Raw genomic sequence first — 56,706 nt, 5'->3', positions numbered from 1 at the left:
ACACCGCTCCTCCCAGGGTGTGGCGCCCAGTCCGGAGAAGACCTGGCGGGCCTCCAGCAGGACGTCGCGGGCTCCGGCCCGGCGGTGTCTGCGCAGCCATGCACCGTGCGCGAGCCGCAGCCGGGCCGTCTCGAAGACCCAGCGTTCCGCGCCCGGCACGGCGCACGCCTCGCGGTAGCGTTCCTCGGCCTCGTCGTCGGGAGCGGCCAGGGCCTCGGCCGCGGCCAGCAGGAACGCGTGATGGGCGGAGATCCCGGCCATCCGGGCTGCCCTCCCCGCCTCCAGGTGCCGCTGCGCCTCCTCCCGCCGGCCGGTGTGCACGGCGGCGTCCACGAAGTCGAAGAACGGCAGGTGGAACCAGGGAAGGCCGACCGGCAGCACCCCTGGCGGGGTGAGTTCGGCGATGCGGGAGTACGCCTCCTCGTACCGTCCATGGGCGAGGGCGGCCAGGGCGCGCAGGTGGTCGAGGTGGTCGGTGACGAACCGCATGCGGGCCCTGCGGGCGGCCGGTCCGATCAGCGCTTCGATCCGCTTCAGCCCCTCCTCGTCCCCCCGTCCGGCGAGGAAGTGCGCGTAGTGGTGCCGGAACAGCAGGGCGTTGCAGTGGTAGCCGAGCCCCTCGGACGCCTCGGCCTCACGCAGGCAGTCGTCCGCGGCGTCCCAGCGGCCGAGGAGGAAGTCCTGGTAGTACCTCGCCTTGGCGACCGAACCCTGGGTGGCGTAGGCGTGCTGGCCGGTGAACCGCCGCCACAGGCCGCTGTCGGCGACGTCGACGGCGGTGGCGGTCCACAGCAGCAGCCAGGCGGCGCCGGCCTCCTGTTCCTCGTTCAGCCCCTGGCTGAGCAGCGTGAGTTCGTCGGCGGCGCCCTGTGCGGTACGGGCCGGGTCGGACCAGGCGCGGTGGCAGAGCCTCGCCAGCGGCGAGACGTCGTCCAGGTGCTTGTCCAGGGCCTGCCAGGCGCGTGCGTCGTCCGTGTACGTGGCGGCGAGCAGCAGCTTGAAGAACACCTGCTCGGCCAGGCCGCCGAAGGAGTCCGCGCCGGGCACGGCGAGGGCGTCGAGCGCGCCCGGGAGCAGCGTGAACGAGGACTCGAAGTCGATCCGGTGGCTCTGGTCGACGTAGACGACCGCGTAGGCCAGGAGCGGTGCGATGTCCTCGGGCACCGGGCCCCGGCGTACTTCTTCGACGAGGCGGCCGGTGTGGGCGAGGCGGCCGCCGCGGGCGGCGGTCACGGCGGCCCAGGTCATGCGGCGGGCGCGGTCCGCGGGATCGGAACTGAGCATCGCGGCCCGGTCGAGCAGCAGGGCGCCCTCGGCGTCGGCGCCCCGCGCGGCGATGCGCTGTCCGGCCCGCTCCAGGCGCCCCGCGAGTGCCTCGTCGGGGTGTGCGGCGGCGGAGGCCTCGTGGACCAGCCGTCTGGGTTCGTCGTGCGGCAGCCGCGCCGCCAGTGCGAGGTGGGCCTGCCGTCGTCGAGCCTCCGACGCCCGGGAGATCACGGCGCTGCGCACGAGCGGATGCCGGAAGACGAAGCGCCCCGAGGGGTCCGAGCGGGCCAGGCCCGTGGCCTCGACCCGTTCCCTCACGTCCTCCGCCACCTCCCCGGCCGGGTACGCGCCGTACGCCCCGCCGCCCAGGGCGGCCAGCAGGAGAACCTGCGCCGCGTCCGGCGACAGCGCCTCCAGCCGGTCGGCGAACATACGCTCCAGCCTCTGTCCGAGCGGCAGGCGGTCGGGCAGGGGCTCGAGCCCGCGGAGCACGTCGCCGTCAAGTTGCGCGGGGAGTTCGACCAGCGCCAGCGGGTTGCCGGCCGCCTCCGACAGAACCCTGTCGCAGGTGCTCGCCGCCAGGCCGGGGTGCCTGCTGCGCAGCAGCGCGCCGGCGTCCTCGGGCGCGAGAGCGTGGATCTCGGCGAGTGGCGCGGGCCAGCCCTCGGCCGCCGCCGCCCCCGGCCGGGTGGCGGTGACGAAGGCCAGCGGCAGTTCACCGATGCGGCGGTGGAGGAAGGCGAGGACCCCGGCGCTGGAGGAATCGATCCAGTGCAGATCGTCGACGACGATCAGCATGGGCCGGACGCGGGCCGCCTCGGCCAGCAGGGCCATCGAGGCGGCGCCCACCAGGAACCCGCCGGCCGGCGGCCCGGAGCGCAGCCCCAGAACGCTCTCCAGCGCCTCGCGCTGCGGGTTCGACAAGGCCGTGGAGCGTTCCAGCAGGGGGTGCAGCAGCTGGTGCAGCGCGCCGAACGCGGTTTCGGCCTCGGCCTCCGCCCCGACCGTCCGCAGGACGGCGAACCCGCTGTCGCGGGCGAGTGTCCCGGCCAGTTCCAGCAGCGCCGTCTTGCCCATCCCGGCTTCACCGCGCAGCAGGACGGACGACCCTCCGGATCCCTTCCGGGCATGGTGCAGGACGCGGCCGAGCAGGGCCGTCTCCGCGTGCCGGCCGACGAGTTCACTGCCGGCCATCGCGGCGGTCCTCCTCACGTGCCCCGGACACGCGACGCGCCCGGTCGAAAGACAGCATATCGACCGTTTGTCCGAGTGGGCGCCCCGTTGCCGTGATCGGGCCGGCACCGGCCCGTGCGACAGCTCCGGGCTTCCGGAACCCGGCAGCGTGTCCGGGAGGAGAGCTCACGGGCCGACCGGGACCGGGCATCTTCTACAGCGGAGTAGAAGCATAAAGTTGCCCAGCGCGCCCATGGCGCCGGCCGGTGCGCTCGGTGGCCTGGAACGTGATTTCGGTCAGAATCGTTGTGTGTGAGCACGCCTAGATGAGGAGCCCTCGCTTGTCCGCCAGATCGACGGACCCTTCGGGATACAGTCCCCGACCACCCCGCCCAGAGCTTCCTGAGCACGGCACGCGGCGGGGTGGTGTCGGATGAGTGCCGTGCAGGCCTGGCTGGGCGTGCTGTCCGTCTTCGTGCTGACCGCGGGCACCGGCTACTTCGTCGCCCAGGAGTTCGCGTACGTCTCCGCCGACCGGCTCGCCCTCGCCCGGGAGGCCGAGGCCGGGGACAGGAAGGCCGCCCGGGCGCTGACCGTGCTGGGGCGGTTGTCGTTCATGCTGTCGGGCGCCCAGCTCGGTATCACCGTGACCGGTCTGGTCGTCGGCTTCATCGCCGAACCGTCCGTCTCCGCGCTCCTTCGGCCCGCCCTGTCGGGCCTGGGCATCACCGACGGCGCCGTGAGCGGCATCTCCGTGGTGCTTGCGTTCGTCCTGGCCACCGTGGTGCAGATGGTGCTGGGCGAGCTGGCCCCGAAGAATCTGGCCATCGCCGTGCCGGAGCGGCTGGCCAAGGCCCTCGCCGGTTCCACGCTGGCGTATCTCAAGGTCGTCGGCCCGGTGGTGCGGATCTTCGACGGGGCGGCGAACAGGCTGCTGCGGAAGGTCGGCATCGAGCCGGTCGAGGAGCTGCACCACGGTGCCACCCTGGAGGAGCTCGGCCATCTGATCGGCGAGTCCCACGAGCAGGGCCAGCTTCCGCGCGGCACGGCCGAACTGGTCGACCACGCACTGGAGTTCTCGGAGCGGACCCTGCACGCGGTGATGGTGCCCCGGGCCGACGCGGTGTTCGTCCGCAAGGACGCCACGGCCGCCGAGGCGATCGGGCTCATCGGCAGGCACGGCCACTCCAACTACCCGGTGCTGGGCGACCACCCCGACGACGTCGCGGGTGTGCTGGGCGTCCGGGAGCTCATGGGGCTGCACGCGGACCGGCTCACCACCGCGACCGCCGGTGCGGTGGCGCGCGGGGCGCTCCTCCTGCCGGACACCCTGCCGCTTCCGGGTGCCGTGGAGCGGATGCGGGAGCGCGACGACGAGTTCGCCGTCGTCCTCGACGAGCACGGCGGCGTCGCCGGGGTCGTCACGTACGAGGACATCGCCGAGGAGCTCGTGGGTGACATCGCCGACGAGTCCGACACCGTCACCGAGGTGGCCGTCGCGGACGGCGACGGGTGGATCGTGGACGCCGGGCGCCGCCTGGACGAGGTGGCGGAGACCACCGGGATCGAACTGCCCGCCGAGGAGGACTACGACACCGTGGCCGGCCTGATCATCGACCGGCTCGGGCGCTTCCCGGCCATCGGCGACCGGCTCACGGTGCCACTGCCCCACGGGGCGGTCGCGGCCATCGACGTACGCGCCCTCGACCGGCACGTACCGGAGCGCATCCGTATCGAGCGTCTGGCGGACCGGCCGGAGGAGCAGGCATGAGTTTCCCGATGGCGATCTTCGTCACCGTGCTGCTGCTGATCGGCAGCGGGTTCTTCGTGGCGGCGGAGTTCGCGCTGGTCGCCGCCAAGCGGCACCGCATGGAGAAGGCCGTGGCCGAGGGCCGGCGCGGCGCCAAGGCCGCGCTGGCCGGCATGCGCGAGCTGTCACTGATGCTGGCCGGCGCCCAGCTCGGCATCACGGTGTGCACGCTGGGCCTCGGTTCGGTGTCCAAGCCTGCGATCTCCCACGAGCTGGATCCCCTGCTGCACGACCTGGGGCTCCCCACCGCGCTCAGTTACGGCGTGGCGTTCGCCGTGGCGATGATCGTCGTGGTCTTCCTGCACATGGTGCTCGGCGAGATGGCGCCCAAGTCCTGGGCCATCGCCCACCCCGAGCGCTCCGCCATGCTGCTCTCCCCGCCCTTCCGGAGCGTCGTGAAGACGGTGCGCCCGCTGATCTGGGTCCTCAACAGGATCAGCAACGCACTGGTACGGCTGTGCAGGGTCACCCCGCGGGACGAGCTGACCTCCGTCCACAACCGCGAGCAGCTCACCCACCTGGTGGAGGAGTCCGAGCGGCTGGGCCTGATCAGCGAGACCGACTCCGACCTGCTGACCCGCTCGCTGACCGAGCCGGACACCCCGGTGCGCGACCTGCGGGTCCCCGCCTCCGGGATCTCCGCCGTCGACGGCGACGCCGACGCCGAACAGATCCTCCGGCTGGCGGCCGACACCGACCGCACCCGGCTGCTGGTCCTGCGGGACGGGGCGGTCCTGGGGTCGGTGCACGCCCGTGACGTCCTCGTCGCGCGCGCCCAGGGACGTGCCGCCTCGGCCCGTGAGCTGGCCCGCCCCGTGCCCGAACTGACCGAGGACGCCACGGTCGCCGAGGCGATCGAGCTGCTGCGCCGGCGCCGGGCCTCGCTGGCCGTCGTCCGGGACGAGGCGGGACGGCTCACCGGCATGGTGAGTCTGGACGACCTGCTGGCCCGCTTCCTCCAGCCCCAGTCCGCGTAGGACCGCACGACGACGAGCGCCCCGGCCCCGTGCCGGGGCGCTCGCCTGTACCGGTTCACCGGACCGGCCGGGACCTGCCGCCCCTGCGCAGCGGCAGATCGCCGAAGGCCGCGTCGTTGGGGGTGAGTTCCACGGTCCGCGCACTCTTGTACTCGTGGATCAGGATGGACCGGTGGCGGTCCGTCGTGTTGCTGCTGGCACGGTGCACGGTGAGGCAGTGCAGGAAGAGCACCGATCCCGGCCGGGCCCTGACCGGCACCACCTCGTCGGCCGCGGGCTCGGACTCGTGGCGGAGGTGGCTGCCCGGCCACACCAGGGTGGCGCCGGACTCCGCGTCCATGTCGTCGAGGTAGACGAGTGCGGTGACCAGCTCGGGACGGGTGTGCCGGTCGGTGTCCAGGTCACGGTGCCAGCCCTCCTCGGCACTCAGACGGGACGGGCGCAGCCGGGCGAATCCCATGTGGAAGTTGATGTCGGGTCCCAGCAGCTCGCCCACGACGTCCAGGACCCGCTCGTCGTGGATGAGCGCGTACCAGTCGTCCCCGGCCAGCGGCGTGTTGACGATCTTCCACACGGCGTACGGGTTGAAGGGGTCGAGGTGGGGCAGGGGCGTCCCGGACGCGGCATGGACGTGCAGCCGGGGGTGGGAGCGGAGCGGAGGGTCGATGAGGCGGGACAGCATCGTCTTCAGCCGCGCCACCTCCGCCTCCGAGTAGAGGTCGGCCACCAGGTATCCGTCACGTTCGAACAGGTCGCGGTCCTTCACGGCGGGCTCCTCATGAACCGGTGCTGGAGTAGCGGTCGATCCCGCTCCGCCAGAGCAGGACGGCGGGCAGGAAGAGCAGGGGTCCCGCGAGAGGCAGGAGCCAGACGAACGGTGAGTCGGTCCTGCCGAGGATGTAGAGGCAGGGGAAGTAGCCGACGAACGCGAACGGCACGACCGTGGAGAACACCGTCATGAGCCACGTCGGGTAGAAGCTCATCGGCAGTTGCGCGAAGGTGTCCAGACGCCAGATCAGCATGCTCAGCATCGCGTCCTGCCGCAGCCAGAAGGACAGGGCGGTGACGGCGAGGTGCATGGCCGCGAAGACCAGCGCGGAACCGGCGAGCGCGAGCGGGATGAAGACCAGCACCGGGCCGGAGAGCTCCGCCCCGCTGACGTGGAGGGCGACGGCGAGCATTCCCGTCCCGACGGCGATCTCGATCCAGACGTCCGTGTCGACCTTCGAGAACAGGATGAGCATCAGCGGGTTCGCCGGTCGGACGAGGAGGTGGTCGAGTTCCCCGCTGCGCACCATGTCCGGAATGTCGAGGGTGCCGAAGAAGACCGTGTTCCACAGGGCGCGGGCCACGGTCGTGAATCCCGTGAGCGCCGCCCACTCGGCCAGTGTCCAGCCGTGGATGCCGTCCGACGCGGAGAGGGCCAGCATGAGGACGGCTGCTCCGGACAGGGCCTGGACCAGCGCCCCGATGTTGGCCAGCAGGACCTCGCCCGGGTGCACCAGGTGGCTCCGGAAGTTCATCCGGGTGGCGAGCAGCGCGATTCCGGCGGACTTCCGCAGCGCGGCCAGGGTGTCAGCCACCGGCGATCACCAGCCTCCGCAGGGCGGCACGGGTGCACAGGGCGGCGGCCGCGGACAGCAGGACGGCCCAGCAGGCGCCGAGGACGACGACCCGGTCGTCGACGAAGGGGTCCCGGACCAGGGTGCCGAGCGGGGTGTAGAAGCCGTGCACGAACGGGGTCCAGACCGCCGCGTCACGCAGTGCGGCCGGGTACAGCGAGACCGGCATCATCGAGCCGCCGAGCAGGAGCAGCAGCGCCTCACGGACCTCGTTCAGCCCTTCGACCCGGCGGACGAAGAACGCCGACAGACCGATCAGATAGCTGAAGTCGAACAGGACGACGAAAGCGATGGCGGCGGTCAGCGCCAGGCGGCCGACGTGGGCGGGGTCGAGGGTGAACGGGTACAGCACCGCCGCTCCGGCGATCGCCGCGGGCACACCGACGAGCACGGTGACCCCGGCGGTGCGTCCGAGCGCGGCGGAGAACCACTGCGTCAGGAACCCGGTGGGCAGCAGGAGTTCGCTCACGATCCTGCCGTCCCTGATCTTCGACTCCAGTTGGCGGGCCAGCGCGAGCCCGGGAAGGCACAGCACCCAGACGGTGCCGGCCGCCGCGTACACCGTCGTCTGGTGCAGCGTCAGCCCGCCCGCCCGCACCTGGCCGTCGCCGCCGGCGTACACGGCGCTCCACAGCGCCACCTGGAGCCCGATCAGCAGGAGGGCGCCGATCCCCTGCGCGAAGGCCCGGGTCCGGTAGTGGAAGGCGAGTTTCAGCTGCATGCCGGCGACGGCCCGCTGGGCCCGCCATCCGCGCCGCAGGGTGCCCGTCACGCACCCTCCAGGTAGAGGCCCTTGATGACGGTCTCCAGGCTGGGAGCCTCGATCTGCACGTCGTCGACCTGGGGGTCGGCGAAGAGTTCGGTGAGGAGCCCGCCGGGCAGCTCCCCCTGGGCGAAGACGTACGTGGTGACCGTGCTGGTCCGTTCCCCGGACCGGGCCGGCCCCGGCAGCGGGGGCAGCCGGTGGCCCGGCGCGTGGTGGATCACCAGGGTGCGACGTCCGCCACCGAGCGCCCGGAGCTCGTCGATCTTCCCGTCGTACACGAGCCTGCCGCCGTCGATCGTGACGATGCGGTCGCAGATCGCCTCGACGTCACGCAGGTCGTGGCTGGCCATGAGGAGGGTGGGCGCGGTGTCCTGGCGGAGGTCGCGCAGGACGTCGCAGATGGCCTCCCGCGCGAAGATGTCGAGGCCGATGGTCGGCTCGTCGAGCAGGAGCAGGCGCGGCGCGTGCAGCAGGGTGCCCACCAGCTCGGCACGGGTGCGGTTGCCGAGCGAGAGCTCACGCACGGGGGTGCCGAGGTGCCGTCCGATGCCGAGGCGGTCGACGAGGCGGTCGTGACGGCGCCGGAAGAGGGCCGGTTCGATGTCGTAGACCCGCCGCAGCAGTTCGTAGGAGTCCTTCACGGGGAGGTCCCACCAGAGGCTGGCGCGCTGGGCGGCGAGATACCCCAGCTCCGCGGAGAGGCGGCGGCGCTCCTTGTGCGGATCGCGGCCGTCCACCGTGACCCGGCCGGAGGTCGGCGTGAGGATCCCGGCGACGAGCTTCATGGTGGTCGACTTGCCGGCCCCGTTGAGCCCGATGTAGCCGACCGCCTCGCCCTCGTCCACCCGCAGGTCGACACCTCGCAGCGCCTCCACCTCGCCGCTGACCCTGCGCAGCAGCCGGGCGAGACGGCCGCCGGTCTCGGGGGCCCGGCGCACCCGGTAGCTGCGGTGCACGGACTCCAGGTGGACTCTCACCGCGCGGCTCCCGTCCACGCGTCGTCGGCGGCCCGGTCGATCGCCTCCACCTCGGCGGCGGTCAGTGCGAACTCGTGGACCCTGAGGTTCGCGGCGAGATGGGCCGGTGAGGCCGCCTTGGCCACGACCGGCACCCCGTGTTCGACGTGCCAGCGCAGCAGGATCTGGTGGACGCTCCGGCCGTGGTGTCCGGCGGCGGCCCTGAGCGCGGGGTGCCGGAGGTCGTTCTCGCTGAAGGGGCTGTGCCCCTGGACCACGATGCCCAGGGCGGTGTGGTGCCGGACGAGGGCCGGGTCGAGCCGGCGCGGTCCGAAGGCGACCTGGTTCACCGCGGGGGTCACGCCCGAGCGGGCCACGAGGTCGTCCACTTGCGCCGGCAGGAAGTTGCTCACGCCGATGGCACGGACCAGGCCCGCCTCCCGTGCCTCGATGAACCGTTCCCACACGGCGAGCGATCCGTCCGGGTCCAGCGGTCCGTGGACCAGCCAGAGATCCAGGTGGTCCACGCCCAGCTGGTCCAGGCTGCGCAGCAGCGTCTCGCGTTCACGTCCGGCGTCCTCCTCGGGGAACTTGGTGACGATCAGCAGGTCGCCGCGCTCGATGCCCGAGGTGCGGATCCCCGCCCCCACGTCACGCTCGTTGTCGTATCCGGTGGCGGTGTCGACGCACCGGTATCCCAGGGCGAGCGCCTGCCCGACCGCGCGGGTCGCCGCCCGGCCGCGCAGCTGCCAGGTGCCCAGGCTCACCGGCGGGAGACCGAACGGCGGGTTGAACGGCGGGTTGCCGGCCCGGCTCACCGGGCGCCGCTCCCGCCGGTCACGCCGTCGAGCCGGTCGAACGTCGTCCCCACGGCCGTGAGCAGATCGAGGTTCGCCCGGTCCTCCAGGATCTCGAAGTAGCGCCGGACGAAGCCGACGTTGGAACGGTTGACGAAGTTGGCGGTGACGGAGACGGTGCCCGTCAGGTTGTGCACCTCGTGGGCCCAGCCGCTGGGTGTCACGACGACGTCTCCCGGCTCCTGGACCAGGGTGACGACGTCCGTGCCGTCTCCGCCCGGCGGGCCGCCGCATCCGGGCGGCAGCAGGCGCAGCTCCTCGGCGCGGCCGGGAGGGTGGAAGGTCCATCGCTTGCGCCCCGAGCCGAGGAGGTTCCAGGCGGAGCTCGCCATCGTGTCGACGTGCAGCGGGGAGCCGGTGCCGGCCCCGCCGATCATCAGCCACGCCCAGTCGGGGCGTACGTCCCCGGGCAGCGCCAGCAGCCAGTTCAGCCTGCGGACCTCCCTCGGGACCAGGTTCCAGAGGGTGGGTTCGAACTCCGAGACCAGCTGGTCGCGCAGGTACAGTCCCCGGGGCCGTTCGGCCCGCGACTCGTCGAGGATCTCCCGCAGAGCCACGGTCACCGGCCTGCCTCCGGCGTCCTCCGCGACCACGGGGCGGTCTTCGAGTTCCCGCAGCCGCGCCTCCCCCAGCGCGGCGTACACCGGCCAGTCGCGGCCGGCACCGCGCAGCACGGCGGGCCGGTCGGCGCACATCGCGGCGGTCAGGGTGCCGTCAGGCGTGGAAGTAGTCAACGCGGCTGCCTCCCTCCGCCTGACGTGCCCAGTCCTCGCGGTGCCCCCGCAGGGCCTGGGCGCCGAAGACGTCCTCGATGTCGGCCCGTGCGCGCAGGCCCTGTTCGAGGTTCTCCCGCTCGGACATGCAGCGGGCCCGCTTGGCCGTCACCTTCTCCTGTACCGTCCCGGCGGTGTCCGACGCCCGGAAGGGCGCCTCGGGCACGGTCACGGTGCACATCGGTGCCGCCCAGCAGGTCCGGCAGGAGCCCGCCTGCACGGCGTCCCGGAACATGCCGAGCTGCTCCACCCCGGCCACCGGGTCGACGCCACGGTCCGTGTGGCCGACGGCGAAGTCCGGGGACTGGTACTCGTACGAGGAGTAGAGCGTGCCGTCCGAGCCGAGCACGAGGTACTCGTTGCCCGGGACGAGCTGGACGCCCAGCAGGTGGCCGAGCCGCGGACCTCCGTCCCGTACCGGCTGGTTCAGGGCCCGGTGGAAGGACCGGTGGAGGAAGCCGTGGCTGAAGGCGAAGCGGTACCGGCCGGAGCGCTCCCGCGTCTCGGAGGGAAGCCGGTGCGAGGCGACGAAGAGGTCCCAGACCCGGCGTTGCTCCGCGAACATCTGGCGGAAGTCCGAGTAGGACTCCTCGCCTCCCGGCAGCAGCAGGTCGAAGTCCCAGGCCAGCGCGCGCAGCGCGGTCGGCCACTCGCTGAAGTACCGGTACAGGGAGGCCTCGTCGAGCGGCGCGGACAGGACGCAGATGACGGCGACGCGTGAGGCGAAGTACTCGGGCCGGTACTCCGCGAGCCAGTCGGTCCGCTCCCGCACCCGGTCGTGGGTCCCCCTGCCGCGCCGGTCGATCCGGTAGCGGTCGTGGTTGGGCCCGTCGATGGAGATGTTGAGGTAGATGTCGTGCTCGACCAGGAAGTCGACGATGCCGGGGGTCAGCAGCATGCCGTTGGAGTTGACCTGGATGATCAGGTTCTCCAGGTGCGAGCCGACCTCCCGCTTCCGCTCCTCCAGGGTGAGTACGGCCTGCTTCAGCTGGTCGAACGCCATCAGCGGCTCACCGCCGAAGAAGTAGACCGCGCGTTGGGCGGGCTCCAGCCGTTCCTCCCCGGTGACGAAGAGATCGATCGCCGCCTTCACCATGTCCGCTGCGGGGGACGCGGTCTGATGCGGCCGGGTCCCCGGATAGGCGCCGCCGTAGTAGCAGTACGTGCAGCGGATGTTGCACTGCTCCGTGGGGTTCAGCATGAGCACCCGCACCCGTGGCTGTTCCAGGCGCGCGTCCGGGGGAAGGTCGGGAAACTGCCAGCCGGTTCCGTCGAACGGCCTGATCAGCGAGGCCAGTTCCTCGATCTCGCTCTCGTCCCACGCGTCGGCGGGCTGGGCCGGAGGGCAACCCCGGGCCGCTTCCGGCACCGACCGGTCCCAGTGGTCCGCCCGCAGGAGGGACGCCTGGCGGGGTGTGATCCGGTGGACCTCTCCGGTGGCGGGTGCGTAGAGGTGGAAACTGCCCGCCCGGCGGTCGCTCTCCCAGACCTTGTACAGCCAGGTGCGACCCCGCTCCTGACGGATCGACACATCGCTCTCGCCGGCGTTGACGCCGGTGGTGGAGTCCCCGAGCGTCCGGGTGTCCGGTCGGTCGGTCCGCCGGATCAATTCGGTCTGCCAGGCGTGCAGGCGGTGGGTCCCGCTCTGTTCTGCCGTGTCCGTACTCATCGGCCCCGTGCCCCTCCTCGGTGGTGATCGTCCAGCAGTGCCCGGAGGCAGCTCATGACGAGCGCGGAGATCGTGGCGCTCGTCGCCCTGTTCTCGCGGTCGTCCTGCAGGGCCTCCACGATGTCGACGGCGACCACGCGGCGCGTGCGGCACACGTGCTCGACGGCGGCGAGCAGTTCCCGTAGCCGGTAGCCACCCGCTTCGGGGTGTCCGGTCGCCGGGAACTCCATGGGGTCGATCACGTCGAGGTCGATGGACAGGTGGACCGGCTCGTCGTCCACGGTGTGCGCAGGCTCCGGGAATCCGTACGCGTACGCACAGCGCAGGTGCGCCGGAAGCGGTCCGCAGGCGGCCGGCAGCAAGGTGCGCACGCCGTACAGTTCGCACGCGGCGACCGCTCCGGTCTGGAACAGGTGCCCCAGGAAGTCGCCGTGGGTGATGTCGGTGACACCGGGCATCGGCCGGCCGCTGAAGTCGCAGTGGGCGTCGAAGCACACGACGCGCACCGGTCCGTGCACGGCGGCGAGTCCCGTCACGAGAGGGGCGGAGAGGCTGTGGTCCCCGCCGACGAAGAGGGGCACGGCCCGCGTCCTGGTGAGCCGTTCCACGAGACCGGTCAGCGCCCGGTAGTACGCGGCCCGGCCGACCCGGGGGTCGAGCGGCACGGCCCCGAGGTCGCCGAGGTCGAACACGCGGCGGCCGGCGAGCACCGGCCCCCCGGTCAGCGGATCGATCAGTCCGCCCAGCGTCCCGTCGTCGTCGACGCTCCAGTCGTGCCCCGGGCTCAGCTTGCGGAAGATCTCGGGGCCGTGGCGCTGGCCCGGCACCCCCGTCACTCCGGCGTCGAACGGAAGGCCCATGATCACCGCCTCGGCCGTCAGGGAACCGGACAGGACGGGGCCGACGTCGGCCGCGGGCAGCCCCAGGGCGCCGGCACCCGGCCGGATCGAGGGGTGGCTCACGAGGCCCGCCATCCTTCGGCCGGTCCGGCGGGGCCGTCGGTGACGGTGACCAGGCGGGCCCGGAGTAACGCGGAGACCAGGGCGGAGACGGCGGCCGGGGAGGTACCCGACCGTTCGGCGAGTTCGGCCGTGCCGACGCGTCGTGCCCGGACGAGCGTCTCGCAGGCCTCCCGGTGGACGGCGGGCAGGACGAACTCCTGGCCGGCGGCGGTGAGTACCAGCCGCTCGCCTCTCATTTCCATCAGGGGCGCCTGCACGGTGGCCAGTTCGACGAACGTCCCGGCCGAGGGGCGCGCCTTCAGCACGTCCCAGGGCAGGCAGGCGGTGTCCCGGCCCCCGCTCCTGCGCCGCTCGGCGTCGAAGAAGTCCCGCAGCGTCAGCGCCTTCGCCTCGTTCACGAACGCCGTGACGAGCCGCGCGGCCTGCGCACGCTGCTCCTCCGGGGTCCCGGCGCGGGCCAGGCTCTCCCGTACGTCGGTGCTGTCCAGAGCCCGGTACGCCACCCAGCGGAGCCAGTCGTAGCCGGTGCGCCGGGTGAAGGCGAAGGTCAGATGCAGGCTGGATTCGCCGCCCCCGCGCACCGTGTGCCACCACCCGCGCGGCACATGGATCACGTCGCCCGGCTCCAGCGTCCGCTCGAAGAGCACGGCCTCCGGGCAGCGGGCGGGGTCGCTGTCGCCGTACTCCGGGAGGGGGTGTTCCTCCGAAGGCCCGTGCACCTGCCAGCTCTTGGTGCCGAGCACCTGGAGGACGAAGGTGTCCACCTCGTCGAAGTGGCTGGCGAAGGCCTGCGCGTCGTCGAAGGTGACGAAGAGGTTGCAGGAGGCGGTCTCACCGACCATGCGCATGACGTCGTCGGTCGCGGCGCGTACGGCGGGGTGGATCCGGTCCAGCGAGTCGATGACGAGGCTGGCCCCGGACCGCATGAGCGAGAACGTCCGGGTCAGGTCCACCACGCGGTGGCCCGCCCGCGTCACCGTGTACGCGTGCTCGGGCAGGGAACTGCCTCCGGTGCACAGCTTCAGCTCGGCCGGTTCGACGCGGCCGCGGGAGAGGATCTCGTTGAGATCGCGCCAGGAGAAGTGCTCCTGGATCATCTCCGGATCGAGATGCCGGAGCACCACGTCGGTGCTGAGGTGTTTCCCCACGAAGTCGGGGCCGAACGCGGCCGCCAGTGCCCGGCCGAGTTCCGAGGCGGGTGCAGTCATGATCCCGATGTCTCCCTAGTCGCCGCCGAACAGCGCCGCAGAAACGGGTTCCGCGTGCACCGGACCCGGCCGGTCCGGTGCACGCGGAACCCTCGATCCCTACTTCACCGAGTCACCGAACATCTGGGTGAAGTCGGGAACGCCCGCACGATTGTGCGTCTTGGCGAAGGTCGCCCGCGCCCTCTCGGCCACGGGTGAGACCTTGACCTCCACCTCGGGGAATTCCTGCTCCTCGGTATTCCTTGCGGTGTTGTCAGCCATGTTCGCCTCCAGAGCGACGTTGCCGGCAGTTCTCGGCGAGAGTACGACAGCATTTACCGGACGGACAAGGGGTGATATGCGGAGCGCGGGAGAAAGGGAACGCGTTCGCCATTCTGTAGCAGAAAAACCCGTTCTATTCGCAGGGCTCGTCATTCCACTGCGGGGCGGTCACTACCCCGGACAGCCAGTCGCGGCGCAGAACCGCGTATCCGACCGCGTCGTGGACCTCGCCGCCGGACGACGGCCAGGCATCCCGGTAGTGGGCCTCCTTGGCGTAGCCGCAGCGCACGAAGACCCGTCGCATCGCACGGTTGTCCTGCCGGGTCGTGCCCTCGATACGCCGTACGTCGGGGAATTCCTCGAAGAGATACCTGGTCAGCCACGCGACCGCCACGGCCCCGACCCCGCGGCCGCGGTCGGCGGCGCGCAGCCGTAGGTCGAACAGCGGTGTGGCGTCCCCGAGGTCCATGAGACGCACCAGGCCGACCGCAGCCCCGTCGTCGACCACCCAGAAACTCCTGTTCTCCTCGCTCTCGAAGCGACCCTCGGTGACCCATTGGCCGGCGGTCTCCCGGTCCACCTGGCTCACGACGTGGAACGGCCAGTCCTCGCTGGTCAGAAAGCGGATCAGGGAGTCGGCATCGGAAGCGGAAATCCGCCGGAAGGACATATTCATGATCGCTACCGTACGGCCTGGAACCCGGCCAGGAACACCCGCCGGACCAGATCCCTGGGCAAAGGTGCGGCACGGAGTCAAGGTCCGGATATCGATGCTGAAATCCGTATGGCGCGAGGAATAATGCGTGCACACATTCCGGAGCGTTGAGCAAGAATTCAACAACGCGTACCGATCGGCGCTCACGGCAGATCTCGCGCCCGACAGGGAAGCCCGCGCACATCATCTGCTCCCTCCGGAATGCGCAGTGCCCGAGCGGTACGATTCCCGGCGGACCGGAACCGGCCATTTCACGGACCTGCGCGGAATCGCGCCGTGGACGGGGAGAGCCGTCCGGCGCGCACGCCGTTCCTACGCCGTGCGCGCCGGTCCGGATCGGCCCTCAGACGCAGGTGCCGCTCTCAGGGGCGCAGAACAGGACCTGCGGGTATCGGGCGGAGGGCTTGTCCAGAAGGGGCTGGGGCAGGTGGCGCAGGTGCTGCTGCAGGAACGCACGGGTGTACCTGCGGACGATCTCGGAGACCCGGGCGGCCGGGAGGCCGGCACCGATGTCGATCCCCAACTGCTCCGCCAGCGGGCCGACATCGGTGAACGAGGCGTGCTCGGCTCCGGACACCACGAGCCACCGCTTCCACCCCGTCAGGTGTCGCCAGTCGCGCTCCCAGGTGGCGACCGCACCGCCACCGCTGCCCGGGGTGTACTGGGACTGCCTTCCGAGGAACAGGAACGGCCTGGACAGGCCGCTGTCCGGTACCGGGACCTGGGTCGTGCCGTCGATGTCGATCCCGGCACGTATCCGGGAATCGGCGAGCAGCGACGGCAGTGCGCTCGCGCCGCCGACGGAATGGCCCGCCACGGCGACGCGCGACGGGTCGACGAGACGCGCGCCGTCCCAGTGCGTGTTCCCGCCTGTCAGTTCGTCCCGTACGAACGAGATGTCGGTGGCCCGGCTCGTGACCAGCCGGTCCCAGAACGCTTCGTCGTGCGGGAGGTCGCAGGCCGCGCAGGTGGCGACGCGCCCGTCCGGGAAGGTGGTGGCGACACTCTCGTAGGTGTGGTCGATCGCGGCCACCACGTAGCCGTGGCTCGCGAGGTCTTCGGCGAGTGCCGTCAGTGTGGTGCGCGGCTTGGCGAAGCCGGGTGACAGCACGACCAGCGGAAGGCCGCGGGGCGCCCCGGCCGGGCGGGCTCCGGCGAAGGCGTTCGTCCGTGTCGTGCTCAGCACGTCCGGCTCCAGGCCGGTGATGCCCCCGTCCTCGAGGAGCAGCTGCGACTCCGTCGGCGTCATGTACTGCGCACGCCGCCCGTTCGGGGACGCCGTGGGGTACCACAGGGAGACCATGAGTTCCCGCACGTCCACCCCGGCGGCCCAGGGGTCGGGGCGGGAGTCGTCCGTCAGGTGCAGGGACGTGGTGCCGACCGCACGGGAGCCGGTCGGTGCGGGCAGGCGGGGTGCGTCGCCGGATTCCCCGGTCGCCGCGGCGGGAGGCGCGCCCATGGCGACGGCCAGCGTCAGTAACGCGGTGGCGGCGGTCAGGCCACGACGGAGGAAGGCATGGGTCATGGAGTCGTCCGTTCTCTGCTCGGGCGGGCGTGGGTGCCGACCCCGTCCCGGCGACTCCTCATGTTCCGGCCCGCGCCGCGTCGCGCGGGGCGGACCGTCGTGAGGGCGCGCTCGTGGCTCGGATCCCGAGCACCGGTACGGTGATCCGGCGACTCGTCGGGGCCGGGCCGGCCGGATGAACGTTACGAGCGGCCCCGGTCGGCGCGCGTCGTCCTCCGGAACCCCGTGCGGTACCGCGCCGGGACGATCCCCCGAGATGTCGTCCCCGCGATGTAGGCGGGTGACGTACCCGGCGTGGCACGGATGCCCGCGAAGACGGATGCCAGGGCAGGCCGGACGCTCCGGTGGCAGCGGCGTACCAGCGGCGGGCGAAGCAGGAACTCGGCGCGACGGGCGCCGTCGAGCAGCGTGTGCCCGGGTCGGCGCCTGCCGCCGCCGCAGAGGCCGGGGGGTGCCCCCGGCCACAGGCCTACTTGCTGATCGCGAAGCGCATCAGGGCGTGCTCGTCACCCGGCTTGATCTTCCCGGTCGCATTGATCACTTCGAGCTTCCACGAGCCCCCGACCCGCACGGCCTTCGCCACGGCGCAGCCGTTGTCCTGCGTCAGCAGGCTGGGCCAGATGTCGGCCACCTGCTGGGTGGTGCCGCCGGTCCCGTCGTAGACCTTGAAGCTGATGTTGCGGGCCTTCTGGAAGGAGCTGCCCTTCTTGAAGGCCGCGGCGACGAACACGATCGACGTGATGTTGGTGGGGACTCGCGAGAACTCCACCGTGACCGTCTCGTCGTCACCGTCGCCGCGCCCGGTCTGGTTGTCGCCGCTGTGGACCAGGGAGCCGTTGCCCATGGGGTCCAGCGAGTCGAGGCCCGCCAGACGCACCGGGTCCGCGCCCTGCATGGCGATGGCGATCAGGTCGAGGTCGGTGCCGGTCTTGCGGCGGAGCATGCCCATGACCCCTCCGCTGCTCCCGGCCGTGGGGTCCCAGGACACGCCTATGGACAGGTGGGTGACGCCGTCCAGGTCCGCCGGGCCGTCTTCCTTGCTGAGCGTAATCATGCGTGGATCATCCTCTGGTGGTGGAACTACAACACGCCGAGTCTGCCTGGCGCCCCTGCGGTACCCCGCGCCGGGCCCCCGCAGCTCAGGCCACTCCCGTGCCCGCAGTCCTCGGGTGAGCGGGCACTGCCCCGAGGACGGCTCCCGCAGGACGGCCGGGCGCGCTCGCCTCCTGGGCTGCGCGCCCCGGCCCTCCCGCACGCTCAGACCAGCCCGAGCGACCTCAGGACGCGGCGCTGACGCGCACTCGGGTCGACCGGCCAGTAGACGTAGCAGACCCCGCCCGTGCCGCCCCTGACCGCGCCGTTCGCGTCGTACCGCTTCGTCCTCAGCCAGATCGTCTCCCACTCCCGCCGCCGGTAGACCCGGCGCACCGCGTCGTTGGACGGCGAGGCGGGGTCGTTGGCGATCACGTCGCCGTCGGCCGTGAAGCCGATGACCGTCATCAGGTGTCCTGACGTCCCGTAACCCGCTCCCGTGAGCTCGCCCTTGAAGAACGACTGCGAGGTGATGACCGGGATGCCGGCGGCGACCAGCTGTTCCAGGTCGGTCAGTGATCCGAGCCGGGTGACCGCTGCGTTCATGTCCTCGTACGTCGCCGCGTAGGCGGCGTTGAAGGGCCAGTTGCCACAGCCTTCGTACTGGTAGTCGAAGGTGTAGCGGGCCGCGTGGCAGATCTGCGGGTCGGCGAGGCCCGGCTTGACCCAGGACAGGTCCTCGGGGGTGGGGGTTCGGCCCCAGTACTCGATGATCATCTGCGAGGAGGTGGGGCTGCACCAGGCCTCGCCCCCGTTGTCGTACTCGGGGTACTCCCCCACGTGGACGTTCTGCGAGTAGCGGGGCACCGCGAGCTCACGGGCGGCACCGGGCGTGCTGGCCGGGACGGTGAAGCGGTCGGGGACGTCCGAGGCCATGGCGCCGACGCGGTGGACGGTGGGGGTGAGGCGGGTGCCGGGTGTCCGGTGGAGGGTGAGCCGCAGCCGGTACGCGACCAGTCGCAGTCCGCTCGCCGCGTCGTCGACCGAGAAGGTGTCGGTCCAGACGGTGCTCTTCCCGTCCGTCTGGTCGTCGACGGAGGTACGCCGGATGTCCGTGTCGGCCGAGGCCCAGCGGCCCATGACGTACCAGGGGGTGTCCGTGCCGTCCGAGTAGCTGCCGCGCAGCTCGACCTGGATCCAGGTGCCCTCCGGGGTGGCGGCGTTCCAGGAGGCGATCACCTCGGTGGCGGGGACGGCCGGGCGATGGACCGGGGAGGTCCAGCTCGCGTACTCCCAGGTGGTGGTCGTGCCGGTGTGCGGGTCGGTGTAGTCGGCGCTTCCGGCGGGGGTGGAGATCACCAGGCCGGGCCGGCGGCCGGGGACCGCGCGGGTCCCTGCCGTGGAGCCGCAGCGCCAGTCGGTGTGGGTGGTCCAGAATCGGTTGTCCACGAGAGAGGATGCCGCCTGGGACGAGGAGGTCCGGGAAGGGGCCGCGCCCGCCGGTCCTGCGGCGGCGACGACGCCTGCCCCGGCCGCGAGCGCGGCGGTGAGCACGGTCCTGCGTGAAGTCGGTCTGGTCATGGGCGAGACCCCCGGTCGTTGAACGGATTGGGGCTGCGGGTGCCGATCGGTGGCCCAACTATCGCGGGTCGGGACCGGTTCCGGCCAGACATTCGACCCGTGCCGCGACGGCAATATTGGTCTGGTCCACTGACGTGACCTGCGCGGGCCCGGAGCCGCTCGGCCCGGTCTCGTAGGGTGGAGGACATGACCGACCTGGCGGACCACGCGCGCCGGCTGCGCGCCCTCCCTCCGTCCTGCGGGCCTGTACGGCTGATCGCGGTCGACGGTCACGCGGGGTCCGGCAAGAGCACGTTCGCCGGCCGCCTGGCCACCGCGCTCGGGGACGCGCCGGTACTGCGGCTGGACGACCTGGCCACGCACGAGGAGCTCTTCGGCTGGACCGGCCGGCTCCGGGCGCAGGTCCTGGACCCCCTCTCGCGCGGGGAGCCGGCCCGGTATCTCCCGTACGACTGGACGGCCCGGCGCTTCGGGCCGCCGCGGACGCTGGACCCGGCCCCCGTGCTCCTGGTCGAGGGAGTGGGGGCCGGCCGTTCCTCGGTGCGGCCGTTCCTCGCGGCACTGCTGTGGATCGAGGGGGACAGCGCGGCGTCCTGGGAGCAGGGGCGGCTGCGTGACGGCCCGGGGCTCTCGGAGTTCTGGGACGGCTGGACCGTCGCGGAGCAGCGCCATTTCGCCGGTGATCCCTCGCTCCCCTTCGCCGATGCGGTGATACGGCGGGTACCTGAGGGATACGAGTGGCTGGAAGGGCCTCACGCGACAGCGGGGGCGAGTCATTTCGTCACGGACGGTGAAGCCTGAAGGGCACCGTCTCCACCGACGGGAAAAGCACCCGCACGAACCTCAACTCGGCTTGACCGAGGGGCCGTACAGGTCTTACGTTCTCGATGTGCGGCTTCTCGGAGCCCACACGTACGCGAAGCCCCCGGTTGTTCCCCCGTGACCGGGGGCTTCGTTCTGCCCTCCCGCGCCCTCCGCACAGGCCTCCCGCTCACCCTGGGTCACCGCCCCCGAGGCGCCGGTTACGTACTTAACCGCTCACTCCCTGTACAGGTACGATGCGTCTCGGATGTGGTCAATTCCCGTCCACGGCGCGGTGATTAGGCGTGCCGTGCTGGGCATGCTGTGCGGGCGGGACATTCTGGGGGCTCGGTTTGTGGGGGACCTGATGGACATCGGCACGCCGGGCACGCAGGCCCCGGCCGACCTTGCCTGGCTGCGCGGGGTGGACGCCTACACGATGGGCGCGTACCCGCAGGCCGAGGAGGAGTTCAGAGCCGCGGTACGTCTCGATCCCGGCATGGCGGACGGCTGGCTGGGCCTGCACGCGCTGCGGATCGACACGACCACGGCGCTGTTACGCATGTTCCGCCATCGGGACCGCTTCGGTGAGCAGCGCACGCGCCACCGTCGCACACTCAACTCGTGGTACTGGCTCGGCTGGTGGGTGCAGCCGGTGCTGGAGAGCCCTCGCGACCTCCTGCTCGCGCACGCCTCGCACTGGCTCGACGGCCGTCATGTCCCGGAGCTGGACCGGGCGTTGGCCGGCCTGCCGCCCGTCGACACCGATCCCCAGGTGCGCTTCCTGCACGCCTGCCGCTCCTATCTGGTCAAGGACTGGGAGCAGCTCGTGCGCACCACGGAACATCTGGTGGACGATCCGCTGCTCGGCATCGAGGCGGGACTGTTCGGCGGCATGGCCCGGGTGCGCCTGGAGATGTACGGGCAGGCGGAGCCCTTCCTCTCGGCCGCCCTGATGCGTTGCCGCAGTGAACAGCCGCAGCGCAAGGAGCTGCGCTACTGGCTGGCGCGGGCGCACGAGGGCACCGGCCGCAGCGCGGCGGCCCTGCCCCTCTACCGGGCGGTGCACCGCGTGGACCCGGCCTTCATGGACACCTCGGCCCGGCTCGCGGCCATCTCCGAGGGGGACGGATACGACGAGGCGGTCGACCTCGCCGCGGTCTCACTGGCCGGTTTCGGCGCGGACGGCACGGGCGTGGAGGCACGGGCGGACGGCGACACGGCGCTCGACACCGACCTGGCGGACGGCCGTGAGCCCTGGCTCGGCGGCGACCCGCAGGTCCTTCCCGGTACCGCGGTGCCGTCCTCCGGGCCCGGCGGCGACGCGACGCGGACGAAACGGGGCGCACCACGGACCGCCGTCTTCCCCGCGGGGCCGAGCGATCCCGCGATGCTCGCGAAGGCGCTGGCGGAGCTGGAGCGCATGGTCGGGCTCGAACCGGTGAAGCGGCAGGTCAAAGCACTCTCCGCCCAGCTGAACATGGCGCGCCTGCGTGCGGAGCAGGGCCTGCCGGTGCAGCCCCCGAAGCGTCACTTCGTCTTCTCCGGTCCGTCCGGGACGGGCAAGACCACGGTCGCCCGCATTCTGGGCCGGGTGTTCTACGCACTGGGTCTGCTCGGCGGCGACCACCTGGTGGAGGCCCAGCGCTCCGATCTGGTGGGCGAGTTCCTCGGGCAGACCGCCGTGAAGGCGAACGAGCTGATCGACTCGGCACTCGGCGGGGTGCTGTTCGTCGACGAGGCGTACAGCCTGTCCAACTCCGGTTACACCAAGGGCGATGCCTACGGCGACGAGGCGCTTCAGGTCCTCCTCAAGCGGGCGGAGGACAACAGGGACCATCTCGTCGTCATCCTCGCCGGCTACCCGGAGGGCATGGACCGGCTGCTGTCCACCAACCCCGGTCTCTCCTCACGCTTCACCACGCGGGTCGACTTCCCGAGCTACCGGCCCCTCGAACTCACCGCGATCGGCGGGGTGCTGGCGGCCGACAACGACGACGTGTGGGACGAGGAGTCGCTCGACGAGCTGCGCAGCATCAGCGGGCACGTGGTCGACCAGGGGTGGATCGACGAGCTGGGCAACGGCCGTTTCCTGCGCACCCTGTACGAGAAGAGCTGCGCCTACCGCGATCTGCGGCTGTCGGGATACACCGCGGCGCCGACCCGGGACGATCTGGCCACACTGCGGCTGCCCGACCTGATGCAGGCGTACGGCGAGGTGCTGTCCGGGCGGGGGCCCGTGGACCGGGGGACGCCGGAGCCCGGGGCGCTGTGAGGACGAAGCCGCCGGACGGCCCCTGAGGGACCGCCCGGCGGCGGACGTGACCGGCTCGGCGGGACCTACCCCAGCGGAGCCATGGCCTTCGGTGCCTCCGGTGTGCGGCGGGGCACCGCGACGCGGTGGGCGGGGTCGCGGACCTCGCCCACGAGCATCTCCAGGACGTCCTCCATGGCGACCAGGCCGAGCACCTTGCCGGACGCGTCCGCGACCTGGGCGAGGTGGGTGGCGGCCCGGCGCATCACCGTCAGGGCGTCGTCGAGCGGGAGCTCGGCCCGGAGGGTGGCCATGGGGCGCCAGATCTGCTGCGGTACGGCACGGTCGGCGTCCTCCAGCTCCAGGACGTCCTTGACGTGCAGGTAGCCCATGAAGCCACCGCCCTCCGCGCAGACGGGAAAGCGTGAGTAACCGGTGCGTACGGTCAGTTCCTCGATGCGGCGGGGGGTGACGGACGGATCGACCGTCACCAGGGACGCCCGGCCGAGCAGCACGTCGGTCACGGGCCTGCTGCCCAGTTCCAGTGCGTCCCCGAGCCGTTCCTGCGCCTCCGGTTCCAGGAGGCCGGCCAGCCCCGCGTCCTCGACCAGCCGGTTGAGCTGCTCGCTGGTGAAGACGGCCTCCACCTCGTCCTTCGGCTCGACCTTGAAGAGCCTGAGCACGATCCGGGCGCAGGCCCCGAGCGCGGAGGTGACGGGCCGGCAGAGCCGGGCGAACCCGACCAGGCCGGGGCTGAGCCACATCGCGGTCTTCTCGGGGGCGGCCATCGCCAGGTTCTTCGGGACCATCTCGCCGATGACGAGGTGGAGGAAGACCACGGAGACGAGGGCGACCGCGAAGCCGAGCGGGTGCACGAGTCCCTCGGGCAGATGTGCCGCGTGGAAGACCGGCTCCAGCAGGTGGGCGACGGTCGGCTCGGCGACGGCACCCAGGGTGAGTGAGCAGACGGTGATACCGAACTGTGCGGCGGCCATCATCTGCGGCAGGTTCTCCAGGCCGTGCAGCACCTGCCTGGCCCGGCTCGACCCCGCTGCCGCGAGGGGTTCGACCTGACTGCGGCGTACGGAGACGAGCGCGAACTCGGCACCGACGAAGAAGCCGTTCGCCAGCACGAGGAGTGCGGCGAAGATCAGCTGTACGAGGCTCATCGCACGGCCTCCAGGAGGTCCTGGGTGAGCCGCTCGGGGCCTTCGGACCGTTCCGGCAGTCCGTCCGGCGATACCGGTATGTCCGTCAGGCGGACGAAGCGGACCCGCTCGGCACGGTAGTGGCCGACCTGGCGGACCGAGATCCGCCAGCCGGGGAGCTCGGACCGGTCACCGGGAGCGGGGATGCGTCCCAGCAGGTCGGCGACCAGCCCCGCCACGGTCTCGTAAGGCCCCTCGGGTACGTCGAGGCCTATCCTGCGCAGGGTCAGCACGCGGGTGCTGCCCTCGACGTCCCAGCCGGCGCGTCCGTCCTCGGCGACGACGGACGTCAGCTCGGGACGGTCGTCGCCCTCGGCGTCGTGTTCGTCCCTCACCTCGCCGACGAGCTCCTCGACGATGTCCTCCAGGGTGACGACACCGGCGGTGCCGCCGTACTCGTCGACCACCACGGCGATCGGCTGCTCGCTGCGCAGCCGCTGGAGCAGCTGTTCGACGGGCAGTGTCTCCGGCACCAGGAGCGGCGCCACGGCGATCCGGCTCACCGGGGCGCGCAGCCGGTCCTGGGAGGGGACGGCCAGGGCGTCCTTGAGGTGGACCATGCCGACGACCTCGTCGATGCGGTCCCGGTAGACCGGAAAGCGGGACAGCCCGGTGGCGCGCGTGAGGTTGAGGACGTCCGCCGCGGTCGCCGAGACCTGCAGCGCGCTGACCTTCACCCGCGGGGTCATGACGTGCTGGGCGGTGAGACCGGCGAGGGACAGCGTCCGTACGAAGAGGTCGGCGGTGTCCTGCTCCAGGGTTCCGGCCTCGGCGGAGTGCCGGGCCAGGGAGACGAGCTCGCCCGGGGTCCTCGCCGAGGCGAGTTCCTCGGTGGGCTCGACACCGAGCAGCCGGACGAGGCGGTTCGCCACGGTGTTCAGAGCGGTGATCACCGGTCGCAGGAGGGTGGAGAAGCGGTGCTGGGGACCCGCGACGAACCGGGCGACCTGGAGCGGCCGGGAGACCGCCCAGTTCTTCGGCACGAGCTCGCCGATCACCATCTGGACGGCGGAGGCGAACAGCATGCCGATCACGACGCTGACGCCGGGAACGGCCCCTCGGGGCAGTCCGGTGGCGGTGAGCGGTCCGGCGAGCAGCTGGGCGAGCGCCGGTTCGGCGAGCATGCCCACGACCAGCGAGGTGATCGTGATGCCGAGCTGGGTGCCGGAGAGCTGGAAGGAGAGTTCACGCAGGGCGGCGACGACGGTACGGGCCCGGCGGTCGCCTTCGGCGGCGGCGCGTTCGGCGTCCGGCCGTTCCACCGTGACGAGCCCGAATTCGGCTGCCACGAAGAACCCGTTGGCGAGGATGAGAAGGAATGCCGCGAGAAGCAGCAACAGGGGGGTGGTCATGCCGCCGCCTCCGGGGAGAGGGCGGCGCAGGTACTACCGGACGATCCGTCCATTGCTGGAGGGAGTCACTCCTTGGGTCGCAGGAATGTGCCCCGCGGGCCTCTGGGGCCTTCTGGTGCGGGGCGGGGCGCACCCGGTGCGCCACCGGTCCCAGAATAATCGGGATCGGGCCGAACGGGGCAGGGGGCTCAGCCGTTCTCCGTGGCGTTGTTCACTCCGCTGCCGTGGAATTCGACGAGCGCGCGCAGGGCCCGGGCGTCCGTGACGGCCCGTTCCTTGGCGATTCCCGGCTGGATGCCGAGGGCGGGCATGCTGGTGCCGTCGCTGAGGTCGAGGAAGACCCACGGGTCACCGGCCCGCAGGTTGACGCGCACGATCTCCGCCCAGGCCAGCCGGCGCGTCCGGGTGATGTTGACGACCGTCACACCTGTCGCGTCGGCCGTGACGCGGGGCCTGCTGAGCAGGGCGAGGACGCCGAAGAAGAGCAGGGCGACGAAGACGAAGCTGGTCCGCTCCCCCGGGCCCAGCTTCTCCAGGGTCAACGCGACGGCGGTGATGACGACGAACATCGCCGCCCCCACGGCCAGGAGGACCACCCGGGTGAGGGTGGGCCTGAAGGTGGCCGGAAGGGCGGGGAGTTCGGGAGCCCGGGGTGCGGGAGAGGACATGGCGGCGCTGTCGTCCTTAGCTGTGCTCGTGGTCCTGCCGTCGGGAGCCGCCGGCGGGAGTGGATGACCGTCGGAGGCGACGGGCGTGCACGACCGTCAGAGGCGGCAGGCGTGGATGGCCGTCGTGAGGATGGCGCGCGCGCCGAGCTCGTAGAGGTCGTCCATGATCCGCTGGGCCTCCTTCGAGGCGACCATGGAGCGGACGGCGACCCAGCCCTCGTGGTGCAGCGGGGAGATGGTCGGCGACTCCAGCCCGGGGGTGAGCGCGACGGCGCGCTCCAGGTGCTCGACCCGGCAGTCGTAGTCCATCATCACGTAGCTGCGGGCCACCAGGACGCCCTGCAGACGGCGCAGGAACTGCTGCACCTTCGGGTCGTCGTCGGGGGCGCCCTTGCGGCGGATCACCACGGCTTCCGACTTCATGATCGGCTCGCCGATGATCTCCAGGCCCGCGTTGCGCATGCTGGTGCCGGTCTCGACGACGTCGGCGATGACCTGCGCGACGCCGAGCTCGATGGCGGTCTCGACGGCGCCGTCGAGGTGCACGACGGAGGCCTCGACGCCCTCGTCGGCGAGGTGCTTCGCCACGATGCCCTCGTAGGACGTGGCGATCGTCATGCCGGTGAAGTCCTTGGGGCCGGTGGCCGTGCCGGGCTTCGTGGCATAGCGGAAGGTGGACCGGGCGAAGCCGAGCTGGAGGATCTCCTCGGCCTCGGCACCGGAGTCCAGCAGCAGGTCACGGCCGGTGATGCCGATGTCCAGCCGCCCCGAGCTCACGTAGATCGCGATGTCCCGGGGCCTCAGGTAGAAGAACTCGACCTCGTTCGTGGGGTCGACGAGGACCAGTTCCTTGGACTCCTTGCGCTGCCGGTAGCCCGCCTCATGGAGCATCGCCATCGCAGGCCCGGAGATTGCACCCTTGTTGGGGACGGCGATGCGCAGCATGAGGTCAGGTTTCCTTTGTGCGGAGGGAGTTCCGGGACGTGCGGGGGTGTGCTCAGAGGTGGGCGTAGACGTCGTCGAGGGAGATCCCGCGGGCGACCATCATCACCTGGACGTGGTACAGCAGCTGGGAGATCTCCTCGGCCGCCGCTTCCTTGCCCTCGTATTCGGCGGCCATCCAGACCTCGGCGGCCTCCTCGACGACCTTCTTGCCGATGGCATGCACGCCCTTGCCCACCAGCTCGGCGGTGCGGGAGGTGGAGGGGTCGCCGTCGGCGGCCTTGAGCTGGAGCTCGGCGAAGAGCTCTTCGAAGGTTTTGTTGGCCATGATGGTCCTTAGAATACGGGGTCCCGGAGTGCCGCTCAGCGCCAGGGTTCGCTGACGGTGCGCAGCGTGGCGGCGGTGGCCACGGCCGCGGTGACCGCCTCGTGGCCCTTGTCCTCGTGGGATCCCTCGAGTCCGGCCCGGTCCAGGGCCTGTTCCTCGTTGTCACAGGTGAGCACGCCGAAGCCGACGGGCACTCCGGTGTCGACCGTGACCTGGGTCAGGCCGTTGGTGACGCCCTGGGACACGTATTCGAAGTGCGGGGTGCCGCCGCGGATGATCACTCCGAGGGCGACGATCGCGTCGTAGCCGCGGCCGGCCAGGACCTTGGCCACGACCGGGAGCTCGAAGCTGCCGGGGACCCGGAGCAGCGTCGGCTCGTCGATCCCGAGGTCGTGCAGGGCGCGCAGGGCCCCGTCGACGAGTCCGTCCATGACCTTCTCGTGCCACTGGGCCGCGATCACCGCCACCCGGAGGTCTCCGCAGTTGCGTACGGACAGTTCGGGTGCGCCCTTGCCGCTCATGTCTCTCCTGTGTGTTCGCGCGTTCGTGTGTGGGTCGGTGCTTACTGGTTGCCGCAGGCGGACGCGGTGGCGTCGAGCCAGGGCAGGTCGTGCCCCATCCGGTCCCGCTTGGTGCGCAGGTAGCGCAGGTTGTGCTCACCGGCCTGGACGGGCATCGGTTCGCGTCCGGTGATCTCGAGTCCGTACCGCACGAGCGCGGCGGTCTTGTCCGGGTTGTTCGTCATCAGGCGCAGGGTCCGTACACCGAGGTCGCTCAGGATCTGGGCGCCCGCCGCGTAGTCCCGGGCGTCGGCGGGCAGGCCGAGTTCCAGATTGGCGTCGAGGGTGTCGGAGCCGCGCTCCTGGAGCTCGTACGCGCGCAGCTTGGACAGCAGTCCGATGCCGCGGCCCTCGTGGCCGCGCAGGTAGACGACGACCCCGCGGCCCTCGGCCGTGATGCGTTCCATGGAGGTGTGCAGCTGGGGCCCGCAGTCGCAGCGCTGGGACTGGAAGATGTCGCCGGTCAGGCACTCGGAGTGGACCCGGACGAGGACGTCCCGGCCGTCGCCGATGTCGCCGTGCACGAGTGCGACGTGCTCGACGCCGTCGACGACGGAGCGGTAGCCGTACGCGGTGAACGCGCCGAAGCTGGTGGGCAGCCGGACCTCGGCCTCCCGGCGCACGGTGGGCTCGGCGCTGCGGCGGTAGCTGATCAGGTCCTCGATGGAGATGATCGTGAGGCCGTGCTTGCGGGCGAAGGGGACGAGCTCGGGCAGCCGCAGCATCACGCCGTCCTCGCCGGCGATCTCGACGATGGCCCCGGCGGGACGCAGTCCGGCGAGCCGGGCCAGGTCGACGGCGGCCTCGGTGTGGCCGTTGCGGACGAGGACGCCGCCGGGGCGGGCCCGGAGCGGGAAGATGTGGCCGGGGCGTACGAAGTCGCCGGGGACGGCCCTGCCGCCCGCCAGCATCCTGAGCGTGGTGGCCCGGTCGGCCGCGGAGATCCCGGTGGTCACCCCGTGCTCGGCGGAGGCGTCCACGGAGACGGTGAAGGCGGTCTTCATCGACTCGGTGTTGTGCGTGACCATCTGCGGGAGTTCGAGGCGTTCCAGCTCCTCGTCCTCCATGGGGGCGCAGATCAGGCCACGGCACTCACTCATCATGAAGGCGATGATCTCGGGGGTCGCCTTCTCGGCGGCGATGACGAGGTCGCCCTCGTTCTCCCGGTCCTCGTCGTCGACGACCACGACGGGCCGTCCGGCGGCGATGTCGCGGATCGCCTGTTCCACGGGGTCCAGCGAGAGGTCTTCGAGGGGCCGGTCGTGCAACCAGGTGGGCTGGGCAGTCATGCCGTGGCTCCTTCCAGAGCGGGTGTCCGCGTACGCAGCCACCAGTCGCGCATGCCCCACAGGACGAGGGCGCCGTAGACGACGTAGATGAGACCGGAGAAGGCGAGTCCGCTGTGGAAGTTGAGCGGTACGCCGACGAGGTCGACGAGCAGCCACGCGAACCAGAACTCGACCATGCCGCGCGCCTGGGCGATCATCGCCACGAGGGTTCCGGCGAAGATGTAGGCGTCCGCCCACGGGCTCCAGGAGAGCGACGGGAAGGCCGTGAACAGCCCGCCGACCGCGAGGGTCCCCAGCGCGGCGCCGCCCAGCAGGTAACCGCGCTCGCGCCAGGTGGCGAAGCGCACGGCGATGGAACCGTCCTGCGCCTGCTTCCTGCCGCGGGTCCACTGCTGCCAGCCCCAGACGGCGACGGCGACGACGATCAGCTGCTTGCCGACGCTGCCCGCCTGCTGGACGGAGACGTTGGCGGCGACCAGGACGACGCCGGACAGGAGCTGGGCGGGCCAGGTCCAGACCGAGCGGAGCCAGCCGAGGGCCAGCGCGATGAGGCCGACCGTGTTGCCGATCATGTCCGACCAGATGATGTGCTGCCCGAAGGCGCTGAACGCCTCCGAGTTCAGCCAGTGCAGGGCGCTCATGCGACCGGCTCCCCGGCTCCGGGGCCGCTACCGTGGGCGAGCAGCCGTTCGACGTACTTCGCGAGGACGTCCACCTCGAGGTTGACCGGGTCGCCCGGCTGCTTGAGGCCGAGCGTGGTCAGCGCGAGGGTGGTGGGGATGAGGCTGATCGTGAAGAAGTCCGGTCCCGCGTCCACCACGGTCAGGCTCACGCCGTCGACGGTGATCGAGCCCTTCTCCACGACGTAGCGGGCCAGGCCGGCGGGCAGGGAGACCGTGACGAGCTCCCAGTTCTCGGAGACCTTGCGCTCGACGATGTGGCCGGTGCCGTCCACGTGGCCCTGCACGAGGTGGCCGCCGAGGCGTCCGCCGAGGGCCATGGGGCGCTCCAGGTTGACCCGGGATCCGGGGGCCAGCGCGCCGAGGCTGGAGCGGTCCAGCGTCTCGGCCATGACGTCGGCGGTGAACTCGTTCTCCCCGAGGCCCACGACGGTGAGGCAGACGCCGTTGACCGCGATGGAGTCGCCGTGCTTGGCGCCCTCGGTCACGACGGGCCCGCGCAGTCGGAAACGGGAGGCGTCGTCGAGCTTCTCGACGGCTGTGACCTCACCCAGTTCTTCGACAATTCCGGTGAACACTCAGTTTCCCTTCCGAGCAGGAACGGGGACGGCGGTGATGCGCAGATCGGGGCCGATACGGACGGTCTCGGTCACATCGAGGCGCAACGCCTGGGAGATGGTGGAGATTCCGGCGTCGGCGAGGACGGCGGGGCCCGCGCCGAGGAGGACCGGTGCGAGGTAGCCGACGACGGTGTCGACCGCCCCCGCGGCGACGAAGGATCCGGCCAGAACCGGCCCGCCTTCGAGGAGTACGGATCGGACGCCGCGGGCGTGGAGAGCGGCGAGCAGCGCGTCGATGTCCAGGCCGGGCCCGGTGGCGGCGCGCGGGAGGCGCAGCACGGCCTCCTCCGGGAGGTGGCCGGCCTCGGCGTCGTCGGCGACCGCGACCAGGGTGGGCGCGGACCCGTCGAGGACGCGGGCCCCGGGCCGTACGGCGGTGGCACCGGTGTCGACGACCACGCGGAGCGGCTGGACGGTGCCCTCGATGCCGCGTACGCCCAGCTGGGGGTCGTCGGCCCGGGCGGTGCCGGAGCCGACCACCACGGCGTCGGCCTCGGCACGCAACCGGTGGACGTCGGCACGGGCCTCGGGCGAGGTGATCCAGCGGCTGGTGGCGTCGGCGGCGGCGATGCGGCCGTCGAGGGTCGCCGCGTACTTCCAGAGGACGTACGGGCGGCCGAGGCGGACCGAGGTGAGCCACGCGGTGTTGCCCGCCTCGGCCTCGTCGGCGAGGAGGCCCTGTGCGACCTCCAGGCCGGCGCCGCGCAGGGTGTCCGCGCCACCTGTGGCCTGCGGGTTCGGGTCGCTCACCGCGTACACGACGCGGCGGACGCCGGCCTCGATCAGTGCCTGGGCACAGGGGCCGGTGCGTCCGGTGTGGTTACAGGGTTCGAGAGTGACGATCGCGGTGCCGCCACGGGCCCGCTCGCCGGCCGCGCGCAGGGCGTGGACCTCGGCGTGCGGCCCTCCGGCGCGCTGGTGGAAGCCCTCACCGGCCGGGTCCCCGGCGGCGTCGAGGATGACGCATCCGACGACCGGGTTCGGGCTGGTGGCGCCGAGTCCGCGGGCCGCGAGCGTGATCGCCCGCCGCATGGCGGCTGTTTCGGCTGCGATGGCCACCGGGTCCTCCTGCCTCTTCGGGCACGGACTCCGGGGCCTGTCGATGACGACAGAGGGAGCGGAACGCAACAGGGGACGCCGGAGACCGAAGACACGGATGTGGTCGCCCCGGAACATTCCGGAACGCCGGGGATCTCCCGGAGAACATCCGCCTACGGCGGCGTACCTGTGACGGCCCGCCGCGCACTGCCTCCCATCCGGACTTTCACCGTCGGTCCAGGAATCTCACCTGGTCAACCGGCCGCTGGATGCGGACGGGTCGCGGACTATAACCGCCGGTTCGGAATTACACCGACCCCGGAGTGCGCTGCTGCTGGTACACACGTCATTCTGCCACGTCCGTCAACGGTCCATACGGGTGAGTTCTGTGGGACGGCTCACAGAGCGTGGTGGGGCGGGGGCGGCCATGCCCGACGACCGGGCGCGTTCCTGCTGGTGAGCGGCGCGGTGAACGAACCGGGTCGTGGGCCGCCGCGCTTCCGCTGCCGGCAGCGGGTCGACGCGAAGACCTCTCCCCTGTTGACGGCCGCCGTCCGCTGCCGTCCAGCTTGCCCCTCGGCCCTGACCCGCCGGCCCGGCCCCTGTCTCCGCTGTCGTCCGCACCCCCGGGTTCCCGCCTCACCCTCCCGGGCTGAAGAGCGCGTCCTGCGCGGCTTCCCGGGCGGCGAAGAGCGCGCCGCGCAGGACCGCCCCACCCCCGAGCATCCCGGCCCTGACCTCCGTGCGCAGCGGTGACATCCGGGCCAGCCGCTCCTCCACCCGCGCGGCCAGTACGTCACCACCGGCGCGGCCGACCTCACCGGCGAGGACCAGGCAGCCAGGGTCGAGGACGGAGACGACGGAGGCGGCTCCGAGCGCCAAGCGGTCGGCAAGTTCGGACAGGAAGGCCTCACCGGCCGCGTCGCCGACCCGCAGAGCGGCCCGGACGGCGAACGCCGCCGCCGGGTCCTGTTCCTGTTCCTGAGCGCCGTCTGCTGAGGGGCCCCACGCCGGGATGCCGTGCCGCGCCGCCAGCTCACAGACGGCGGCCGAGCCGACCAGGGAGTGGAATCCGCCCTCGCAGTTGACCGACGAGGGGACCCCGGAGGTACCGGGCACCGGCAGGAACCCGATCTCCCCGGCGCCGCCCGAGGCACCGCGCCTCAGTTTCCCGTCGAGCATGACGGCGGCGCCGATGCCGTGACCGAGCCAGAGGAGGACGAAGGTGTCGCGGTCCTGTGCCGCGCCGATGCGGTGTTCGGCGACGGCGGCGAGGTTGGTCTCGTTCTCGACGAGGACGGTGGCGGACAGCCGTTGCTGGAGTTCCCTGACCAGACCCCCGTGCCAGGCCGGAAGCCCCGCGGTGTTCCTGAGCTCGCCGGTGACCGGGTCGATCAGGCCGGGGGCGCCGATGCCGACGCTGTGCAGCGGGGCCGTGCCCGCGGTGCGGGCGGTGCGCTCCAGCATCCCCACGGCCCGCTCGACCGCGAAGCGTGTGCCGGTGTCGCTGCCGATCGGCAGGGTCGCCTCGGCGAGGGTGACACCGAGCAGGTCCGCGACGGCCACGGCGACGCTGTCCGTACGGACGTCGAGGGCGGCCAGGTGGGCGCGGTCGGCGACGATCCCGTACAGCCGGGCGTTGGGGCCCCGGCGGTCCGAGCCGCTCTCCCCTACCACCCGGACCAGACCGGCGTCCTGCAGGCGGTCCACCAGATCGGCGACCGTGGGCCGGGACAGGCCCGTCAGGGTCTTCAGCTGAGTGGCCGTCAGCGGGCCGTCCTGCTGAAGAAGTCGCAGGGCGAGCCGGTCGTTGATGGCCCGGGCGGTGCTCGGGGATGCGGGCATGCCGGGATCCTTCCAGACCGCTGACGGTCCACCGCCAGGGGGTTATTTATCAGGCAGGGTTCCTGATAGTTTACGGCGCGCACCGCACGACAGGCACCGGGCAATCCGGCTGCCGCAATTCTTCAGGGGAGGGCACGGCGTATGACGAAGGACTCGACGGTCCCGGTCTTCGGCACGGAGCAGATCAGGCGGGCCAGGTACGCCGTCGCCGCGGTCTTCGCCGTGCACGGGGCGGTGACCGGCAGTTTCGCGACCCGGGTTCCGTGGATCCAGGACCACGCCTCGGTGAGCGCGGGCCAGCTCGGTCTCGCGCTCGCCTTCCCCGCGATCGGGGCCTCCCTCGCCATGCCGCTGGCCGGCAGCGTCAGCCACCGCTTCGGCGCCCGGACGGCGCTGCGGGGTCTGCTGGCGCTCTGGACGCTGGCACTGATCCTGCCCGCCCTGGCCCCGAACCTGCTCACGCTCTGCCTGGCGCTGTTCGTCTACGGGGCGACCGCCGGCATGTCGGACGTGGCGATGAACGCGCTCGGCGTCGAGGTGGAGAACCGGCTCGACCGGTCGATCATGTCCGGGCTGCACGGCATGTGGAGTGTGGGCGCCCTGGCCGGCTCGGCGGCCGGCACGGTCGCCGCGCACCTCGGGACCGACGCACGGCTGCACCACACCGTGGCGGCCCTGGTGCTCACGGCGCTCGGCCTGGCGGCCTGCCAGGGAGTCCTGGACCTGCGCAGCGAGCCCGACGAGGAGCCGCCGCCGCGCTTCACCCTGCCTCCGAAGTCCGCGCTGGTCATCGGCGCGGTGGGCTTCTGCGCGGTGTTCGCCGAGGGAGCCAGCATGGACTGGTCCGCGGTCTACCTCCGCGACGTCATGGGCAGTTCGGCCGGGCTCGCCGCCGCCTCGACCACGGCGTTCGCCCTCATGATGGCCATCGCACGGATCGCCGGCGACAAGGTCGTCGACCGGTTCGGAGCGGTGCGCACCGTACGCGTCGGAGGCGTCCTGGCCACGGTCGGCGGGCTGCTCGTGGTCCTGTCGAACGGTCCGGTCCTGGCGCTCTGCGGCTTCGGCCTGCTGGGCCTGGGCGTGGCGGTGGTCGTCCCGCTGGCGTTCGCCGCGGCCGGACGCAGCGGAACCAACCCGAGCCGGGCCATCGCGGGCGTCGCCACCATCACGTACACCTCCGGTCTCATCGCACCGTCCGCGATCGGTTCACTGGCCGAGGCGACCTCGCTCCTCGTGTCGTTCGGCCTGGTGACGGTGCTGGCGTTCGGGCTGGTCCTGGGTGCGGGAGTACTGCGGGCGGGCGACCGCAAGGTCGCCGAGGCCGGCGTACCACTGCCTCCGGTGACGCAGCCGCAGCCCCAGTCGCCGACCAGGAGCGCGACGGACGGCTGACCGGCACGGCCTCGTGGCGTGGCTCCGGGCCGCCTCGTCCCGTGTGCCGGTGCGGACAGGTGCGCCGGGGGAAAGGCGCGTCGGGCGGGGCCGCAGCCAGTGATCGGCGGCGTCGCGGGCCGGTCGTACGCCCCTGCTGACCCGTCGGAGCGATACCGGCCCGTCGGAGCCGTCCCGCCCCGGCCTGCGGCGCGGCCGGCCGGAGCGTCCGCTTCCGCCCGTGTCGGGGGCGAGCGCGAGGACGCGGCGCTGCGGCACTACCATGGCTCTGATCTTTTCCGCGGGTGGACCCCCAGGGCGCACCGCACACACCAATCAGGGAGCGACCATGGGCCTCGGCGTGCGCTGGACCTTGCACGGCGACGGGAAGACCCCCGCACCGGGGGCCGTGGTGCGCCCCGACGAGCGGCTCTCCTGGCCCCGGACGTTCGGGCTGGGCGCCCAGCACGTGGTGGCCATGTTCGGCGCTTCCTTCGTGGCACCCGTGCTGATGGGTCTCGACCCGAACCTCGCGATCATGATGTCCGGTGTCGCCACCGCCATCTTCCTGCTGGCCACGAAGGGCAGGGTGCCGAGCTATCTGGGGTGCTCGCTCTCCTTCGTGGGTGTGGCCGCCACGATCCGGGCCACGGGCGGAAGCAGTGCCACGGTCACGGGCGCGGTCCTGGTGGTCGGTGCCGTGCTGTTCCTGGCCGGGCTCATGGTGCAGCGGTTCGGCGCGCGGATCATCCACGCGGCGATGCCGCCCGTGGTGACCGGTGCCGTCGTGATGCTGATCGGCTTCAACCTGGCGCCCGTCACCGCGTCGACCTACTGGCCGCAGGACCAGTGGACGGCCCTGCTGGTGATGCTGTTCACCGGCCTGGCCGTGGTCTGCCTGCGCGGCTTCTTCTCCCGTATCGCCATCTTCCTCGGCCTCGTCTTCGGCTACGTCCTGTCCTGGGTGCTCGACCTGCTCTTCGGGAAGATCCACTCCCCGGCCGGCGGTGCCGAGGCGGTCGACCACTGGCGGCTGGACCTGTCGGCCGTGGCGGACGCGGACTGGATCGGGCTGCCGTCGTTCCACGCGCCGAGCTTCGAATGGTCGGCGATCCTGGTCGCGCTGCCGGTCGTCATCGCCCTGATCGCCGAGAACGCCGGACATGTGAAGGCCGTCGGAGAGATGACCGGCGACTCGCTCGACGACAAGCTGGGCACCGCGATCGCCGCGGACGGTGCCGCCTCGATGCTGTCCACGGCCGTGGGCGGACCGCCGAACACCACCTACTCCGAGAACATCGGGGTGATGGCCGCGACCCGCGTCTACTCCACCGCCGCCTACTGGGCCGCGGCCTGTTTCGCGCTGCTCTTCGGCCTCTGCCCCAAGTTCGGAGCGGTCGTCGCCGCCATCCCCGGCGGGGTCCTCGGCGGCATCACCGTCATCCTGTACGGCATGATCGGCCTGCTGGGCGCCCAGATCTGGCTGAACGCCAAGGTCGACCTGCGCAACCCCCTCAACCTCGTCCCGGCCGCCGCGGGCATCATCATCGGAGTCGGCGGGGTCAGCCTGAAGATCACCGACAACTTCGAGCTGAGCGGTATCGCGCTCGGCACGCTCGTGGTGATCACCGGCTACCACGCGCTGCGGGCCTTCGCCCCCGCGCACCTCAAGACCCAGGAGCCCCTGCTGGACTCGGGCACGTCCCAGTACGACGAGAAGCAGTACGCCGAGAAGCAGCACGACGAGAAGCCGCCGGCCGGGACCTCCTGAGCACGCCGGACCGGGCCGCCCGGCCCGTGACCAACCCGTACGCCGTGGGCGTGGTGGTGCGGGACGGACGGTCCGGCCTCTCCCCCACCCCCTCCGGTGTCCCCCAGGAGCGCGGCTCAGCCCTCCGGGAGCTCGACCGGCGCGATGTCGTCGAAGACGTCCCCGGGGCCGGGGTTCGTGGGGTCGGTGGCGCCACCGAACTGCGCCATCACCCCCCATACGGCGTTCAGCGCGGTCTGCACGGCGCCCTCGGCCCAGCCCGCCGTCCACGAGATGTCGTCACCCGCGAGGAAGAGGCCGCGCTTGTCGGCCGGCAGCCTGTCCTGCATGAAGTGGGTGAACAGCCGCCGCTGGTAGCGGTAGTGGCCGGGCAGGTTGGCCTTGAACGCGCCCATGAAATAGGGCTCGTTCTCCCAGGAGACGGTGACCGGGTTGCCGATGACGTGCTTGCGGATGTCGACGCCCGGATAGATCTCGCCGAGTGACTTCAGCATGACGTCCATGCGCTCCTTCGGGGAGAGCGGCAGCCACTTCAGGCTGTCGTCGCACCACGTGTAGGAGAGGCAGATGACCGCGGGCTTGCCGGGCCCGTCGTCCAGGAGGTACGTGCCCCGGGTCATCCGGTCCGTGAGCGTCATGGACATCGTGTCCCGGCCGGTGGTCGCGTCCTTGTCGAGCCAGAACGGACGGTCGACCGGCACGAACAGCTTGGACGACTCCATGTAGTGCGTGCGCTCCATCGCCGTCCAGTGGTCGATCGGGAAGAGCGCGTCGTCGCAGGCGATCTTGGAGAGCAGCAGCCAGGACTGTCCGGTGAAGACGGCGGCCCGGTAGGTGCGGATGTCGCCGGTGGCGTCGGTGACGGTGACGTGGTTGCCGGCGGTGCGGTCCAGCCGGGTCACGGCGCCGCGCGGCTGCCCGTCGTGCAGGGAGGACAGCGACGTGCCGAGCGGCCAGTGCACGAGCTTCTGCGGCTCACGCTCCCAGAGGCGCAGCGGCAGTTGCTGGCTGCCTCCGACGATGCCCCGGTGGTGGTCGTCGGCCTCGGTGTAGACGACGCGGAGGATCTCCAGGATCGAGTTGGGGAAGTCGGTGTCCCAGCCGCCGGTGCCGAAGCCGACCTGCCCGAAGATCTCGCGGTGCCGGAAGGAGGAGAAGGAGTCGGAGGCGCAGAGGAACCCGTAGAAGGTCTGGTCGTCGAGCTTCTCGACGAGCTTCGCCCAGATCTCCCGGATGCGCGGCACGTCGCGCTCGCGCATCGCGCGGTTCATGTCCGAGAAGTCGGCGCCCTCCTCCAGGCAGGAGTTCCAGGCGTCCATCACCTCGCGGTAGACCGGGGGCAGATCGTCGATGGTCCGCGCGTAGTGGGACTCGCCCTTGAGGTCGACGACGGTCGACGGGGTGGCCGGCGAGAGGGGGTTGGGGAACGGCTTGGTCTCCAGACCCACCAGGTCGATGTAGTGCTGGAGCGCCGTGGACGAGGGCGGGAAGCGCATCGCGCCCATCTCGGCGGTCAGTGCCGGGTCGCAGCCCTCGAAGCCGACGGTGCGCAGGCGTCCGCCGATCCGGTCCGCCTCGTAGACGACGGGCCTGAGCCCCATCTTCATCAGTTCGTAGGCGGCGACGATGCCGGAGAGCCCGCCGCCGATGACGGCTACCTCGGCGCCGTGTTCGGTGGCCGGTATCTGCCCGATACCCGCCGGGTGGGCGAGGAAGTCGTCGTAGGCGTACGGGAAGTCCGGCCCGAACATGGTGATCGGCGGCTGCGCGTCGGTGTGCTGGACGGCGTTGGGCACGGTGGACGTCATGAGGGTGGGGGCTCCTGGCAGAAGGGCGTGCGACGGGATGCGGGATCAGACGAGGGAGCCGTACAGACCGGGGACACGGTCTTGGAGGTACGGGTTGGCGGCACGGGACGCGGCGAGCAGTCCGGGGTCGGCCTCGCCGACGACGAGTTCCTCGCCGCGTCCGGCGCGGGCGCGCACGGTGCCGTCGGGCCCTGCCAGGCAGCTGAGTCCGGTGAAGTCGAACTCCCCTTCCCTGCCTGCCCGGTTGACGTACGCGATGTAGAGCTGGCTCTCGAAGGCGCGGACCGGCACCACGGCCTCGGCGACGAACGGGAAGGGGTGCATCAGCGCGGTCGGGACCAGCAGGAGCTCGGTCCCGGCCAGGGCGTGCGCGCGCACGTTCTCCGGGAACTCGACGTCGTAGCAGATCAGCAGGCCGACCCGTACTCCGTCCAGTTCGGCCTGCACCACCGGGTTCTCGCCCGGGGTGAACCACTTCTCCTCGAAGCTGCCGAAGAGATGGGTCTTGCGGTAGTTGGCGAGCGGCGCACCGTCGGGGCCGATGAGCTGAGCCGCGTTGAACACGGCGTCGCCCGACCGCTCCGGGTAGCCGTAGTGGACGGCGAGGCCGTGGCGCACGCAGAGGTCGGCGATCGCCCGGGCGGAGGGCCCGTCCGCAGGCTCGGCCAGCTCGGGGACGGCGTCGCCGATGGCGTATCCCGTGAGGAACAGCTCCGGGCAGACCAGCAGGCGTGCGCCCGCGGCGGCGGCGCGTGCCGCGGCCTCGTCCAGCGCGGCGAGGTTGGCGTCGACGGAACCGGGGCGTCCGGAGCTCTGGAGCAGGGCGGTGCGCAGCGGCGGCATGGCTGACCTCGGGCGGGACGGGCGGGGTGGGGAGACGTATCGAAGGTACGGCGCGGGGATCACGGCCGACAAGGCGCGAATGTTGCGCGCTCACCGTCGATCCATTGCGTGTACCGGCGCCCGTGCGGCGATTCGTTGCGTAAGACGTTTCCGCAGGTCGGGCGAGTGATTTCGGTCTCGCCACGCGCCCGGCGCCGGTGGCCCGCCGGGCCCTGCCCGCGCGCTGTCAGGCAGGCGGGCCGGAGGAGAAACGCCGCAGCAGCGGGGAGAGCACGAGGACCGACTTGGTCCGCTCGACGTAAGGTTCACCGGCGATGCGTTCCAACACCTGTTCGAAGTGCCGCATGTCGGCGGCGAAGACCTGCACGATCGCGTCGGCGTCGCCCGTCACCGTGGACGCGGACGCGATCTCCGGGTACGTGGACAGCCCTCGCTTGATCGCTTCGGGCGCGGTGTTGCGGCTGCAGTAGATCTCGATGAAGCCCTCGGTCTCCCAGCCGAGCGCGGCGGGGTCGACCCGCACGGTGAAGCCCGTGATGGCTCCCTCGGCGCGCAGCCGGTCCACACGGCGCTTGACCGCGGGGGCGGAGAGGCCGATGAGGGCTCCGATGTCCGCGTAGGAGCGGCGGGCGTCTTCGGCGAGGGCGTGGACGATGCGTTCGTCGAGGTCGTTCAGGCGCACTTCGGGCGGATCACTTTTCTGCGGCGGAGGGCTTCGGGGGCGGCACGTGCCGCCCCCGAAGTAGACCACGGGGCGCCCCGCCGGGCGCGCCCACCGCGGGCGCCGCCGGTCAGAAGGGGAACTGCGAGCGGCCGTGCTGGACCGAGATCCACTTCTGCGTGGTGAACGCCTCCAGCATCGACTCGCCGTTCAGCCGTCCGAGGCCGGAGTTCTTCTCCCCGCCGAAGGGGACGATGGGCTCGTCGTGGACCGTGCCGTCGTTGATGTGGATCATGCCGGTGCGGATCCGCTGCCCCACGCGGACGCCGCGCTCGATGTTGCCGGTGTGGACCGCGCCGCTCAGCCCGTAGGGGGTGTCGTTGGCGATCCGGACGGCCTCGTCCTCACCGTCGAAGGGGACGAGCAGGGCCACCGGCCCGAAGATCTCCTGCTGGAGGACGGGGGCGTCGGCGGCGAGGCCGGTCAGCACGGACGGGCTGACCACGTTGCCCTCGGCACGGCCGTGCAGCAGTGCCGTGGCACCCGCCGCCACGGTCTCGTCGACGAGCTTGGAGACCGCGTCGGCCTGCGAGGAGCTGATCAGGGGGCCGATGTGGGTCGCGGGGTCGGCCGGGTCGCCGACCCGCAGGGAGGCGACCTTGGCGACGAACTTCTCGGTGAACTCCTGCTCCACCGCGCGGTCCACCAGGATGCGGTTGGCCGCCATGCAGACCTGGCCCTGATGGATGTAGCGGCTGAAGACGGCCGCGTCGACGGCGTAGTCCACGTCGGCGTCGTCGAGGACGATCAGGGCGCTGTTGCCGCCCAGTTCGAGCACCGCGCGCTTCAGCTGGGCGGCGCAGACCCGTGCGACGTGACGGCCGATCCGGTCCGAGCCGGTGAAGGAGATGACCTGCGGGACGGGGTGCTCCAGCAGGCTGTCGCCGATCTCCGCGATGTCGGTGACCACGACGTTCAGGAGCCCGGCGGGCAGACCCGCTTCCTCGAACACCTTGGCGATCAGGGTGCCGCCGCATATCGGGGTGTTCTGGTGCGGCTTGAGGACCACGGCGTTGCCCAGGGCCAGTGCGGGGGCGACCGACTTCAGCGACAGCAGGAAGGGGAAGTTGAAGGGGCTGATGACTCCCACGACACCGACGGGCAGCCGGTAGACGCGATTTTCCTTGCCCTCGGTCGGCGACGGGAGGATCTGCCCGGTGGACCGCAGCGTGAGCTGGGCGGCCTCGCGCAGGAACTCCTTGGCCAGGTGCAGCTCGAATCCCGCCTTCAGCCGGGTGCCGCCGAGCTCCGCGACGATCGCCTCGCCGATCTCGTCCTCGCGCTCCTCGACGACGCGGAGCGCCTTCTCCAGCACCGCCCGGCGGGCGTACGGGTTCGTGTCCGCCCAGTCCGGCTGGGTGCGCTCGGCGGCCCGGTATGCCTGGTCGACCTCGTCGGCCGTCGCGACGGTGATCGAGGCGAGCTTCTCCCCGCTGTACGGGTTGAAGTCGATGATGTCCCAGGACCCCTTCCCCGGCCTCCACTCGCCGTCGACGTACTGCTGGGCCAGGTCGGTGAAGAAGGAAGTCATGAAATCCCTTTGCCGCAGAGGGGGGCAGCCTGATTGCGGCTCATATTACTTACCGGGCAATCAAGTTGAAGGGGTTACGGGTGTGCTCACAGGTGCGGGCCTCCCGCACGCCGTGACCCTCCGGCGCATACGGCGGAGGTGCCCCTCCCCGGCGTGGTCGGCCGGGTAGGGGCACCTCCGGTGCGGGGCTCTCCAGCCCCGGGTCATCAGCTCCAGCTGGCGTGAAGGGGCTTGCCCTCCGCGTAGCCGGCGGCGCTCTGCACACCGACGACCGCCTTCTCGGCGAACTCCTCGAGCGAGGACGCCCCCGCGTAGGTGCAGGACGAGCGGACACCGGCGATGATCGAGTCGATCAGGTCCTCCACACCGGGGCGGGTGGGGTCGAGGAACATCCGAGAGGTCGAGATGCCCTCCTCGAACAGGCCCTTGCGGGCACGGTCGTAGGCGGACTCCTCGGACGTGCGGTTCCTGACCGCACGCGCCGAGGCCATTCCGAACGACTCCTTGTAGTAGCGCCCGTCGGCGGACTGCTGGAGGTCTCCGGGCGACTCGTACGTACCGGCGAACCAGGAACCGATCATGACGTTGGACGCTCCGGCGGCCAGCGCCATCGCCACGTCGCGCGGGTGCCGGACGCCTCCGTCGGCCCAGACGTGCTTGCCGTGCTTCCTCGCCTCCGCGGCGCACTCCAGCACGGCGGAGAACTGGGGCCGGCCGACCCCGGTCATCATGCGGGTGGTGCACATCGCACCCGGGCCCACACCGACCTTGATGATGTCGGCGCCCGCCTCGATCAGGTCCCGCACGCCCTCGGCCGCCACGACGTTGCCCGCGACGATCGGCACGGCCGGGTCCAGCGCCCGGACGGCTGCGACGGCGCTGATCATGGACTCCTGATGGCCGTGCGCGGTGTCCACGACGAGGGTGTCCACCCCTGCGTCGAGGAGCTGTTTGGCTTTGCCCGCCACGTCGCCGTTGATGCCGACGGCCGCGGCGATCCGCAGCTTGCCGTCCGCGTCCGTCGCGGGGGTGTAGAGCGTCGCCCGCAGCGCGGCCTTACGGGTGAGGATGCCGACGAGGCGGCCGTCCGCGTCGACCGCGGGGGCGAGCTTGCGGTTGGCGCCGTCGAGCTTGTTGAAGGCCTCCCGCGGATCGATGTCCGCGTCGAGCACCACCAGGTCCTTGGACATGACCTCGGACAGCTGGGTGAAGCGGTCCACACCGGTCAGGTCGTGGTCGGTGACGACCCCGACGGGACGGTTCCCGGCGTCGACGACGACCCCGGCCCCGTGGGCCCGCTTGTGCAGGAGGGAGAGCGCGTCGGCGACGGTCTGGCCGGGGGCCAGCACGATCGGCGTGTCGAGCACGAGGTGGCGCTTCTTGACCCAGCCGATGACCTCGGTGACGACCTCGATCGGGATGTCCTGGGGGATCACGACGAGGCCACCGCGGCGGGCGATGGTTTCGGCCATGCGGCGGCCCGCGATGGCGGTCATGTTCGCGACGACGAGCGGGATGGTGGTGCCGCTGCCGTCCGGCGAGGAGAGATCCACCGCCTGCCGGGACCCGACCGCGGAACGGCCGGGAACCATGAAGACATCGTCGTACGTGAGGTCGTAGGGGACCGAGGGAGAGGTCGTGTAGCGACCGGTTCCGGGCTCAAGAAAACGCATAAGAACCATTTTTTCATACGAAACGGTGCAGGTCGTTTCCACGAAGACACAGCAATAAGCCCCCGCGTTCGTCAGTTCCTCCAAGGAGGCTGCCCGGGGGCCGGGCAAGTGGAACCTGCCTTACCCATGGACCCTACCCGAACACGATTCGCTCGTTCGTGATCACGATCCCTGGACCGGGTGACGAGGGGTCAGGTAGCTTCAAATCCGCAGGTCCTCGCGGTGGGCGCGGCGCCGCCCACGAGCCCGGAACACCTGTCACGCGTTCGGCCGGAGAGGATGGGGACCGCCCGTGGAGAGCGAACTGCCCGACATCTACTGCCCGTTCCCCCAGCGGAGCAATCCGCACGTGAGTCACACCCGCGAGCACCTCGACGCATGGACACGGCGCACCGGCCTGGTGCACCGGGAATCAGCCAGACGGCGCTTCCAGCAGGCCGACTTCGGCGCCTTCGTGGGCATGGTCCACCCGACGGCGAACAGCGAGCACCTGGACCTGGTCGCCGACTGGTTCGTCTGGCTGTTCCTCGTCGACGACCAGCTGGACGACGGGCACCTGGGGCGCAGCCCCGACCGCGTACGCGACGTGGTGGAGCGGATGCGCGCCGTGGTCGAGGGCAGGGCTCCCACCCCCGCACCCGACGAGGAGACCCCCGCCGCGCTGGTCGCCCTGGCGGACCTGTGGGAACGCACGGTTCCGCAGGCCGCCGCCCACTGGCGCACCCGCTTCACCTGGCACCTCATGACGTATCTGACGACCGCCACCACCTGGGAGGCGGGGAACCGCGCGGACGGGATCGTGCCGTCCGAGACCGTGTACATAGCCAAGCGCCGGCACACCGGGGCGATCCACGTGTGCATGGACCTCATAGAGATCGTGGCCGGCATCGGGGCGCCCGAGTCGATCCACAACGACGCCCGGTTCATCACGGCGCTGGAGGCGTCGTGCAACGTCGTGTGCTGGGCGAACGACGTGTATTCCTACGAGAAGGAACAGGTGCTCGGCGAGATCCACAACCTCGTCCACCTGGTCCGCCACCACCGCGGCTACGGCGAACGACAAGCACTCGAGCACGTGTGCGACGAGATCGCCGCCGAGACCGAGCGGTTCCTCGGGGCCGAGCGCGAGCTGCTCGGCCGCCACCCGGAGCTGGAGGACCTGCTCGTGCCCTATCTCGACGGGATGCGGAGCTGGATGCGCGGGAACCTGGACTGGTCGCGGCAGACTCCCCGCTACAACCCGGCCGACGTCAGCCAGTACGCGGAACCGGGGGCCTATCTGGAGGAGTCCGTCCTCGGCGTGAGCGACGCCCACGCCCGGCTGGGCGCGGGCAACGGGCTCTGACGGGGCACGGAGGAGGCCGGGCACCCGTACGGTGCCCGGCCTCCTCCGTCATCGGTCCGCGCCGGACGGTCCCGGCGGCCCCGCTCAGTTGTCGGGGTCGGCACGCTCCAGCGCCGGCCGCTGTCCCGCGGCCGACTCCGTGAGCAGGTAGTCGGCCGCCGCGGTGTCGGTGACCAGGCTGGTGACCAGCCCGGAGCGCAGCACCGCGCCGATCGCCGCCGCCTTGCGCTGGCCTCCGGCGATGGCGACCACCTCGGGGATCCGGCGCAGCCGGTCGGCCTCCACGGTGATGCACCGCTCGCCGAGGTCCCGGCCGACCCGCCGTCCGTTCGTGTCGAAGAGGTGCGCGGACATCTCGGCCGCGACTCCGAGCGAGGCGTAGTGGGCCCGCTCCTCGTCGGAGAGCATGTCGTGGACGGTGGAGATGCCGGGCTCCCAGGAGCCGATGGAGACCGCGGCGACCGTCACCTTGTCGAAGTACTCGAAGGCGCGGGCGATACCCGTCTGATGGCGCAGGGCGGCCGCCGTCGCCGGGTCGGGCAGCAGCATCGGGGCGTAGATCGGGTGCGCCTCGCCGCCGGACACCTGCGCGGCGCGACGGACCGCCTCGACCGAACCGCGCTCGGCCGTGCCCGCGTCGTAGACACCGGTCAGCTGCACGACCGTGCACGGGGGCAGCCGGTCGAGGGCCGCCGCCATGTGGATGGTGGAGCGGCCCCAGGCCAGGCCCAGCACATCGCCCTCGTTGACCAGCTCGCCGAGCAGCTCGGCGGCCACCTCCCCGAGGTTCTCCGGGTCGGCTGCGTCGTCCTGTTCCTCCGCCGGGGATTCGACCACGACAGCGTGCCGCAGGCCGTAGCGCGCCCGGAGCGCGTCGGAGCGCTCCGCGTCCAGCTCCGCCGGTACCCGGATCTCGATGCGTACGAGATCACGCTCGAGGGCCGTCTCCAGGACCCGGGCCACCTTGAAGCGGCTGACGCCGAACTCCTCGGCGATCTGGATCTTCGACTTGCCCTCCAGGTAGAACCGGCGGGCCATGGCCGCCGCCTGCACCAGCTCCGCGGGTCCCATCCGCATGGCTGACCGACCCGCCGAGATGCCAGACACCGCGATCTCCTCACTGCTGTTCACACGCTCGTACGCCGTTCATCCTGTCAGATCCGGCGATGCTTGATCAGGCCCGTCGGGCCGCGTTCATCTGAGCTTTGTTCAGTGGCCGCACACCCAGGGGGCGGAAGCGGTGACGGTGTCGGCCTGTGCGCGCAGTGCCCGCACCGCCTCGGCCGGGTCCTCGGTCCCGTACACCGCCGAGCCGGCGACGAACACGTCGGCGCCGGCCTCGGCACACCGCTCGATGGTGGTGGCGGAGACCCCGCCGTCGACCTGGAGCCACAGCTCGAGGCCGTGCTTGGAGATCAGCTCACGGGTGCGGCGGATCTTCGGAAGCATGATGTCGAGGAACGCCTGGCCGCCGAAGCCCGGCTCCACCGTCATGATCAGCAGCATGTCGAGCTCGGGGAGCAGGTCCTCGTACGGCTCGATGGGTGTGGCGGGCTTGAGCGCCATGGAGGCGCGGGCGCCCTTGGCCCTGATCTCCCGGGCCAGGCGTACGGGCGCCGCCGCGGCCTCCGCGTGGAAGGTGACCGAACCCGCACCGGCCTCGACGTACTGCGGCGCCCAGCGGTCCGCGTCCTCGATCATGAGGTGGCAGTCCAGCGGGGTGTCCGTGGCCTTGCTCAGCGCCTCCACGATCGGTACGCCGAGCGTCAGATTGGGCACGAAATGGTTGTCCATGACATCGACATGGAGCCAGTCGGCGCCTTCCACGGCCTTCGCCTCCTCGGCGAGGCGTGCGAAGTCGGCGGACAGGATGCTGGGGTTGATCTGGGCCATGCCCCCAAGCCTGCCATGCCCGGCGCCACTTCCTTGCCGCAGTGCGCCCCAAAGCCTCACGGGATCATTACGGTTCGCACGGTGGCGGCCCTACGGCCCCGGATTCCCTCCCGGGCCCGCTCCCGTTCCCGGCCGGCTCACCGGTCCGGCGGGCGGCACGCCCCGGCGGACCGCTCCGGTCCGTACCAGGACGCGGACAGCCCCTGGTGCCGGCCTTGAGCCTGTGTTAGAAAACTCCCGTGATCAGCGACCAGTTCCTGAAGGAGCGCATCAGCATCGATCTCTGCCGTGTGACCAGCTGCTCCTGTTGAGCCTGGCCCGGCAGCGCTGAGCGCTTCCAGAACTGTGCGGCGTCGTCCGCCCGCCTTCCGGCCACCCCTGGGGTGAGCCGGCGGCCCCTCCAGAACCCTGCGCCCTGTCCGGACCGGACGTTCTCGCGTCCTTCGCCGGTGTCCGGCCGCACGCGTTCCGTGAGGCCCCTCCCCCGTTGCCCGCGGGCGCCGTCGTCCGTGCGCCCCGCGTCCCCTGCCGCATGCCCGGTCCGCCTCCCGGCGGCCCGGTGTCCTCGGCACCTCTCGACGGAGCCCGCCCATGACCACGCCCACCACCACGGAGAAGCAGCCGTCAGGCCCGCCCCTCTCCCCCGGACCCGCCACCGCGCGCCCGGCGCGCCGCCGATCGCCGGAGAGGACGGCGCGGCTGCGCCGGGCCGGACTGCGGCTTGTCGCGCTGGTCGTGCTGCTCGCCCTCTGGCAGCTGGTGACCGCGCTCCGGCTGTGGTCACCGCTGCTCGTGCCGCCGCCCTCGGCCGTCTGGGACGCCCTGGTCACGACGTCGGGCACCCACGACGGGGTGCGCGGCTACCAGGGCCACACCTTGGTCGAACACCTCGGCATCAGTCTGCGCCGGATCGCGATCGGCGCGGGCGCCGGTGTCCTGGCCGGTCTGGTGGCCGGGATCCTGATGGGCACGCTGCCGTGGGTACGCGTGGTGTTCGAACCGGCGGTGGCCTTCCTGCGGACCCTGCCGCCGCTCGCCTACTTCAGCCTGCTGATCATCTGGTTCGGCATCGACGAGGCCCCCAAGCTGTGGCTGCTGGCGATCGCGGCCATGCCGCCCGTGGCCGTGGCCACCGCGTCCGCCGTCGCCTCCGCCCCCGCCTCGCTGGTGGAGGCCGCGCGGGCCATCGGCGCCCGCCGCTCGCAGGTGGTGGCCTCCGTCGTCCTGCCGTCCGCGCTGCCGGAGATCCTGGTCGGCGTCCGGCTGGCGTTCGGCATCGCGTACTCCTCGGTGGTCGCCGCCGAGACCGTCAACGGGCTGCCCGGCATCGGCGGCATGATCCGTGACGCCCAGCGCTACAACCAGTCCGACGTGGTCGTACTCGGGCTCTTCGCGATCGGCGTCTCCGGTCTGCTGATCGACGCCCTGCTTCGGGGTGCCGAGAACCGGCTCGCTCCGTGGCGCCGGCTGTCGTGACCGCCGGGAACCTCGTCCACCGCACCGCCCCACCCGCCATGCCCTCCCGACCGACGAACGAAGGACCACGCCATGCCCGGAACACGCGGTAAGCGCCGCACCCCCCTGCTCGTCGCGGCTCTGGGAGCACTCGTCGTCGTGACCGCCTGCGGGACGGGAGGCGGCGGAGGCGGTGACGGCCAGGGCGACGGCAGGACGATCCGGATCGGCTACCAGGCCTTCCCCAGCGGCGACCTGATCGTCAAGGAGAAGGGCCTGCTGGAGAAGGCGCTGCCGGACCGGACGATCAAGTGGATCAAGTTCGACTCCGGCGCCAGCATCAACACCGCCTTCGTCGCGGGCTCGGTCGATCTCGCCGCGATCGGCTCCAGTCCGGTCGCGCGCGGCCTGTCCGAGCCGCTGAACATCCCGTACCAGGTCACCTGGGTGCTGGATGTCGCCGGTGACAACGAGGCGCTGGTGGCGCGGGACGGCGCCGGTGTCGAGGGCGTCGGCGACCTGGCGGGCCGCAAGGTCGCCACCCCGTTCAGTTCGACCTCGCACTACAGCCTGCTCGCCGCGCTCGACAAGGCGGGCGTGGACGCGTCGGAGGTCGATCTGCTCGACCTCGAACCGCAGGACATCGTCGCGGCCTGGTCACGCGGGGACATCGACGCGGCCTATGTCTGGCTCCCCACGCTCGACGAGCTCGGGAAGACGGGCAAGACCCTGCTCTCCAGCCGGGAACTGGCCGCGGCCGGCAGACCCACCCTCGATCTCGGAGTGGCGTCCACCGCCTTCATCGACAAGCAGCCCGAGGTGATCGCGGCCTGGCGCAAGGCCCAGGCGCAGGCCCTGGACCTGATCCACGACGATCCGCCGGCCGCCGCCGAGGCCGTCGGCAAGCAGCTCGGGATCAGCCCCGAGGACGCCGCCGCCCAGCTGGAGCAGGGCATCTTCCTCAAGCCTGCCGAACAGGCGGACGACAAGTGGCTGGGCCGCCCCGGGAAGGTCGGCAACCTGGCGGAGAACCTGCACAGCGCGGCGGAGTTCCTGGCGGGACAGAAGCAGATCCCTGCCGCACCGGAGCTCTCGGAACTGGAGAAGGCCGTGTACGTGGAAGGGCTGAGCGATGCCGTCTCCGGATGACCTGCGGACCGGTGCCGCGGACGGCGTCCAAGAGGCCGCGACGGCGGCGGTCACGCCCGCCGTCTCCGTGCGCGGGGTGACACACCGCTACGGGCGCGGCGCGGACGCCGTGACGGCGCTCGGCCCGCTGTCGCTCGACGTCCCGGCCGGCGAGTTCCTGGTGCTCGTGGGCCCCTCGGGGAGCGGGAAGAGCACACTGCTGAGGCTGATCGCCGGCTTCGAGCACGCCACGTCGGGCGACGTCACCGTGCACGGCGGGACGCCCGAACCGGGACGCCAGGCGGGCGTCGTCTTCCAGCAGCCTCGGCTGTTCCCCTGGCGCACGGTCGGGGAGAACATCGCGCTGGCGCTGCGGTACGCGGGAGTCCCCCGGGCCGAACGCCCCGCGCGCGTCGAGGACCTGCTGGAGCGGGTCGGACTGGCCGGCACCGCGGGCCGCAGGACCTGGCAGATCTCCGGCGGCCAGCAGCAGCGGGTGGCCATCGCCCGGGCCATGGCCGGCGGCAAGGACCTGCTGCTGCTGGACGAGCCGTTCGCGGCCCTGGACGCGCTCACCCGGGAGCGGCTCCAGGAGGACCTGCGCACGGTCAGCGCGCGTACGGGGATCACCTCGGTCCTCGTCACGCACAGCGTGGACGAGGCCGTCTTCCTGGGCACCCGCGCGGTCGTCCTGAGCGCCGGTCCCGGCACGGTCGCCCTGGACGTGCGCATCTCCCTGCCCCGGACGGGGAACGACGACCCGGACGGGCTGCGAGGACTGCCCGAGTACGCCGCCCTGCGCGCCGAGATCGGCGCGGCCGTACGCGACGCGGCCCGCTGAGCCGGGACGAAGGGCCCGCCCGCACCCCTCCCACGCAGACAGGAGTCCCCATGTCCCTCACCACGTCACTCGGTTCCGGCCAGGCGCTGCGCGCCTCCCGCCTGCCCCCGGACGGGCTGTACGAGGGCCCACGCGAGCTGCGCAGGCTGGCGCCGGGGCAGCCCGACCGGCCCTACACCCTGTTCGACGTCGTCCCCCTCGGGCCGGTCATCGGCGCCGAGATCCGCGGTGCGGACCTGACCCGCCCGCTCGCGCCCGCCGTACGCGAGGAGATCGACCGGGCGCTGCTGGAGTGGAAGGTGCTCTTCTTCCGCGGGCAGCACCCCAGTCCGGCCCAGCAGCGTGCCTTCGCCCGCAACTGGGGCGAGCTGGAGACCAACCCCCTGCTGGCGGCCGGGGACGATCCCGAGGTGGCCCGCTTCGACCGCTCCTCCGCGCCGAGCTTCGAGAACGTCTGGCACACCGACGTGACGTTCCGGGAACGGCCCGCGCTGGGCGCGGTCCTCCACCTGCGCGAGGTGCCTCCGTACGGCGGGGACACGATGTGGGCGGACATGGCCTCGGCGTACGACAACCTCGCGCCCGAGGTGAAGGAGCGTCTGGAGGGGGTGCGCGCGGTGCACGACTTCGTCCCGGGCTTCGCGCGTTTCACCCCTGAGGAGCGGCTGATCCCCTTCCAGGACCGTTTCCCGCCGGTCGAGCACCCGGTGGTGCGGACCCATCCGGTCACCGGACGCCGGATGCTCTTCGTCAACACCTCGTTCACCACCCGGATCGTGGGCTGGGACCGGGACGAGAGCGACCGGATGCTGCGGCTGCTGTTCCAGCAGGCCCATGTGCCCGAGTACCAGGTGCGCTTCACCTGGCGCGCGGGTGACGTCGCGTTCTGGGACAACCGGGCGACCCAGCACTACGCGGTGAACGACTACGCCCCGCACCGCAGGGTGGCGGAGCGGGTGGCCGTCGCGGGCGACCGTCCGCACTGACGGACGGCCCCCACGCGTGGTACGGCCGGGTCTCAGCCGGTGCGGCGCAGCAGGGCGAGGTACATGGCGTCGGTGCCGTGCAGATGGGGCCACAGCTGTACGTCCGGCCCGTCCCCCAGCGCGGGCACACCGGGGAGCAGCGGGCGGGCGTCGATCCACTCGGCCTCGACGGCCGTACCGCCGCGCCCCTTGAGTACGTCCTCGACGACGACCCTGGTCTCCGCGAGGTGCGGGGAGCAGGTCGCGTAGCCGACGACGCCGCCGATGCGCACGGCCTTCAGCGCCTCGCGCAGCAGGCCGCGCTGCAGGGGGGCGAAGCTCTCCAGGTCCTCCGGGCGGCGGCGCCAGCGGGACTCGGGGCGCCGTCGCAGCGCGCCGAGACCGGAGCACGGGACGTCCATGAGGACGCGGTCGAAGGAGCCGGGCTGCCACGGCGGCCGGGTGCCGTCGGCGGTGATCACCTGGTAGGGCCCGGGGTTTCCCGCCAGGGCGCGTTCGACGAGCCGTGCGCGGTGCGGCTGCTTCTCCGCGGCCAGCAGGGTCGCCCCGCGGCCGGCGGCGAGCGCGGCCAGCAGCGCGGCCTTGCCGCCGGGTCCCGCGCAGCCGTCGAGCCACCGGGTGTCGGTGCCCTCGACGGGCGCGGCGGCCAGGGCGGCGGCGACGAGCTGGCTGCCCTCGTCCTGCACGCCGGCGCTGCCGTCCCGTACGGCGGCCAGAGCTCCGGGCTCGCCGCCCTCGGCCATCCGCACGGCGTACGGCGACCAGCGTCCGGGCAGGCCGCTCTCCTCGCCGAGGGCGTCCAGCAGTTCGTCGGTGGTCGAGCGGCCGGGGCGGGCGACCAGTGTCACCTCGGGCCGCTCGTTGTCCGCCTCGAGCAGGTCCTCGATCCCGGCACGTCCGCCGCCCAGGGCGTCCCAGAGCGCGGAGACGACCCAGCGGGGGTGCGAGTGCACGACGGAGAGGTGCTCCTCGGCGTCCTCGTCCCAGGAGGGCGCGACGCGTTCCACCCATCCGTCGAGGTCGTGCGCGGAGACCTTGCGCAGCACCGCGTTGACGAACTTGGCACGGCCCTCGCCGAGGACCACCCGCGCCAGCTCCACACTGGCGGAGACCGCCGCGTGGGTGGGGATGCGGGTGCCGAGGAGCTGGTGGACACCCATGTTGAGCACGTCGAGCACCGGCGGGTCGACCTCACGCAGCGGCCGGTCGATGCAGGCGGCGACGATGGCGTCGTAGGTCCCCTGACGGCGCAGGGTCCCGTAGACCAGCTCCGTCGCCAGCGCGGCGTCCCTTCCCTCGAAGTCGCCCTTGGCGCGTGCCTTCTTGAGCAGGGGCGGCAGGACGAGGTTGGCGTAGGCGTCGCGCTCGTCGACCGCCCTGAGCACCTCGAAGGCGAGGAACCTGACGGGGTCCTTCTTGGGGCGGCGGTGGGGCTTGGCGGGACGACGGCGCTGCTGGTCGTTCACGTGAAAGGTGCTCCGCTGAGGGTGAGGGGGCGAACCCGTCCAGCGTACGTCGCCCACCCCCCGTCCCGTCCCTGGGCGCCGCGGCTCAGAGCCCCAGCAGTTCCCCGTGGGCGATGCGCACCCCGCGGGCCCAGTCGGCGGCCCGCATCGGCTTCTTGCCCTGGGGCTGGACCCAGAGGAGTTCCACGGCGTGCGAGCCGGTGCCCACGTACACGTTGTTCTTGCCCGCGGAGAGCTCGCCCGGGGCCAGATCGGTGCGGTCCAGCACGGGCGCGGCCTGGACCAGCTTGAGGCGTTCCCCCCGGAACAGGGTCCACGCGCCGGGGGCCGGGGTGCAGCCGCGCACCACGCGGTCGACGCGGAGCGCGGGCGCGGACCACTGCACCTGGGCGTCCTCGACGGTGATCTTGGGTGCGAGGGTGACTCCCTCGGCGGGCTGCGGGACGGCGTGCAGGGTGCCGTCCTCGATGCCGTCCATGGTCGCGGCGAGCAGCCCGGCTCCGGCGAAGGCGAGGCGGGTGAGCAGATCACCGCTGGTGTCGGTGGGCCGGACCTCCTCGGTCAGGACGCCGTACACCGGTCCGGAGTCCAGGCCCTCCTCGATCAGGAAGGTCGACGCGCCGGTGACCTCGTCGCCGGCCATCACGGAGTGCTGCACGGGCGCGGCCCCACGCCAGGCGGGCAGCAGCGAGAAGTGCAGGTTGACCCAGCCACGCGCGGGGATGTCGAGCGCCACCTTGGGCAGCAGCGCGCCGTACGCGACGACGGGGCAGCAGTCCGGCGCGATCTCCCGCAGCCGTGCCAGGAACTCCTCGTCTCGCGGCTTGGCCGGCTTGAGGACCTCGATGCCCGCCTCCTCGGCCCGTTCGGCGACCGGGCTGGCGACCAGCCGGCGCCCCCGTCCGGCCGGTGCGTCGGGGCGCGTCACCACGGCGGCCACCTCGTGGCGGCCGGAGGCGATCAGGGCGTCCAGGGCGGGAACGGCGACCTCGGGGGTGCCTGCGAAGACGAGCTTCATGGGTGGCGGACTGCCTCTCGGGCGGAACGTACGTGGCGAGCAGCACACCAGTCTAGGGGTGGCGCCGCGCCACCGCCCGGCCCGCCCCGGCTGTCCTGGACCGGCGGGCAGGGGGCGTACGCGTGTCCACGCGCCCCCACGCGGACACGCGTACGCCCCAGTTGCGTGACCACATGGCCGGGTGACGCGTTGGTCAAGTGAGATTGACCGAAGTGGACCGTCCTCGGGCGGTCCGATCCCTTTCAACGCCGGTTCGAAAGGCTTGTTCATGGCCGACCACGCAACCCACGACGCCCAAGCGCGTGCCAGCCTGCACCTGTTGGTGCGGGACATCGAGCGGGTCCGGCGGCAGGTGGACGCGCTGCGTACCCTCACCGCACAGCTGGGCAACGTCTACCGCCCTCGCCGCACGGGCCCTTCCACGGGCTTCGTCGTCTACGGCAGGGCACCCGCCCCGACGGTCCGGCTCGCCCAGGAACTGCGCGACAGTGTCGAGACGCTGGTCACCGCCGCGGTGGACTTCGACCGCTCGCTCGGCTTCTCGTGGGACGCGGTGGGATCCGCCCTCGGGGTCACCAAGCAGGCGGTGCACCGTCGTTACGGCGCGCGCCGCGCCACCCCTCAGCCGGGGGCGGCCGAAGCGGCGTCGGAGAGCACGACCCGGACCGTACCCGCGGCGCCGGGGTCGTCCCCCGCCGTGCCGGCGGTGCCGGCCGCCCGCTCGATGCCGCCGCAGCCGTCGGACCGCCCCGGCGCCTTCCCCGGCCCGCGCAACGGCTGAGGACGGCGACGGAGATGCTGCCGGGCCCGTCCTCCGTGTCCTACCGTCGACCCGCCCCGCGTCAGCCGATGTCCGGCGGATCGATCCGGATCCGTACGGGGTCCCCGGTGCCTCTGGCGGTCCGCGCGGCCTGAGCCGCCTTCAGTGCGGCGGCCAGCGCGGCTCCCCGCCCGGGCGGGACCCTGACCAGCGCCCGCTCCCAGGTCTCGCCCGGCGGGGCGTCCCCCTGCCTGCGGGGTCTGCCGGGAGCACCTGCCGGTACCGGCACCGGACCGAGCACCTGCGCCTCGGGCGGGAGTTCCGCACCGGCGAGGTAGGCGGCCACCGCCTCGGGCGGTCCGGTCACCGAAGCCATCCTGGACACCGGCGGGAAACCGAGCTCCGCGCGTTCCGCGAGTTCACGTCGGGCGTGGCCGACCGGATCCCAGCGGACCAGGGCCTGCACCGGCGCCAGCGTCGGCTCTGCCACGATCACCACCGTGCCCCCCTCCGGACGGCCCCGCACCAGTGCGGCGGCGGCCGTCCAGCGCCGCAGGGCCTCCTCCCCCGCCCGCAGGTCGGGCCGGCCGACCATCGCCCAGCCGTCCAGCAGCAGCGCCGCCGCGTAACCGCCCTCGGCGACCGGCTCGGCCCCGGGGGTGCTGACGACGAGGGCGGGCAGGCCGGGAACGGAGTCCAGTACGTGATCCCGGCCGGACGTCCGCACCGGGACGGCGGGAAACGCCCGCCCCAGCTCCTCGGCGGTCCGTCTCGCCCCGACGATCCGGGCCCGCAGGCGTACGCCGCCACACGTCGGGCAGTTCCACGCCGTCTCGGCCCGCCCGCACCACGCGCAGTTGAGATCCTGCTGGTCAGGGGCCTGCAGCGGCCCCGCGCAGTGCCGGCACCGGGCGGGTTCGCGGCAGCGCTCGCAGGACAGCCGGGGAGCGTAACCCCGGCGAGGCACCTGCACGAGCACGGGACCGCTGCGCAGGCCGTCCCGGACGGTCTGCCAGGCGAGGCTGGGCAGTCGCGCCGAGCGCGCGGCGCCGTCGCGCGCGAGCTCACCGTCGCCGACCGTACGCACCAGGGGCGCCGCGATCCGCAGCTGCTCCCGGTCCGGGCGCAGGGGCAGGGCCCAGCCGTTCTCCACCAGCTGGGCGGCCTCCACCGTGCAGTTCGTGCCGCCCAGCAGGAAGCCGCAGCGGCCGTGCGCCGCCCTCAGCTCCAGAACCTCCCTGACGTGCGGGAAGGGCGCGTTGTCGTCGCTGTGGCTGGAGTCCCCGTCGTCCCAGAGGGCCACGAGGCCCAGATCGGCGACCGGGGCGAACATCGCGGCCCTGGTCCCCACCACCGCCCGCACGGAACCTCGCCGGACCGCCAGCCACTGCCGGTAGCGCTTCTCGGGTCCGGAGTCGGCGGTCAGCAGCGCGTGCCGCCCCTCTCCCAGCACCTCGGTGAGCGCGGCGTCGACCCGCCCGGCAGTCCGTCCGTCCGGGACGACCACGAGCGCGCCCCGGCCCGAGGCGAGGGTGGCGGCCATGGCGCGGGCGATCTCCTCGGGCCAGTGCGGTCCGGGGAGCGCGGTCCACACGGCCCGGGGCGCGCCGCCCTCCGCGAGCGCACGCAGGAAGCCGGGGCCCTGGGCGTACCGCTCCCAGGAGCCGGGCGAGGGGGCGGGGGGCGGCGGCAGGGGCGCGGGCGACGGCTTGCCCTCGGCGCGTCCGTTCCTCGGAGGCACGGCGAGCTGCAGCACGTCGGCGAGGCTGCCGGCGTAGCGGTCGGCGACGGCCCGCGAGAGCTCCAGCAGCTCCGGGCCGAGCACCGGCTCGGGTGAGACGACGTAGGCGAGGGCCGCCAGGGCTCCCTGGTAGTCCGAGGAGGCGCGGCGCTCGATCAGGAAGCCGTCGACCAGGCCGCCGCCCTCGCGCCTCCCGCCGCGGACCTGGCGTCCTCCGGCCCCGAACCGCACCCGGACGCGGACGCCGGGCCGGGCTTCCGCGTCGAGTTCCTCGGGGACGGCGTAGTCGAAGTACTGGTCGAGGTGGAGCGCGCCCCTGTTCACCAGGACGCGGGCGACCGGCAGCTCCTCGGCGAGCGGGGCGCCCCGCCAGGTGCGCGGCTTGGCCCGGGGCACCTTGGCCCGGCGCACCGTCTCCCGGATGAGCGCAAGCTGCTCCGGCGCCCCGGCCCCGGGCTCCTCGGACTGCTCGTCGTCGCTGCTCACAGCCACCTTCCTACCAGACACCACTGACACGTCCCGGGCGGGCGGAACGGGGCACGCACCGGGGCCCGGACACCGCGTGCGGTGTCCGGGCCCCGGTGTGAGAACTACCCGCGTGCTACAGCCCCGCGGCCGCGCGCAGCGCGTCCACACGGTCGGTCCGCTCCCAGGTGAAGTCCGGGAGCTCGCGGCCGAAGTGTCCGTACGCGGCGGTCTGGGCGTAGATCGGGCGGAGCAGGTCGAGGTCGCGGATGATCGCGGCCGGGCGCAGGTCGAAGACCTCGCCGATGGCATGCTCGATCTTCTCCGTGTCGACCGCTGCGGTGCCGAAGGTCTCGACGAACAGGCCCACCGGCTCGGCCTTGCCGATCGCGTAGGCGACCTGGACCTCGCAGCGTGTGGCGAGCCCGGCCGCGACGACGTTCTTGGCGACCCAGCGCATGGCGTAGGCGGCCGAGCGGTCGACCTTGGACGGGTCCTTGCCGGAGAAGGCGCCGCCGCCGTGACGGGCCATGCCGCCGTAGGTGTCGATGATGATCTTGCGGCCGGTGAGGCCGGCGTCGCCCATCGGGCCACCGATCTCGAAGCGGCCGGTCGGGTTCACCAGCAGGCGGTAGCCCTCGGTGTCCAGCTTGATGCCGTCCTCGATGAGCTGGTTCAGGACGTGCTCGACGACGAACTCGCGGATGTCGGGCGCGAGCAGCGAGTCCAGGTCGATGTCGGACGCGTGCTGCGAGGAGACGACGACCGTGTCGAGGCGGACGGCCTTGTCACCGTCGTACTCGATGGTGACCTGGGTCTTGCCGTCGGGGCGCAGGTACGGGATGGTCCCGTTCTTGCGGACCTCGGAGAGCCGGCGCGAGAGACGGTGCGCGAGGTAGATCGGCAGCGGCATCAGCTCGGGCGTCTCGTCGCAGGCGTAGCCGAACATCAGGCCCTGGTCGCCGGCGCCCTGCTTGTCGAGCTCGTCCTCCTCCTCACGGCGGGAGGCACCCTCGACGCGCTTCTCGTAGGCCGTGTCGACGCCCTGGGCGATGTCCGGGGACTGCGCCCCGATGGACACCGAAACGCCGCAGGAGGCTCCGTCGAAGCCCTTCTTGGAGGAGTCGTAGCCGATCTCCAGCACCTTGT

Annotated in this window: 49 protein-coding genes and 1 riboswitch (2 of these 50 cut by a window edge); of the genes, 12 read left to right on the top strand and 37 right to left on the bottom strand. The window is 72.0% G+C overall.

The features are described from left to right. On the bottom strand, nt 1-2,460 hold the 5' portion of the coding sequence (locus IA22_RS0119880; RefSeq protein ID WP_030124336.1) for a helix-turn-helix transcriptional regulator. It extends 237 nt beyond the left edge of the window; 2,460 of the gene's 2,697 nt are visible here — the first part of the coding sequence; it begins with the start codon at nt 2,458-2,460; its stop codon lies off the left edge, out of view. A 412-nt stretch (nt 2,461-2,872) separates the two neighbouring features. Between IA22_RS0119880 and IA22_RS0119875 the strand changes: the two genes are divergently transcribed. Together IA22_RS0119875 and IA22_RS0119870 are read left to right on the top strand one after the other, a co-directional pair. Beyond that, nucleotides 2,873-4,210 (top strand): hemolysin family protein, encoded by a 1,338-nt coding sequence (locus IA22_RS0119875; RefSeq protein WP_030124335.1) that lies wholly within the window; start codon nt 2,873-2,875, stop codon nt 4,208-4,210. Further along, a complete protein-coding gene (locus tag IA22_RS0119870; RefSeq protein ID WP_030124334.1) occupies nt 4,207-5,226 on the top strand; it encodes a hemolysin family protein in 1,020 nt (339 codons plus the stop codon). Before IA22_RS0119875 ends, IA22_RS0119870 begins: the two co-directional genes overlap by 4 nt. A gap of 55 nt (nt 5,227-5,281) precedes the next feature. Here the strand turns inward: IA22_RS0119870 and IA22_RS0119865 are convergent, their stop codons facing one another. The 14 genes from IA22_RS0119865 to IA22_RS0119800 form a co-directional block, all read right to left on the bottom strand. Then, on the bottom strand, nt 5,282-5,992 hold the full coding sequence (locus IA22_RS0119865; protein WP_014157435.1) for a phytanoyl-CoA dioxygenase family protein: 711 nt from the start codon (nt 5,990-5,992) through the stop codon (nt 5,282-5,284). A 10-nt stretch (nt 5,993-6,002) separates the two neighbouring features. Next, the gene (locus tag IA22_RS0119860; protein ID WP_030124333.1) at nt 6,003-6,809 is read right to left on the bottom strand and encodes an ABC transporter permease; all 807 of its coding nucleotides are present in this window, start codon (nt 6,807-6,809) and stop codon (nt 6,003-6,005) included. Next, nucleotides 6,802-7,620: an ABC-2 family transporter protein gene (locus IA22_RS0119855; protein WP_030124332.1), complete on the bottom strand. Its 819-nt coding sequence runs from the start codon at nt 7,618-7,620 to the stop codon at nt 6,802-6,804. Before IA22_RS0119855 ends, IA22_RS0119860 begins: the two co-directional genes overlap by 8 nt. Continuing rightward, nucleotides 7,617-8,591 carry an ATP-binding cassette domain-containing protein gene (locus tag IA22_RS0119850; RefSeq protein WP_030124331.1) on the bottom strand — a complete coding sequence of 325 codons (975 nt, stop codon included), beginning with the start codon at nt 8,589-8,591 and terminating at the stop codon, nt 7,617-7,619. The genes IA22_RS0119855 and IA22_RS0119850 overlap by 4 nt, the downstream gene beginning before the upstream one ends. Next, nucleotides 8,588-9,388, bottom strand: a complete 801-nt coding sequence (locus IA22_RS0119845; protein ID WP_030124330.1) for an aldo/keto reductase — start codon at nt 9,386-9,388, stop codon at nt 8,588-8,590. The genes IA22_RS0119850 and IA22_RS0119845 overlap by 4 nt, the downstream gene beginning before the upstream one ends. Beyond that, entirely contained in the window at nt 9,385-10,161 is a 777-nt protein-coding gene (locus IA22_RS0119840; RefSeq protein WP_014157430.1) for a cupin domain-containing protein, read from the bottom strand. The genes IA22_RS0119845 and IA22_RS0119840 overlap by 4 nt, the downstream gene beginning before the upstream one ends. After that, on the bottom strand, nt 10,142-11,869 hold the full coding sequence (locus IA22_RS0119835; RefSeq protein ID WP_030124329.1) for a radical SAM protein: 1,728 nt from the start codon (nt 11,867-11,869) through the stop codon (nt 10,142-10,144). Before IA22_RS0119835 ends, IA22_RS0119840 begins: the two co-directional genes overlap by 20 nt. Then, on the bottom strand, nt 11,866-12,831 hold the full coding sequence (locus IA22_RS0119830; protein ID WP_015576346.1) for an arginase family protein: 966 nt from the start codon (nt 12,829-12,831) through the stop codon (nt 11,866-11,868). Before IA22_RS0119830 ends, IA22_RS0119835 begins: the two co-directional genes overlap by 4 nt. Beyond that, nucleotides 12,828-14,039, bottom strand: a complete 1,212-nt coding sequence (locus IA22_RS0119825; protein WP_030124327.1) for a JmjC domain-containing protein — start codon at nt 14,037-14,039, stop codon at nt 12,828-12,830. The genes IA22_RS0119830 and IA22_RS0119825 overlap by 4 nt, the downstream gene beginning before the upstream one ends. 99 nt (nt 14,040-14,138) lie before the next feature. Further along, the gene (locus IA22_RS37155) at nt 14,139-14,300 is read right to left on the bottom strand and encodes a hypothetical protein (RefSeq protein WP_014157426.1); all 162 of its coding nucleotides are present in this window, start codon (nt 14,298-14,300) and stop codon (nt 14,139-14,141) included. A gap of 133 nt (nt 14,301-14,433) precedes the next feature. Next, nucleotides 14,434-14,976 carry a GNAT family N-acetyltransferase gene (locus IA22_RS0119815; RefSeq protein WP_030124326.1) on the bottom strand — a complete coding sequence of 181 codons (543 nt, stop codon included), beginning with the start codon at nt 14,974-14,976 and terminating at the stop codon, nt 14,434-14,436. 382 nt (nt 14,977-15,358) lie between these two features. Next, nucleotides 15,359-16,540 (bottom strand): alpha/beta hydrolase family protein, encoded by a 1,182-nt coding sequence (locus IA22_RS0119810; protein WP_030124325.1) that lies wholly within the window; start codon nt 16,538-16,540, stop codon nt 15,359-15,361. A 469-nt stretch (nt 16,541-17,009) separates the two neighbouring features. Further along, nucleotides 17,010-17,594 carry a TerD family protein gene (locus IA22_RS0119805; protein ID WP_014157423.1) on the bottom strand — a complete coding sequence of 195 codons (585 nt, stop codon included), beginning with the start codon at nt 17,592-17,594 and terminating at the stop codon, nt 17,010-17,012. A gap of 203 nt (nt 17,595-17,797) precedes the next feature. After that, complete coding sequence (locus IA22_RS0119800) at nt 17,798-19,153, bottom strand: peptidase C39 family protein (protein ID WP_030124324.1); 1,356 nt, start codon at nt 19,151-19,153, stop codon at nt 17,798-17,800. A gap of 186 nt (nt 19,154-19,339) precedes the next feature. Here IA22_RS0119800 and IA22_RS0119795 point away from each other — a divergent pair, with 186 nt between their 5' ends. Further along, a complete protein-coding gene (locus tag IA22_RS0119795) occupies nt 19,340-19,954 on the top strand; it encodes a uridine kinase family protein (RefSeq protein ID WP_014157421.1) in 615 nt (204 codons plus the stop codon). A 367-nt stretch (nt 19,955-20,321) separates the two neighbouring features. Continuing rightward, on the top strand, nt 20,322-22,229 hold the full coding sequence (locus tag IA22_RS0119790; protein WP_030124323.1) for an AAA family ATPase: 1,908 nt from the start codon (nt 20,322-20,324) through the stop codon (nt 22,227-22,229). Between the two features lie 65 nt (nt 22,230-22,294). Here the strand turns inward: IA22_RS0119790 and IA22_RS0119785 are convergent, their stop codons facing one another. The 11 genes from IA22_RS0119785 to IA22_RS0119735 all read right to left on the bottom strand — a co-directional run bounded on the left by IA22_RS0119785 (nt 22,295) and on the right by IA22_RS0119735 (nt 32,738). Continuing rightward, nucleotides 22,295-23,377: a hemolysin family protein gene (locus IA22_RS0119785; RefSeq protein WP_014157419.1), complete on the bottom strand. Its 1,083-nt coding sequence runs from the start codon at nt 23,375-23,377 to the stop codon at nt 22,295-22,297. After that, nucleotides 23,374-24,768 carry a hemolysin family protein gene (locus IA22_RS0119780; RefSeq protein WP_030124322.1) on the bottom strand — a complete coding sequence of 465 codons (1,395 nt, stop codon included), beginning with the start codon at nt 24,766-24,768 and terminating at the stop codon, nt 23,374-23,376. Before IA22_RS0119780 ends, IA22_RS0119785 begins: the two co-directional genes overlap by 4 nt. 188 nt (nt 24,769-24,956) lie before the next feature. Then, a complete protein-coding gene (locus IA22_RS0119775; RefSeq protein WP_014157417.1) occupies nt 24,957-25,436 on the bottom strand; it encodes a PH domain-containing protein in 480 nt (159 codons plus the stop codon). Nucleotides 25,437-25,532: 96 nt separating this feature from the next. Then, nucleotides 25,533-26,381, bottom strand: a complete 849-nt coding sequence (gene hisG, locus IA22_RS0119770; RefSeq protein ID WP_014157416.1) for an ATP phosphoribosyltransferase — start codon at nt 26,379-26,381, stop codon at nt 25,533-25,535. A 52-nt stretch (nt 26,382-26,433) separates the two neighbouring features. Then, nucleotides 26,434-26,706: a phosphoribosyl-ATP diphosphatase gene (locus tag IA22_RS0119765; RefSeq protein ID WP_014157415.1), complete on the bottom strand. Its 273-nt coding sequence runs from the start codon at nt 26,704-26,706 to the stop codon at nt 26,434-26,436. Nucleotides 26,707-26,741: 35 nt separating this feature from the next. Continuing rightward, nucleotides 26,742-27,227 (bottom strand): 6,7-dimethyl-8-ribityllumazine synthase, encoded by a 486-nt coding sequence (gene ribH, locus IA22_RS0119760; protein WP_014157414.1) that lies wholly within the window; start codon nt 27,225-27,227, stop codon nt 26,742-26,744. A 41-nt stretch (nt 27,228-27,268) separates the two neighbouring features. Continuing rightward, a complete protein-coding gene (locus tag IA22_RS0119755; protein WP_014157413.1) occupies nt 27,269-28,555 on the bottom strand; it encodes a bifunctional 3,4-dihydroxy-2-butanone-4-phosphate synthase/GTP cyclohydrolase II in 1,287 nt (428 codons plus the stop codon). After that, nucleotides 28,552-29,196 carry a nicotinamide mononucleotide transporter family protein gene (locus IA22_RS0119750; RefSeq protein ID WP_014157412.1) on the bottom strand — a complete coding sequence of 215 codons (645 nt, stop codon included), beginning with the start codon at nt 29,194-29,196 and terminating at the stop codon, nt 28,552-28,554. The genes IA22_RS0119755 and IA22_RS0119750 overlap by 4 nt, the downstream gene beginning before the upstream one ends. Continuing rightward, nucleotides 29,193-29,813 (bottom strand): riboflavin synthase, encoded by a 621-nt coding sequence (locus tag IA22_RS0119745; RefSeq protein WP_030124321.1) that lies wholly within the window; start codon nt 29,811-29,813, stop codon nt 29,193-29,195. Before IA22_RS0119745 ends, IA22_RS0119750 begins: the two co-directional genes overlap by 4 nt. After that, entirely contained in the window at nt 29,814-30,887 is a 1,074-nt protein-coding gene (gene ribD / locus IA22_RS0119740) for a bifunctional diaminohydroxyphosphoribosylaminopyrimidine deaminase/5-amino-6-(5-phosphoribosylamino)uracil reductase RibD (RefSeq protein WP_030124320.1), read from the bottom strand. 206 nt (nt 30,888-31,093) lie between these two features. After that, nucleotides 31,094-31,224: riboswitch (FMN riboswitch) on the bottom strand. A 308-nt stretch (nt 31,225-31,532) separates the two neighbouring features. After that, entirely contained in the window at nt 31,533-32,738 is a 1,206-nt protein-coding gene (locus IA22_RS0119735) for an ROK family transcriptional regulator (protein ID WP_014157409.1), read from the bottom strand. Between the two features lie 141 nt (nt 32,739-32,879). Between IA22_RS0119735 and IA22_RS0119730 the strand changes: the two genes are divergently transcribed. Both IA22_RS0119730 and IA22_RS0119725 read left to right on the top strand, forming a co-directional pair. Continuing rightward, nucleotides 32,880-34,133: an MFS transporter gene (locus tag IA22_RS0119730; RefSeq protein ID WP_014157408.1), complete on the top strand. Its 1,254-nt coding sequence runs from the start codon at nt 32,880-32,882 to the stop codon at nt 34,131-34,133. A 328-nt stretch (nt 34,134-34,461) separates the two neighbouring features. After that, entirely contained in the window at nt 34,462-35,883 is a 1,422-nt protein-coding gene (locus IA22_RS0119725) for a uracil-xanthine permease family protein (RefSeq protein WP_014157407.1), read from the top strand. Nucleotides 35,884-35,999: 116 nt separating this feature from the next. Here the strand turns inward: IA22_RS0119725 and IA22_RS0119720 are convergent, their stop codons facing one another. The 5 genes from IA22_RS0119720 to IA22_RS0119700 form a co-directional block, all read right to left on the bottom strand. Then, the gene (locus IA22_RS0119720) at nt 36,000-37,691 is read right to left on the bottom strand and encodes a flavin monoamine oxidase family protein (RefSeq protein WP_014157406.1); all 1,692 of its coding nucleotides are present in this window, start codon (nt 37,689-37,691) and stop codon (nt 36,000-36,002) included. 45 nt (nt 37,692-37,736) lie between these two features. After that, a complete protein-coding gene (locus IA22_RS0119715; RefSeq protein ID WP_014157405.1) occupies nt 37,737-38,534 on the bottom strand; it encodes a carbon-nitrogen hydrolase family protein in 798 nt (265 codons plus the stop codon). Between the two features lie 226 nt (nt 38,535-38,760). After that, nucleotides 38,761-39,216, bottom strand: a complete 456-nt coding sequence (locus IA22_RS0119710) for an Lrp/AsnC family transcriptional regulator (RefSeq protein WP_015576364.1) — start codon at nt 39,214-39,216, stop codon at nt 38,761-38,763. A 109-nt stretch (nt 39,217-39,325) separates the two neighbouring features. Next, nucleotides 39,326-40,786 carry an aldehyde dehydrogenase family protein gene (locus IA22_RS0119705; protein ID WP_015576365.1) on the bottom strand — a complete coding sequence of 487 codons (1,461 nt, stop codon included), beginning with the start codon at nt 40,784-40,786 and terminating at the stop codon, nt 39,326-39,328. 206 nt (nt 40,787-40,992) lie between these two features. Then, nucleotides 40,993-42,459 (bottom strand): GuaB1 family IMP dehydrogenase-related protein, encoded by a 1,467-nt coding sequence (locus tag IA22_RS0119700; protein WP_015576366.1) that lies wholly within the window; start codon nt 42,457-42,459, stop codon nt 40,993-40,995. Nucleotides 42,460-42,751: 292 nt separating this feature from the next. Between IA22_RS0119700 and IA22_RS0119695 the strand changes: the two genes are divergently transcribed. Further along, the gene (locus IA22_RS0119695; protein ID WP_030124319.1) at nt 42,752-43,804 is read left to right on the top strand and encodes a terpene synthase family protein; all 1,053 of its coding nucleotides are present in this window, start codon (nt 42,752-42,754) and stop codon (nt 43,802-43,804) included. A gap of 84 nt (nt 43,805-43,888) precedes the next feature. Here the strand turns inward: IA22_RS0119695 and IA22_RS0119690 are convergent, their stop codons facing one another. Further along, on the bottom strand, nt 43,889-44,875 hold the full coding sequence (locus IA22_RS0119690) for a sugar-binding transcriptional regulator (RefSeq protein WP_179831233.1): 987 nt from the start codon (nt 44,873-44,875) through the stop codon (nt 43,889-43,891). Nucleotides 44,876-45,013: 138 nt separating this feature from the next. Then, nucleotides 45,014-45,697, bottom strand: a complete 684-nt coding sequence (rpe, locus tag IA22_RS0119685; protein WP_030124317.1) for a ribulose-phosphate 3-epimerase — start codon at nt 45,695-45,697, stop codon at nt 45,014-45,016. 591 nt (nt 45,698-46,288) lie between these two features. On the opposite strand from rpe, the gene IA22_RS0119675 reads away from it, so the two are divergent. From IA22_RS0119675 to IA22_RS0119660, 4 genes are all read left to right on the top strand, one after another. Further along, the gene (locus IA22_RS0119675; RefSeq protein ID WP_030124315.1) at nt 46,289-47,173 is read left to right on the top strand and encodes an ABC transporter permease; all 885 of its coding nucleotides are present in this window, start codon (nt 46,289-46,291) and stop codon (nt 47,171-47,173) included. A 72-nt stretch (nt 47,174-47,245) separates the two neighbouring features. Further along, nucleotides 47,246-48,301: a taurine ABC transporter substrate-binding protein gene (locus IA22_RS0119670; protein WP_015576371.1), complete on the top strand. Its 1,056-nt coding sequence runs from the start codon at nt 47,246-47,248 to the stop codon at nt 48,299-48,301. Beyond that, a complete protein-coding gene (locus IA22_RS0119665; protein ID WP_015576372.1) occupies nt 48,285-49,121 on the top strand; it encodes an ABC transporter ATP-binding protein in 837 nt (278 codons plus the stop codon). Before IA22_RS0119670 ends, IA22_RS0119665 begins: the two co-directional genes overlap by 17 nt. A gap of 50 nt (nt 49,122-49,171) precedes the next feature. Continuing rightward, nucleotides 49,172-50,107, top strand: a complete 936-nt coding sequence (locus tag IA22_RS0119660) for a TauD/TfdA dioxygenase family protein (protein WP_030124314.1) — start codon at nt 49,172-49,174, stop codon at nt 50,105-50,107. Between the two features lie 32 nt (nt 50,108-50,139). Here IA22_RS0119660 and IA22_RS0119655 read toward each other — a convergent pair whose 3' ends face one another. Together IA22_RS0119655 and fmt are read right to left on the bottom strand one after the other, a co-directional pair. Then, the gene (locus IA22_RS0119655; RefSeq protein WP_030124313.1) at nt 50,140-51,573 is read right to left on the bottom strand and encodes an RsmB/NOP family class I SAM-dependent RNA methyltransferase; all 1,434 of its coding nucleotides are present in this window, start codon (nt 51,571-51,573) and stop codon (nt 50,140-50,142) included. 85 nt (nt 51,574-51,658) lie between these two features. Next, complete coding sequence (fmt, locus tag IA22_RS0119650; protein WP_030124312.1) at nt 51,659-52,591, bottom strand: methionyl-tRNA formyltransferase; 933 nt, start codon at nt 52,589-52,591, stop codon at nt 51,659-51,661. Nucleotides 52,592-52,859: 268 nt separating this feature from the next. Between fmt and IA22_RS0119645 the strand changes: the two genes are divergently transcribed. Further along, nucleotides 52,860-53,372 (top strand): hypothetical protein, encoded by a 513-nt coding sequence (locus IA22_RS0119645; protein WP_014157392.1) that lies wholly within the window; start codon nt 52,860-52,862, stop codon nt 53,370-53,372. 61 nt (nt 53,373-53,433) lie between these two features. Here the strand turns inward: IA22_RS0119645 and IA22_RS0119640 are convergent, their stop codons facing one another. Continuing rightward, nucleotides 53,434-55,578 carry a primosomal protein N' gene (locus tag IA22_RS0119640; protein WP_015576376.1) on the bottom strand — a complete coding sequence of 715 codons (2,145 nt, stop codon included), beginning with the start codon at nt 55,576-55,578 and terminating at the stop codon, nt 53,434-53,436. A gap of 115 nt (nt 55,579-55,693) precedes the next feature. Further along, nucleotides 55,694-56,706, bottom strand: partial view of a methionine adenosyltransferase gene (gene metK / locus IA22_RS0119635; RefSeq protein WP_014157390.1) — the 3' portion only. The gene runs 211 nt beyond the window's last position; 1,013 of the gene's 1,224 nt are visible here — the last part of the coding sequence; its start codon lies off the right edge, out of view; the stop codon is at nt 55,694-55,696.

The organism is Kitasatospora papulosa (assembly GCF_000717245.1).
In the GTDB taxonomy this organism is placed as follows: domain Bacteria; phylum Actinomycetota; class Actinomycetes; order Streptomycetales; family Streptomycetaceae; genus Streptomyces; species Streptomyces papulosus.
Note: the sequence above shows the minus strand (reverse complement) of the source record. Positions and strands in the feature narration are given on the sequence as shown.

What these genes read in the sequence shown, in the direction of transcription:
- ribD (WP_030124320.1), bottom strand. Translation starts at nt 30,887, where the DNA reads ATGCGGCGGGCGATCACGCTCGCGGCCCGCGGACTCGGCGCCACCAGC.
- IA22_RS0119675 (WP_030124315.1), top strand. Translation starts at nt 46,289, where the DNA reads ATGACCACGCCCACCACCACGGAGAAGCAGCCGTCAGGCCCGCCCCTC.
- IA22_RS0119755 (WP_014157413.1), bottom strand. Translation starts at nt 28,555, where the DNA reads ATGACTGCCCAGCCCACCTGGTTGCACGACCGGCCCCTCGAAGACCTC.
- IA22_RS0119780 (WP_030124322.1), bottom strand. Translation starts at nt 24,768, where the DNA reads ATGACCACCCCCCTGTTGCTGCTTCTCGCGGCATTCCTTCTCATCCTC.
- IA22_RS0119720 (WP_014157406.1), bottom strand. Translation starts at nt 37,691, where the DNA reads ATGACGTCCACCGTGCCCAACGCCGTCCAGCACACCGACGCGCAGCCG.
- IA22_RS0119725 (WP_014157407.1), top strand. Translation starts at nt 34,462, where the DNA reads ATGGGCCTCGGCGTGCGCTGGACCTTGCACGGCGACGGGAAGACCCCC.
- IA22_RS0119665 (WP_015576372.1), top strand. Translation starts at nt 48,285, where the DNA reads ATGCCGTCTCCGGATGACCTGCGGACCGGTGCCGCGGACGGCGTCCAA.
- IA22_RS0119750 (WP_014157412.1), bottom strand. Translation starts at nt 29,196, where the DNA reads ATGAGCGCCCTGCACTGGCTGAACTCGGAGGCGTTCAGCGCCTTCGGG.
- IA22_RS0119660 (WP_030124314.1), top strand. Translation starts at nt 49,172, where the DNA reads ATGTCCCTCACCACGTCACTCGGTTCCGGCCAGGCGCTGCGCGCCTCC.
- IA22_RS0119705 (WP_015576365.1), bottom strand. Translation starts at nt 40,786, where the DNA reads ATGACTTCCTTCTTCACCGACCTGGCCCAGCAGTACGTCGACGGCGAG.
- IA22_RS0119715 (WP_014157405.1), bottom strand. Translation starts at nt 38,534, where the DNA reads ATGCCGCCGCTGCGCACCGCCCTGCTCCAGAGCTCCGGACGCCCCGGT.
- IA22_RS0119775 (WP_014157417.1), bottom strand. Translation starts at nt 25,436, where the DNA reads ATGTCCTCTCCCGCACCCCGGGCTCCCGAACTCCCCGCCCTTCCGGCC.
- IA22_RS0119835 (WP_030124329.1), bottom strand. Translation starts at nt 11,869, where the DNA reads ATGAGTACGGACACGGCAGAACAGAGCGGGACCCACCGCCTGCACGCC.
- IA22_RS0119815 (WP_030124326.1), bottom strand. Translation starts at nt 14,976, where the DNA reads ATGAATATGTCCTTCCGGCGGATTTCCGCTTCCGATGCCGACTCCCTG.
- IA22_RS0119765 (WP_014157415.1), bottom strand. Translation starts at nt 26,706, where the DNA reads ATGGCCAACAAAACCTTCGAAGAGCTCTTCGCCGAGCTCCAGCTCAAG.
- IA22_RS0119810 (WP_030124325.1), bottom strand. Translation starts at nt 16,540, where the DNA reads ATGACCCATGCCTTCCTCCGTCGTGGCCTGACCGCCGCCACCGCGTTA.
- ribH (WP_014157414.1), bottom strand. Translation starts at nt 27,227, where the DNA reads ATGAGCGGCAAGGGCGCACCCGAACTGTCCGTACGCAACTGCGGAGAC.
- IA22_RS0119670 (WP_015576371.1), top strand. Translation starts at nt 47,246, where the DNA reads ATGCCCGGAACACGCGGTAAGCGCCGCACCCCCCTGCTCGTCGCGGCT.
- IA22_RS0119690 (WP_179831233.1), bottom strand. Translation starts at nt 44,875, where the DNA reads ATGGGACCCGCGGAGCTGGTGCAGGCGGCGGCCATGGCCCGCCGGTTC.
- IA22_RS0119730 (WP_014157408.1), top strand. Translation starts at nt 32,880, where the DNA reads ATGACGAAGGACTCGACGGTCCCGGTCTTCGGCACGGAGCAGATCAGG.
- IA22_RS0119790 (WP_030124323.1), top strand. Translation starts at nt 20,322, where the DNA reads ATGGACATCGGCACGCCGGGCACGCAGGCCCCGGCCGACCTTGCCTGG.
- IA22_RS37155 (WP_014157426.1), bottom strand. Translation starts at nt 14,300, where the DNA reads ATGGCTGACAACACCGCAAGGAATACCGAGGAGCAGGAATTCCCCGAG.
- IA22_RS0119795 (WP_014157421.1), top strand. Translation starts at nt 19,340, where the DNA reads ATGACCGACCTGGCGGACCACGCGCGCCGGCTGCGCGCCCTCCCTCCG.
- rpe (WP_030124317.1), bottom strand. Translation starts at nt 45,697, where the DNA reads ATGGCCCAGATCAACCCCAGCATCCTGTCCGCCGACTTCGCACGCCTC.
- IA22_RS0119735 (WP_014157409.1), bottom strand. Translation starts at nt 32,738, where the DNA reads ATGCCCGCATCCCCGAGCACCGCCCGGGCCATCAACGACCGGCTCGCC.
- hisG (WP_014157416.1), bottom strand. Translation starts at nt 26,381, where the DNA reads ATGCTGCGCATCGCCGTCCCCAACAAGGGTGCAATCTCCGGGCCTGCG.
- IA22_RS0119875 (WP_030124335.1), top strand. Translation starts at nt 2,873, where the DNA reads ATGAGTGCCGTGCAGGCCTGGCTGGGCGTGCTGTCCGTCTTCGTGCTG.
- IA22_RS0119805 (WP_014157423.1), bottom strand. Translation starts at nt 17,594, where the DNA reads ATGATTACGCTCAGCAAGGAAGACGGCCCGGCGGACCTGGACGGCGTC.
- IA22_RS0119870 (WP_030124334.1), top strand. Translation starts at nt 4,207, where the DNA reads ATGAGTTTCCCGATGGCGATCTTCGTCACCGTGCTGCTGCTGATCGGC.
- IA22_RS0119700 (WP_015576366.1), bottom strand. Translation starts at nt 42,459, where the DNA reads ATGCGTTTTCTTGAGCCCGGAACCGGTCGCTACACGACCTCTCCCTCG.
- fmt (WP_030124312.1), bottom strand. Translation starts at nt 52,591, where the DNA reads ATGAAGCTCGTCTTCGCAGGCACCCCCGAGGTCGCCGTTCCCGCCCTG.
- IA22_RS0119645 (WP_014157392.1), top strand. Translation starts at nt 52,860, where the DNA reads ATGGCCGACCACGCAACCCACGACGCCCAAGCGCGTGCCAGCCTGCAC.
- IA22_RS0119785 (WP_014157419.1), bottom strand. Translation starts at nt 23,377, where the DNA reads ATGAGCCTCGTACAGCTGATCTTCGCCGCACTCCTCGTGCTGGCGAAC.
- IA22_RS0119825 (WP_030124327.1), bottom strand. Translation starts at nt 14,039, where the DNA reads ATGACTGCACCCGCCTCGGAACTCGGCCGGGCACTGGCGGCCGCGTTC.
- IA22_RS0119800 (WP_030124324.1), bottom strand. Translation starts at nt 19,153, where the DNA reads ATGACCAGACCGACTTCACGCAGGACCGTGCTCACCGCCGCGCTCGCG.